The sequence below is a fragment of the Pseudomonas sp. FW507-12TSA genome, from assembly GCF_058781435.1.
The window spans coordinates 275,915-325,547 of record NZ_JBYSWT010000002.1; the positions used below are offsets into that span (position 1 = coordinate 275,915).

The 49,633-nt window shown below is 62.9% G+C and carries 51 protein-coding genes and 1 pseudogene (1 of these 52 only partly in view); 19 read left to right on the forward strand and 33 right to left on the reverse strand.

Annotation, left to right across the window (positions count from 1 at the left end; genetic code table 11):
* Nucleotides 1-996, forward strand: partial view of an amino acid permease gene (locus tag AC3WK8_RS03405; RefSeq protein ID WP_103323980.1) — the 3' portion only. The gene continues 423 nt to the left of window position 1, outside the view; only the last 996 of its 1,419 coding nucleotides appear in the window; its start codon lies off the left edge, out of view; the stop codon is at nucleotides 994-996.
* A gap of 102 nt (nucleotides 997-1,098) precedes the next feature.
* Here the strand turns inward: AC3WK8_RS03405 and AC3WK8_RS03410 are convergent, their stop codons facing one another.
* From AC3WK8_RS03410 to AC3WK8_RS03435, 6 genes and pseudogenes are all read right to left on the reverse strand, one after another.
* The gene (locus tag AC3WK8_RS03410) at nucleotides 1,099-1,698 is read right to left on the reverse strand and encodes a hypothetical protein (RefSeq protein WP_085595079.1); all 600 of its coding nucleotides are present in this window, start codon (nucleotides 1,696-1,698) and stop codon (nucleotides 1,099-1,101) included.
* Between the two features lie 9 nt (nucleotides 1,699-1,707).
* The gene (locus AC3WK8_RS03415; RefSeq protein ID WP_022643466.1) at nucleotides 1,708-2,301 is read right to left on the reverse strand and encodes a papain-like cysteine protease family protein; all 594 of its coding nucleotides are present in this window, start codon (nucleotides 2,299-2,301) and stop codon (nucleotides 1,708-1,710) included.
* 248 nt (nucleotides 2,302-2,549) lie between these two features.
* Entirely contained in the window at nucleotides 2,550-3,392 is an 843-nt protein-coding gene (locus AC3WK8_RS03420) for an alpha/beta fold hydrolase (RefSeq protein ID WP_103323979.1), read from the reverse strand.
* Nucleotides 3,393-3,470: 78 nt separating this feature from the next.
* Nucleotides 3,471-3,767, reverse strand: coding sequence for a cupin domain-containing protein (locus tag AC3WK8_RS03425; protein ID WP_022643464.1), 297 nt, complete (start codon nucleotides 3,765-3,767; stop codon nucleotides 3,471-3,473).
* A gap of 58 nt (nucleotides 3,768-3,825) precedes the next feature.
* Nucleotides 3,826-5,445 carry an FMN-binding glutamate synthase family protein gene (locus AC3WK8_RS03430; RefSeq protein WP_022643463.1) on the reverse strand — a complete coding sequence of 540 codons (1,620 nt, stop codon included), beginning with the start codon at nucleotides 5,443-5,445 and terminating at the stop codon, nucleotides 3,826-3,828.
* 163 nt (nucleotides 5,446-5,608) lie between these two features.
* Nucleotides 5,609-5,707, reverse strand: a pseudogene (locus AC3WK8_RS03435) (LuxR C-terminal-related transcriptional regulator); the annotation flags it as partial.
* 121 nt (nucleotides 5,708-5,828) lie between these two features.
* Between AC3WK8_RS03435 and AC3WK8_RS03440 the strand changes: the two are divergent.
* The 6 genes from AC3WK8_RS03440 to AC3WK8_RS03465 all read left to right on the forward strand — a co-directional run bounded on the left by AC3WK8_RS03440 (nucleotide 5,829) and on the right by AC3WK8_RS03465 (nucleotide 9,715).
* Entirely contained in the window at nucleotides 5,829-6,098 is a 270-nt protein-coding gene (locus tag AC3WK8_RS03440; RefSeq protein ID WP_022643462.1) for a type B 50S ribosomal protein L31, read from the forward strand.
* Between the two features lie 195 nt (nucleotides 6,099-6,293).
* Nucleotides 6,294-7,640 (forward strand): response regulator c-di-GMP phosphodiesterase, NosR family, encoded by a 1,347-nt coding sequence (gene nosR / locus AC3WK8_RS03445; RefSeq protein WP_103323978.1) that lies wholly within the window; start codon nucleotides 6,294-6,296, stop codon nucleotides 7,638-7,640.
* An 87-nt stretch (nucleotides 7,641-7,727) separates the two neighbouring features.
* Nucleotides 7,728-8,159 carry an NUDIX hydrolase gene (locus AC3WK8_RS03450; RefSeq protein ID WP_085595089.1) on the forward strand — a complete coding sequence of 144 codons (432 nt, stop codon included), beginning with the start codon at nucleotides 7,728-7,730 and terminating at the stop codon, nucleotides 8,157-8,159.
* A 23-nt stretch (nucleotides 8,160-8,182) separates the two neighbouring features.
* Nucleotides 8,183-8,821: a LysE family translocator gene (locus AC3WK8_RS03455; protein ID WP_068584919.1), complete on the forward strand. Its 639-nt coding sequence runs from the start codon at nucleotides 8,183-8,185 to the stop codon at nucleotides 8,819-8,821.
* A gap of 16 nt (nucleotides 8,822-8,837) precedes the next feature.
* Nucleotides 8,838-9,203: a nuclear transport factor 2 family protein gene (locus AC3WK8_RS03460; RefSeq protein WP_103323977.1), complete on the forward strand. Its 366-nt coding sequence runs from the start codon at nucleotides 8,838-8,840 to the stop codon at nucleotides 9,201-9,203.
* A 2-nt stretch (nucleotides 9,204-9,205) separates the two neighbouring features.
* Nucleotides 9,206-9,715, forward strand: a complete 510-nt coding sequence (locus tag AC3WK8_RS03465) for a GNAT family N-acetyltransferase (RefSeq protein WP_031321378.1) — start codon at nucleotides 9,206-9,208, stop codon at nucleotides 9,713-9,715.
* Between the two features lie 24 nt (nucleotides 9,716-9,739).
* Here AC3WK8_RS03465 and metR read toward each other — a convergent pair whose 3' ends face one another.
* Nucleotides 9,740-10,657, reverse strand: a complete 918-nt coding sequence (metR, locus tag AC3WK8_RS03470) for a transcriptional regulator MetR (protein WP_085595091.1) — start codon at nucleotides 10,655-10,657, stop codon at nucleotides 9,740-9,742.
* Between the two features lie 393 nt (nucleotides 10,658-11,050).
* Here metR and AC3WK8_RS03475 point away from each other — a divergent pair, with 393 nt between their 5' ends.
* Complete coding sequence (locus AC3WK8_RS03475) at nucleotides 11,051-12,085, forward strand: alpha/beta fold hydrolase (protein ID WP_103324088.1); 1,035 nt, start codon at nucleotides 11,051-11,053, stop codon at nucleotides 12,083-12,085.
* Nucleotides 12,086-12,127: 42 nt separating this feature from the next.
* Here AC3WK8_RS03475 and AC3WK8_RS03480 read toward each other — a convergent pair whose 3' ends face one another.
* The 6 genes from AC3WK8_RS03480 to AC3WK8_RS03505 are packed head-to-tail and all read right to left on the reverse strand — an operon-like array spanning nucleotide 12,128 to nucleotide 19,377.
* Nucleotides 12,128-13,525: a sigma-54-dependent transcriptional regulator gene (locus tag AC3WK8_RS03480; RefSeq protein WP_053131708.1), complete on the reverse strand. Its 1,398-nt coding sequence runs from the start codon at nucleotides 13,523-13,525 to the stop codon at nucleotides 12,128-12,130.
* Nucleotides 13,515-15,293: a sensor histidine kinase gene (locus AC3WK8_RS03485; protein ID WP_103323976.1), complete on the reverse strand. Its 1,779-nt coding sequence runs from the start codon at nucleotides 15,291-15,293 to the stop codon at nucleotides 13,515-13,517. The genes AC3WK8_RS03480 and AC3WK8_RS03485 overlap by 11 nt, the downstream gene beginning before the upstream one ends.
* Nucleotides 15,290-16,417, reverse strand: coding sequence for a GNAT family N-acetyltransferase (locus AC3WK8_RS03490; RefSeq protein ID WP_103323975.1), 1,128 nt, complete (start codon nucleotides 16,415-16,417; stop codon nucleotides 15,290-15,292). The genes AC3WK8_RS03485 and AC3WK8_RS03490 overlap by 4 nt, the downstream gene beginning before the upstream one ends.
* A gap of 14 nt (nucleotides 16,418-16,431) precedes the next feature.
* The gene (locus AC3WK8_RS03495) at nucleotides 16,432-17,298 is read right to left on the reverse strand and encodes an alpha/beta hydrolase (RefSeq protein WP_022640641.1); all 867 of its coding nucleotides are present in this window, start codon (nucleotides 17,296-17,298) and stop codon (nucleotides 16,432-16,434) included.
* Nucleotides 17,295-18,689, reverse strand: a complete 1,395-nt coding sequence (locus AC3WK8_RS03500; protein WP_103323974.1) for an aspartate aminotransferase family protein — start codon at nucleotides 18,687-18,689, stop codon at nucleotides 17,295-17,297. Before AC3WK8_RS03500 ends, AC3WK8_RS03495 begins: the two co-directional genes overlap by 4 nt.
* Nucleotides 18,682-19,377 (reverse strand): HAD-IB family phosphatase, encoded by a 696-nt coding sequence (locus tag AC3WK8_RS03505; protein WP_022640639.1) that lies wholly within the window; start codon nucleotides 19,375-19,377, stop codon nucleotides 18,682-18,684. Before AC3WK8_RS03505 ends, AC3WK8_RS03500 begins: the two co-directional genes overlap by 8 nt.
* 229 nt (nucleotides 19,378-19,606) lie before the next feature.
* On the opposite strand from AC3WK8_RS03505, the gene AC3WK8_RS03510 reads away from it, so the two are divergent.
* Nucleotides 19,607-20,377, forward strand: coding sequence for a MipA/OmpV family protein (locus AC3WK8_RS03510; protein WP_022640638.1), 771 nt, complete (start codon nucleotides 19,607-19,609; stop codon nucleotides 20,375-20,377).
* A gap of 112 nt (nucleotides 20,378-20,489) precedes the next feature.
* A complete protein-coding gene (locus AC3WK8_RS03515; RefSeq protein WP_103323973.1) occupies nucleotides 20,490-21,353 on the forward strand; it encodes a fatty acid desaturase family protein in 864 nt (287 codons plus the stop codon).
* Between the two features lie 157 nt (nucleotides 21,354-21,510).
* Here the strand turns inward: AC3WK8_RS03515 and AC3WK8_RS03520 are convergent, their stop codons facing one another.
* The 14 genes from AC3WK8_RS03520 to AC3WK8_RS03585 form a co-directional block, all read right to left on the reverse strand.
* On the reverse strand, nucleotides 21,511-21,912 hold the full coding sequence (locus tag AC3WK8_RS03520) for an EamA family transporter (protein ID WP_085595101.1): 402 nt from the start codon (nucleotides 21,910-21,912) through the stop codon (nucleotides 21,511-21,513).
* A 31-nt stretch (nucleotides 21,913-21,943) separates the two neighbouring features.
* Nucleotides 21,944-22,318, reverse strand: coding sequence for a DMT family transporter (locus tag AC3WK8_RS03525; RefSeq protein WP_022640635.1), 375 nt, complete (start codon nucleotides 22,316-22,318; stop codon nucleotides 21,944-21,946).
* Nucleotides 22,315-23,235 (reverse strand): arginase family protein, encoded by a 921-nt coding sequence (locus AC3WK8_RS03530; RefSeq protein WP_103323972.1) that lies wholly within the window; start codon nucleotides 23,233-23,235, stop codon nucleotides 22,315-22,317. Before AC3WK8_RS03530 ends, AC3WK8_RS03525 begins: the two co-directional genes overlap by 4 nt.
* Before the next feature lie 151 nt (nucleotides 23,236-23,386).
* Complete coding sequence (locus AC3WK8_RS03535; RefSeq protein ID WP_177409099.1) at nucleotides 23,387-23,716, reverse strand: GlpM family protein; 330 nt, start codon at nucleotides 23,714-23,716, stop codon at nucleotides 23,387-23,389.
* A gap of 27 nt (nucleotides 23,717-23,743) precedes the next feature.
* Complete coding sequence (gene aauR / locus AC3WK8_RS03540) at nucleotides 23,744-25,069, reverse strand: two-component response regulator AauR (protein ID WP_085595107.1); 1,326 nt, start codon at nucleotides 25,067-25,069, stop codon at nucleotides 23,744-23,746.
* Complete coding sequence (gene aauS / locus AC3WK8_RS03545; protein WP_103323971.1) at nucleotides 25,066-26,967, reverse strand: two-component sensor histidine kinase AauS; 1,902 nt, start codon at nucleotides 26,965-26,967, stop codon at nucleotides 25,066-25,068. The genes aauR and aauS overlap by 4 nt, the downstream gene beginning before the upstream one ends.
* A 178-nt stretch (nucleotides 26,968-27,145) precedes the next feature.
* Complete coding sequence (locus tag AC3WK8_RS03550; RefSeq protein ID WP_022640630.1) at nucleotides 27,146-27,880, reverse strand: amino acid ABC transporter ATP-binding protein; 735 nt, start codon at nucleotides 27,878-27,880, stop codon at nucleotides 27,146-27,148.
* Complete coding sequence (locus AC3WK8_RS03555; protein ID WP_022640629.1) at nucleotides 27,877-28,548, reverse strand: amino acid ABC transporter permease; 672 nt, start codon at nucleotides 28,546-28,548, stop codon at nucleotides 27,877-27,879. The genes AC3WK8_RS03550 and AC3WK8_RS03555 overlap by 4 nt, the downstream gene beginning before the upstream one ends.
* The gene (locus tag AC3WK8_RS03560) at nucleotides 28,548-29,294 is read right to left on the reverse strand and encodes an amino acid ABC transporter permease (RefSeq protein ID WP_022640628.1); all 747 of its coding nucleotides are present in this window, start codon (nucleotides 29,292-29,294) and stop codon (nucleotides 28,548-28,550) included. Before AC3WK8_RS03560 ends, AC3WK8_RS03555 begins: the two co-directional genes overlap by 1 nt.
* A gap of 194 nt (nucleotides 29,295-29,488) precedes the next feature.
* The gene (locus tag AC3WK8_RS03565) at nucleotides 29,489-30,403 is read right to left on the reverse strand and encodes a glutamate/aspartate ABC transporter substrate-binding protein (protein ID WP_022640627.1); all 915 of its coding nucleotides are present in this window, start codon (nucleotides 30,401-30,403) and stop codon (nucleotides 29,489-29,491) included.
* Between the two features lie 360 nt (nucleotides 30,404-30,763).
* Entirely contained in the window at nucleotides 30,764-32,302 is a 1,539-nt protein-coding gene (gene glpD / locus AC3WK8_RS03570) for a glycerol-3-phosphate dehydrogenase (protein WP_085595111.1), read from the reverse strand.
* Nucleotides 32,303-32,567: 265 nt separating this feature from the next.
* On the reverse strand, nucleotides 32,568-33,323 hold the full coding sequence (locus AC3WK8_RS03575; protein ID WP_103323970.1) for a DeoR/GlpR family transcriptional regulator: 756 nt from the start codon (nucleotides 33,321-33,323) through the stop codon (nucleotides 32,568-32,570).
* Between the two features lie 221 nt (nucleotides 33,324-33,544).
* Nucleotides 33,545-35,050 carry a glycerol kinase GlpK gene (gene glpK, locus AC3WK8_RS03580; RefSeq protein WP_022640625.1) on the reverse strand — a complete coding sequence of 502 codons (1,506 nt, stop codon included), beginning with the start codon at nucleotides 35,048-35,050 and terminating at the stop codon, nucleotides 33,545-33,547.
* Nucleotides 35,051-35,126: 76 nt separating this feature from the next.
* Nucleotides 35,127-35,975, reverse strand: coding sequence for an MIP/aquaporin family protein (locus AC3WK8_RS03585; RefSeq protein ID WP_031320417.1), 849 nt, complete (start codon nucleotides 35,973-35,975; stop codon nucleotides 35,127-35,129).
* A 371-nt stretch (nucleotides 35,976-36,346) separates the two neighbouring features.
* Between AC3WK8_RS03585 and ybaK the strand changes: the two genes are divergently transcribed.
* On the forward strand, nucleotides 36,347-36,817 hold the full coding sequence (gene ybaK / locus AC3WK8_RS03590) for a Cys-tRNA(Pro) deacylase (protein WP_022640623.1): 471 nt from the start codon (nucleotides 36,347-36,349) through the stop codon (nucleotides 36,815-36,817).
* Nucleotides 36,818-36,875: 58 nt separating this feature from the next.
* Here the strand turns inward: ybaK and AC3WK8_RS03595 are convergent, their stop codons facing one another.
* Both AC3WK8_RS03595 and argF read right to left on the reverse strand, forming a co-directional pair.
* On the reverse strand, nucleotides 36,876-37,985 hold the full coding sequence (locus tag AC3WK8_RS03595; RefSeq protein ID WP_031320416.1) for an ABC transporter ATP-binding protein: 1,110 nt from the start codon (nucleotides 37,983-37,985) through the stop codon (nucleotides 36,876-36,878).
* Entirely contained in the window at nucleotides 37,982-38,902 is a 921-nt protein-coding gene (gene argF / locus AC3WK8_RS03600) for an ornithine carbamoyltransferase (protein WP_031320415.1), read from the reverse strand. The genes AC3WK8_RS03595 and argF overlap by 4 nt, the downstream gene beginning before the upstream one ends.
* Nucleotides 38,903-39,315: 413 nt before the next feature.
* Between argF and plzR the strand changes: the two genes are divergently transcribed.
* The 3 genes from plzR (at nucleotide 39,316) to grxD (ending at nucleotide 42,287) form a co-directional block, all read left to right on the forward strand.
* Nucleotides 39,316-39,606 (forward strand): PlzR type 4 pili assembly inhibitor, encoded by a 291-nt coding sequence (gene plzR / locus AC3WK8_RS03605; RefSeq protein WP_085595113.1) that lies wholly within the window; start codon nucleotides 39,316-39,318, stop codon nucleotides 39,604-39,606.
* 134 nt (nucleotides 39,607-39,740) lie between these two features.
* A complete protein-coding gene (locus AC3WK8_RS03610) occupies nucleotides 39,741-41,849 on the forward strand; it encodes a molybdopterin oxidoreductase family protein (RefSeq protein WP_103323969.1) in 2,109 nt (702 codons plus the stop codon).
* Nucleotides 41,850-41,945: 96 nt separating this feature from the next.
* Entirely contained in the window at nucleotides 41,946-42,287 is a 342-nt protein-coding gene (gene grxD / locus AC3WK8_RS03615) for a Grx4 family monothiol glutaredoxin (RefSeq protein ID WP_022640619.1), read from the forward strand.
* Nucleotides 42,288-42,415: 128 nt separating this feature from the next.
* Here grxD and bfr read toward each other — a convergent pair whose 3' ends face one another.
* On the reverse strand, nucleotides 42,416-42,889 hold the full coding sequence (bfr, locus tag AC3WK8_RS03620) for a bacterioferritin (protein WP_022640618.1): 474 nt from the start codon (nucleotides 42,887-42,889) through the stop codon (nucleotides 42,416-42,418).
* 203 nt (nucleotides 42,890-43,092) lie between these two features.
* Nucleotides 43,093-43,311 (reverse strand): bacterioferritin-associated ferredoxin, encoded by a 219-nt coding sequence (locus AC3WK8_RS03625; RefSeq protein WP_103323968.1) that lies wholly within the window; start codon nucleotides 43,309-43,311, stop codon nucleotides 43,093-43,095.
* 324 nt (nucleotides 43,312-43,635) lie between these two features.
* On the opposite strand from AC3WK8_RS03625, the gene AC3WK8_RS03630 reads away from it, so the two are divergent.
* Nucleotides 43,636-44,238 carry a peroxiredoxin gene (locus tag AC3WK8_RS03630; protein ID WP_022640616.1) on the forward strand — a complete coding sequence of 201 codons (603 nt, stop codon included), beginning with the start codon at nucleotides 43,636-43,638 and terminating at the stop codon, nucleotides 44,236-44,238.
* Between the two features lie 60 nt (nucleotides 44,239-44,298).
* Here AC3WK8_RS03630 and rnt read toward each other — a convergent pair whose 3' ends face one another.
* Both rnt and pyrC read right to left on the reverse strand, forming a co-directional pair.
* On the reverse strand, nucleotides 44,299-44,967 hold the full coding sequence (gene rnt, locus AC3WK8_RS03635) for a ribonuclease T (RefSeq protein ID WP_022640615.1): 669 nt from the start codon (nucleotides 44,965-44,967) through the stop codon (nucleotides 44,299-44,301).
* Entirely contained in the window at nucleotides 44,964-46,010 is a 1,047-nt protein-coding gene (gene pyrC / locus AC3WK8_RS03640; protein WP_053131679.1) for a dihydroorotase, read from the reverse strand. The genes rnt and pyrC overlap by 4 nt, the downstream gene beginning before the upstream one ends.
* A 157-nt stretch (nucleotides 46,011-46,167) precedes the next feature.
* On the opposite strand from pyrC, the gene AC3WK8_RS03645 reads away from it, so the two are divergent.
* The 4 genes from AC3WK8_RS03645 to AC3WK8_RS03660 all read left to right on the forward strand — a co-directional run bounded on the left by AC3WK8_RS03645 (nucleotide 46,168) and on the right by AC3WK8_RS03660 (nucleotide 49,544).
* Nucleotides 46,168-47,082: a flagellar protein MotY gene (locus AC3WK8_RS03645; RefSeq protein WP_085595117.1), complete on the forward strand. Its 915-nt coding sequence runs from the start codon at nucleotides 46,168-46,170 to the stop codon at nucleotides 47,080-47,082.
* Nucleotides 47,083-47,211: 129 nt separating this feature from the next.
* A complete protein-coding gene (locus AC3WK8_RS03650; protein ID WP_103323967.1) occupies nucleotides 47,212-48,429 on the forward strand; it encodes an argininosuccinate synthase in 1,218 nt (405 codons plus the stop codon).
* Nucleotides 48,430-48,708: 279 nt separating this feature from the next.
* Nucleotides 48,709-49,128: a hypothetical protein gene (locus AC3WK8_RS03655; RefSeq protein ID WP_103323966.1), complete on the forward strand. Its 420-nt coding sequence runs from the start codon at nucleotides 48,709-48,711 to the stop codon at nucleotides 49,126-49,128.
* A 176-nt stretch (nucleotides 49,129-49,304) separates the two neighbouring features.
* A complete protein-coding gene (locus AC3WK8_RS03660; protein WP_085595272.1) occupies nucleotides 49,305-49,544 on the forward strand; it encodes a hypothetical protein in 240 nt (79 codons plus the stop codon).
* Nucleotides 49,545-49,633 lie beyond the last annotated feature (89 nt).

The following is a 49,633-nucleotide window of genomic DNA, read 5'->3' on the forward strand; positions in this document are numbered from 1 at the left end:
CTGGTGAGCATGGGCTCGATCAACCTGATCGCGGTCAAGGCCTTCGGTGAGTTCGAGTTCTGGTTCGCCCTGATCAAGATCGTCACCATCATCGCCATGGTCATCGGCGGTGTCGGCATCATCGCCTTCGGCTTCGGCAACGATGGGGTGGCCCTGGGGGTCTCCAACCTGTGGACCCACGGCGGCTTCATGCCCAACGGCGTGACCGGCGTGCTGATGTCCCTGCAAATGGTGATGTTCGCCTACCTGGGCGTGGAGATGATCGGCCTGACCGCCGGTGAAGCACGCAACCCGCAAAAAACCATTCCCAACGCCATCGGCTCGGTGTTCTGGCGCATCCTGCTGTTCTACGTGGGCGCGCTGTTCGTGATCCTGTCGATCTACCCATGGAACGAAATCGGCACCCAGGGCAGTCCCTTCGTGATGACTTTCGAGCGCCTGGGGATCAAGACCGCCGCTGGCATCATCAACTTCGTGGTGATCACCGCGGCCTTGTCGTCCTGCAACGGTGGCATCTTCAGCACCGGTCGCATGCTCTACAGCCTGGCGCAGAACGGCCAGGCGCCGGCCAGCTTCGCCAAGACCTCGGAAAACGGCGTGCCGCGTCGCGCCTTGCTGCTGTCGATCTTCGCCTTGCTGCTGGGCGTGCTGCTCAACTATCTGGTGCCCGAGAAGGTGTTCGTCTGGGTGACCTCCATCGCCACCTTCGGCGCGATCTGGACCTGGGTGATGATCCTCCTGGCCCAGCTCAAGTTCCGCAAAGGCCTGACTGCGGCCGAGCGCGCTGGCCTCAAGTACCGCATGTGGCTGTACCCGATCAGCTCGTACCTGGCGCTGGCGTTCCTGGTACTGGTGGTGGGGCTGATGGCCTACTTCCCGGATACCCGCGTGGCGCTGTATGTCGGCCCGGCGTTCCTGGTGCTGCTGACCGCGTTGTTCTACATGCTCAACCTGCAGCCGACCAACACCCAGCAGCAGGCCCGTTCGGCCTCCTGACCCGCGTCCCGGTGCTGCTCTCGGCGTGAGCAGCCCGGCCTGATGGCCAGGCAATGAAAAATCCGGCGTCCCGCGAGGGGCGCCGGATTTTTTTTGCCGGGCTCAACCGCCCAGGGTGCCGCTGGTGTCGGCATCGAACACCGCCTTGGCCTGCTTGGCGGCCGGTACCAGCAGGCCGAACAGCGTGGCCTCGCTGTAGAGCTGCCGGGGTGCCAGGTTGGCGGGCGTGGGCTCGATGGGGATCAGCACTTCCTCGGCGTCGCCGTGCAGCCAGATCAGCGTCGCTTGCAGGGCCGGGACGAACAACAAGCGCAGTTCATAGGACTTGCCTTGCAGCTGCGGGGCTTGCTCGGCCAGGTTCAGGGCGCTGATGGTCGAGGCCGCCAGGGCTCCGTGGTTCAGCGCGCAGAACTCCAGCTGGCCGGTGGTTTCGGTCAGTTGGGCATCGGCGATCGAGACGCCACCGGCGAACACCAGGTAATGCCAATCGCCCGGCGTGGCCTGGGCCAGGTCCTGGCCGTTGGCCAGGTCTTCCAGGCTCAGGGTATAGCCACGAAAGGCCTGGGACAGGTTCAAGGTGGCCGGGCCGGCATTGGCGAAGGCGCGATTGATACCGAAGCCCTGGGTCTGCAGGGCCGCCTGCAGGACCGGACGCAGTTGCTGGACGCCACCGACGGGCGCCTTTGGATAAGTCAGTTGCATGCTGCCTCCTCAGTAGTTTTTCCGGGTGAAGTAGGTGTGGGTCCAGTTGCCGCCGCCGTTGTAGGTGCCGGGGAAGCTGTTCAGGGCGCGGGTCGAGTAGCCGAAGATCGAGTCGGCCACCAGTACGTAGCCGCCGTCGGTGCCGTAGATCGCCAGGAAATGCGCGCCACCGCCGTACCAGGCGCAGCGCAGGCCGACGGGGCGGCCCATGCCGAGCTGGTTCTCGATGGCGGCCATCTGCATGCGATCTTCGCGCATGCCGCCGTAGCTGCCGGTGGTACGCAGGGCCGAGTCCAGGTAGCCATAGACGTTGCACGGTCCGGGCTGGCTGCAGCAGGTGCTGCGGCCCAGCTCGGCGTTGGCCACGCCGCATTGGGTCCAGGAGCCGGTGTTGTAGTAATTGCCGACCGAGGCCGACAGGGCGGCCCAGCACCAGTTGGTCTGGGTTTGCTGCTGGATGTTGAAGTTCAGGCGGGCGCCGGCCAGGGGCGCGGCCTCGGCCGCTTGAGTGATCTCGTCCAGCTCCGGGTCCAGCAGGGTGCCGGCCAGGCAGCGGGGCATGACTTGTGGATTGCCGATAGGGGGCAGGGTAGTGCTTAGCATGTTCATCCTCCGTGAATGAAAACCAGCCTCCGGCTGGCGTTCGTCGCCGCACGGGAGCGAGCGGCGTACCGGACCCGGATGCCAGGCATCGCGCCAGGCCAGCCTCGATGGCAGGCGCTGTCGGGTCTGTAATCAACCTTAGATGAAATATGCGTCAGCGCAATTTAAATATGCGTTTATGCAAAATCGCTGATAAAGACGTCCCCGCTAAAGGGGACATCCGTGGCGGGGCGTGGCGAAGACCGGGGTCATTGGCCGTCGAGGAAATGCTCGAGGGCGGCGTTGAAGAAACCGGGATCCTGGAGAAAGGCGAAATGGCTGGCATTGGGCAGGATCAACAGCCCGGCCCCGGGAATCGTCGCCGCCATGTATTCGGTGTGTTCACGCTTGATGGCTTCGTCGCGATCGCCATCGACGATCAGTACCGGCGCCTTGATCCTGGAAAGGTCGGTGTCGCTCCAGTTGGGCTGGCTGGCCCACATGTGGCTGATCTGCTCGACGAAGGCCTGGTACTCCCCGGGTGTTGGCGACAGCTTCGCGTATTCCTTGCCGGCGCGCTCGATGTAGGCGGCAAAGGTCGGATTGTTCTCCACCCCTTCCCTGACCCCGTCGGTGCGAGTGTTGGCGGCATAGGCGAAGACCTTGCCAACCCGTTGCGGGTAGCGCATGGCCAGGTCCAGGCCGAGGATCGCGCCATCGCTCCAGCCGACGAAATCGGCCCGGGGGATTTTCAGCTGGTCGAGCAGGGCGACCACGTCGTCGGCCATCAGGTCGTAGCCGTAGGGGCGCGCGTCGCGGGTGCTGCGGCCATGGCCACGGCTGTCGACGCTGATCACCGTGTGCCGGGCGGCCAGGGCCTTGACCTGATGGCCCCAGTAGTCGGCATTGCCCAGGCCGCCATGTAGCAGCACCACCGGCGAACCATGGCCGATCCTGCTGTAGTAGAGGCGTATGCCATTGACCTTTGCATATCCACCCTGGGCCCCGGCCACCGGGGCTGGAGTGGGCGGCAGGGTCTGCCAGCGCTCGCTGGCGAAGGTGCTGGTGAACGACAGCAGCAGGACGAGCCCTGCAAGCAAGCGATGGGACATGGCTTTCTCCGTGGCTATGGGGCCGGCCGCTACGGGCCGTGGGTGGGCGCGCCGGGACGCCGTTGCGGGCGCACGGCGCTAGGTATCGATGATTACCAGGGTGCCCTGGCTGCCCGGGAGCACGCTGTGGACCTGCCCGGCCGGCACCAGGTACATCTGCCCGGCCCGCACCTGCACGGTGCCGCCGTCGATGCCCAGGCGCAGGCAGCCCTCGGTCACCAACAGGCCTTCGTCGTAGTCGTGGACTTCGTCGCCGCTGGGCTGCTGGTCCATGCGCAGGACCTTGACGCAGGCCGGGCCGATCCGCCCCACCGGCGAGGATTGCCAGGGCTCGGGCAGTTGCTGGGACAACCGGTCGAATGACAGCAGGGGCATGGCGCTCTTCCTTGTGGGCCAAGGCCCGGGCCGCCAGGGGCAGGCCCGGGGGCCGCGATCAGGCCGCGGCCGGGGTGTTGGGCTCGAAGCTGTCGGCGCGGGCCAGTTGCCACATGCGCGAGTAGAACTCGCCGGTGACTTCGCCGGTCAGCAATTCGCCGGGCTTGAGGAATACATGCAGTTGGGAGAATAGCTTGATCTCGGTGGCCGACATGCGCCGTACCAGGTGCTTGGCTTCCAATTGCGAAGGGTGCTGCAGGCCGGCGGCGGCGAGCATCTCGGCCAGGGCCTTGAGGGTATTGCGATGGAAGCTGTACACCCGCTGGGCCTTGTCCGGTACCACCAGCGCCCGCTGGCGCAGGTTGTCCTGGGTGGCCACGCCGGTCGGGCATTTATTGGTATGGCAGCTCTGCGACTGGATGCAGCCGATGGCGAACATGAAGCCGCGCGCCGAGTTGGCCCAGTCGGCACCGATGGCCAGTACGCTGGCGATGTCGAAGGCGCTGACGATCTTGCCGCTGGCGCCGAGCTTGATCTTGTCCCGCAGGTTCAGGCCCACCAGGGTGTTGTGCACGAACAGCAGGCCTTCGCGCATCGGCGCACCGATATGGTCGGTGAATTCCACCGGTGCGGCGCCGGTGCCGCCTTCCTTGCCGTCGACCACGATGAAGTCCGGAAGGATGCCGGTCTCCAGCATGGCCTTGGCGATGCCCATGAACTCCCACGGATGGCCCAGGCAGAACTTGAAGCCCACCGGCTTGCCACCGGACAGCTCACGCAACTGCTGGATGAAATGCATCATTTCGATAGGGGTGGAGAAGGCACTGTGGCTCGATGGCGAGATGCAGTCCTCGCCCATGCGGATACCCCGGGTGTCGGCGATTTCCTGGGTCACCTTGTGCTTGGGCAGGATGCCGCCGTGGCCAGGCTTGGCGCCCTGGCTCATCTTGATCTCGATCATCCGTACCTGGGGGTTGCTGGCCTGGGCGGCGAAGCGCTCCGGGTCGAAGCGCCCATCGCTGGTGCGGCAGCCGAAGTAGCCGCTGCCCAGTTCCCAGGTCAGGTCGCCGCCGTGTTCGCGGTGGTAGGGGCTGATGCTGCCTTCGCCGGTGTCATGGGCGAAGTTGCCGAGCTTGGCGCCCTGGTTCAGCGCGCGGATGGCGTTGGCGCTCAGGGAACCGAAGCTCATGGCCGAGATGTTGAACACCGAGGCCGAATAGGGCTGGGTGCACTGTGGGCCGCCGACGGTGACGCGAAAGCTGTCGGGATCGCTCAGGGGCGCCGGGCGCATGGAATGGCCGATGAACTCGAACCCCGATTGGTAGACGTCGATCAGGGTGCCGAAGGGTTTGTCCGCACTCTGGTTCTTGGCCCGCGAATAGACCAGCGAGCGCTGGGCCCGGGAGAAGGGCAGGGCGTCGCTGTCGGATTCCAGCAGGTACTGGCGGATTTCCGGGCGGATGCCTTCGACCAGGTAGCGGATATTGCCCAGGATCGGGTAGTTGCGGCGTACGGCATGGGGACTTTGCAGCAGGTCGAAGATCCCCAGCAGGCTCAGCAGGCCGGTGACCAGGGTGAAGGGCCAGACCCAGTCATATTCGACGAAGGGCAGGCTGGCGAGGGTGAATATCACGCAGGCGGCAAAGAAGGCATAGCGGCTCAGGAGTGACAGGCTCATACGGGTTCCTTGGTTCGGACTCATCAGATCGTTTGTCGGTACTCATTCTTGTTGGAGCGCGGGTTCTTATTGTTATGTCCGGGCGCGGCGCCAGGCCGGGCCGGCTATCAGGCGCCATGCACCTGAAGAAAGTTCCGCGAACAGCTGGAGCCGGGACGCCATGCCCCAGCGTGCTGGCGCTGATTGTCTTATGGTTTTTCACCGTCTCGGTGGAAATTTCCAGCTTACGGGCGATCTCCTTGCTGGAGCAACCGCTGATCAGCCGCTCTGGCGCGGCACCGGCAGGCAGTCTGGGGCTTGTTGCAATCGGTTCTCGTTTGGAAGGTGATGGTATGTTATTGTATAACGTATTGAGCTCACCCAAATGCCCTGGAGGCCCCCCCATGAAACCCGGTATCCATCCCGATTACCGCACCGTGCTGTTCCACGACACCGCCGCCGACGTGTTCTTCCTCATCGGCTCCACCGTGGACACCGATCGCACCCACAAGTACAGCGACGGCCAGACCTATCCCTATGTGGCCCTGGACGTCTCCAGTGCCTCGCATCCGGTGTACACCGGCCAGCAGCGCAAGACCCAGTCCGAAGGCCGTATCGCCGGTTTCAACAAGCGCTTTGCATCCTTCGGCTCTGGCGGCAAGGCCGCCAAGTGAGTGCACCGGCAGCGCCCCTCGCCACTGGCCAGGGGCGTCGCTGAACGACAGCGGGACACTGTCGCTGGATGAATGGTGTTAAAAAGCCATCATCGCAATTGGAAATTCTTCTAATCTTCAATCAGGCAGCAAGCTCGTTGTTGCCGGCACACGCAATGATGGACGCGTGCATCAACGTTGACCCGAGGTGTCCCCATGGGTGATCCGGACGTTGTCACAGTCTCCCGCTTGCCCGGGGTCCTGCTGGTGGACGCCCAGGACCTGGTCCTGCAACGCCTGCGCCAGTTGCTCAGCCCCCATCCCTATGCACTGCATTTTGCCCGGGACGCCATCCAGGCCCTGCACGTCATGGCCCACTGCGAGGTGGACCTGGTGATCAGCGCCGCCCACCTGCCGCAGATGGATGGCCCGGCGCTGCTGGCGCGCATCCACCAACAGTATCCGCACACCGCACGGATCCTGCTGACCGGTGACCCGGACCCCAGGCTCATCGCCCGGGCCATCAACGAGGGCGAGATCTATCGCTACCTGAACAAGCCCTGGGACGACCAGGAGTTGCTGCTGGCCCTGCGCCAGGCCCTCGACCACCAGCATGCCGAGCGTGAGCGCCAGCGCCTGGGGCTTCTGGTGCGCCAGCAGAACACTGAGCTCAAGGCGCTCAACGTCCAGTTGCAAAGACGCGTCGCGGCGCGCACCGCCGAGTTGCAGCAGACCGCCGACATGCTCGACTTGGCCTACGAGGAGCTCAAGCACAGCTATGCCACCGGTGCCGAACTGTTTTCCCTGTTGGTCAACCAGCGCCTGCCTCTGGCCAAGCAGACCAATCGGCGGATCATCGAGCTGGCACGTGCCTACTGCACGATCCAGGGGTTGGATGCGATCTTCCAGCGCGACCTGGCCATGGCCGCGGCCTTGCACAACATCGGCAAATTGAGCTGGAGCGATCAGCTGATGACCACCCCGGCGGACCTGCTGCATCACCAGCAACGCGAGCGCTACCGGGCCTATCCGCAACAGAGCGAATCGCTGTTGATGACCCTGGAGCCGGTGCAGGATGCCGCGCGGCTGATCCGTCATCACCAGGAACACTGGGACGGCAGCGGTTTTCCCGATCGGCTCAGGGGCGAGGCTATCCCCCTGGGCTCGCGGGTGCTCAAGCTGGCGGTGGATTTCATCGAGTTGCAGTGCGGCCTGATCCTGGAGCGCCGCATGAACAGCGACGAGGCCCTGGTCTTCATTCGCAAGTACGCCGGGCGCCTGTACGACCCGCAACTGGTGGAGGGTTTCATCCAGGTGTGCTCGGTGTACCTGTGCGACGTGACCCTGGGCGATCCGTCGGTCCGGGTCCTTGGTACCCGCGAATTGGCGCCGGGCATGATCCTGGCGCGCAACCTCAACGCCGACAACGGCATGTTGCTGCTCAATGCCGGCAAGGTGCTCAACCTGCCGTTGGTGGACAAGCTGATCGCCTTCGAAACCATGGAGGGCGCGCGTTACAGCGTGTTCGTCAAGCTGCCCCGGGAGGAAACCGTGGGCGCCTGAGCGACAGCGAAAGACCATTGCTCGATAGCCTCGGGAGGGCGGCACGTGTGATCCTTGCCCCTTCATTTCCAAGGTCACCCCATCGTCATGCCTGCTTCTTCTGCTGATCCTTCCATCATTCGTATCGCCGCCGCGCTGTTGATCGGCGCCGACGGCCACACCCTGCTGGTGCGCAAGCGCGGCACCCGCGCCTTCATGCAGCCTGGCGGCAAGATCGAGGCCGGCGAGCAGCCGGTGCATGCCCTGGCCCGCGAGCTGGAGGAGGAACTGGGCCTGCGCATCGACCCGGCCCAGGCCCGCTACCTGCAGCAGTTCTCGGCTCCCGCGGCCAATGAGCCCGGCCATGTGGTGCAGGCCGAGGTCTTCCTGATCCGTATCGATACCCCGGTGACTCCGGCAGCGGAGATCGAGGAGGTGCGCTGGATCGATCCGGCCGGCGACGCAGATTTGTTCCTGGCGCCGTTGACACGGGATCTGATCTTGCCGTTTTATCGCCAGTCTCAAGCGACCCTCGCCTGATCGATCACTTGCCAAGGACTGCCATGATTCCACTGCACGACTACCTGATTTTCGTTGCCGCTTCCCTGTTGATGGTGCTGACCCCCGGGCCGAACATGATCTACCTGATCTCCCGTTCGATCTGCCAGGGACGCAAGGCCGGCGTAACCTCGTTGCTGGGCGTGGTGGCGGGATTCTTCGTCCACCTGATGGCCGCCTCCCTGGGGCTCACCGCCGTGTTCATGGCGGTGCCCATGGCTTATGAAGTCCTCAAGTGGGCAGGTGCCCTGTACTTGCTGTGGCTGGCCTGGCAGGCGCTCAAGCCCGGTGCCCGGTCGCCCTTCGAGGCCCAGCAGCTACCGGCCGATTCGCCGCGCAAGCTGATGACCATGGGCTTCCTGACCAGTGCCCTGAATCCCAAGATCGCCGTGTTCTACCTGTCGATCTTCCCGCAGTTCATCCATCCCGAATACGGTTCGGTATTCACCCAGAGCATCATCCTCGGCCTGACCCAGATCAGCGTGAGTTTCTCGGTGAACCTGCTGATCGCCCTGTTCGCCGCCGGTATCGCCTCCTGGTTCGCCAGCAATCCGACCTGGTTGTCGGCCCAACGCTATTTCATGGGCTTCGTGCTGGCAGGATTGGCGGTGCGCCTGATGTTCGAACAACGTCGTGCCAACTGAACACCGGAGTAGTGCCATGACAGAGTTTTCCAGCCCCGAGGCCGTGGTCGAGGAGCAACTGCAAGCCTATAACCGCAAGGACCTGGAGGCCTGGCTGGCGACCTATGCCAGGGATGCCCGGCAATACGAGCATCCGGCGACCTTGCTGGTCCGTGGTCACGAAGAGATCCGGGCCCGGGCGCAACTGCGCTTCCAGGAGCCCAACCTGCACGCCCGGCTGCTGCAGCGCTCGGTGATGGGCAATGTGGTCATCGATCATGAACTGATCAGCCGCACCTTCAGCGACGGCACCGGAACCCTGGAAACCGTAGCCATCTATGAAGTGCAAGACGGCAAGATAAAGTCCGCCTCATTCATCACCGGACAGAAGAGCCTCGATTGAACATGCAGATCCAGCGCCTGGTCCCGGAGGATGTCGAGCAGTACCGGGCCTTGATGCTCGAAGCCTACGACCGCCATCCCGAGGCATTCACCTCCAGTGTCCGCGAGCGGGAAAAACTGCCCCTGACCTGGTGGGCCGCGCGCCTGGATGGCGAGTTGGACGTGCTACTGGGGGCCTTCTGCGATGGGCGCCTGGTGGGGGTCGTTGGCCTGGCCTTCGAGCTGCGCGAAAAAGCCCAGCACAAGGCGACGCTCTTTGGCTTGTACGTCACCGCCCAACAGCGCAGCAGCGGCCTGGGCCTGCGCCTGGTGCAGGAGCTGCTGGCCGAAGCCGCGGAATACGAAGGCGTGCGCCTGGTGCAACTGACGGTGACGGCGGGCAACGACTCGGCGCTGGCCCTGTACCAGCGCTGCGGCTTCGTCCAGTACGGCCTCGAACCCCTGGCTGTGCGAGTGGGGGATGACTACTTCGACAAGATCCACATGTGGTATCGACTGCCGGAGCAAGGCTGAGCCGCCACCGGCAGTTTCGGGCAATCAACGCACCGCGCTGACCCCGTCGAGGGTCGAGAACGAAGTGTCCTTGGCGGTCAGCAGGAAATCACGCATATAGGGCGCGTCCAGCATATCGGCGCGAATCGCCGCGTACAGGGTGGCGAACAGGCCCTTTTCCCCCAGCCGCTTGGCCTTCACATAGCCCCGCGAGCTGTATTCGTGCAGCGCCCAATGGGGCATGCCGCACACGCCGCGACCGCTGGCCACCAGCTGCATCATCATCACCGTCAGTTCCGAGGTGCGCACCTGCGCCGGCTCGATGTCCGCCGGCTCCAGGAAGCGGGTGAAGATGTCCAGGCGATCGCGCTCCACCGGATAGGTGATCAGGGTTTCGCTTCGCAGGTCTTCGGGAACTACGTAGGGCTTGCCCGCCAGCGGGTGCTGGTTGGCGACCGCCAGCATGGCCTCGTAGGTGAACAGCGGCACGTAGGTGATCCCGGCCAGGTCCACCGGGTCGGAGGTTACCACCAGGTCCAGGTCGCCACGGGCCAGGGCCGGCAGCGGGGCGAAGGAAAAGCCCGAAGCCAGGTCCAGCTCCACCTCCGGCCAGGCGTCGCGAAACTGGTCGATGGTCGGCATCAGCCACTGGAAGCAGCTGTGGCATTCGATGGCCATGTGCAGGCGCCCGGCGGTGCCGCCGGCCAGTCGCGACAGGTCGCGTTCGGCGCCGCGCAGCAGTGGCAGGGTCGCGTCCGCCAGTTGCAAGAGGCGCAGGCCGGCGCTGGTGAAGCGCACCGGCTTGGTCTTGCGCACGAACAGCGGCATGCCCAGGCGCTCTTCCAGCTCCTTGAACTGGTGGGACAGGGCGGACTGGGTCAGGTGCAGGCGTTCGGCGGCTTCGACCAGGCTGTCGGCTTCGCGCAAGGCGTGCAGGGTCTTCAGGTGACGGATCTCGAGCACCGGGCTCTCCATGAATGAATTTACTGATAAGTGCGAAGGCTGGTGAGTTTGTCTCATGTTCAAGGGGCTGTCGACCACTGGCGCCGCTTTATCCGGGGTTTTGCCCCATGCCGTTCCGGCGGGCACGACCGTCGGGGCAATCTTCATCAAATTGTCACGCAACTGTGGCAGCGCGAATCATCGAACTTCATCAGACTCGCGCTCCACTGGGCACCTCTAAAAACGTAGGCGAGGCCGCCAGCGCAAGGCAAAAACCGGCGAAAAAGCGCAGTTTACGAGGGGTAAATGAGCATTTTGACCGGGCTGGCGCACCAGCCGGTTTTTAACGCCGCGCTGGCAACGCAGGTAGTTTTTCGAGGTGCCCAACTGGGGTTCTACGTTTCGGTGTTTCCTATGCGGGCAAGATTTCTTTCAGGTTGTCTCTTGCTGGCCGGGCTATTGCTCGGCCAGTTTGTTTTTGCGTCCGGGCGTTGCGACGTCAATGTGGCGACCCAGCGGGTCGACCTGCCACAGGTGAGCCTGGCGTACCAGAGCATCGGCCGGGCTTCGGATCCGGCCCTGCTGCTGGTCATGGGCCTGGGCGGGCAGTTGATCCATTGGCCGGATGAGGTGGTGGTCGCCCTGTGCCAGCAAGGCTTCCGGGTGATCCGCTATGACAACCGCGACGTCGGCCTGTCCACCTGGCGCCAGGCGCCGGCCAGCGCCAACCTGACGCTCGAAGTGCTGCGCTATAAGCTCGGCCTGCCAGTCGCCGCGCCCTACACCCTGACCGACATGGCCGATGATGCCCTGGGGCTGATGGATGCCCTGCATGTGGAGCAGTTCCATGTGCTGGGGGCGAGCATGGGCGGGATGATCGCCCAGCACCTGGCGGCGATGGCTCCGCAGCGGGTCGAGAGCCTGACCCTGGTGATGACCAGTTCCGGCGCCGAAGGCCTGCCGGCACCCAACGCGGCGCTGGTGCAGTTGCTGTCGCGGCGCAATGCGCCCAACCGGGAGGCGGCCCTGGAACAGCAGGCGGACTTGCTGGCGGCCCTGGGCAGCCCCAAGGTGCATGACGATCGCCAGGTATTGCTGCACCAGGCGGCGCTGGCCTATGACCGGGCGTTCAATCCCGAGGGGGTCAAGCGCCAGATCATGGCGATCCTCGCCGAGCCGAGCCGGGTGACCATGCTCAAGCAATTGCGGGTGCCGACCCTGGTGGTCCATGGCACTGCCGATCCGTTGCTGCCGGTGATGCATGGGGTGCATCTGGCCGCGCATATCCAGGGCAGTCAGTTGAAGCTGATCCCGGGGTTGGCCCATCGTTTCCAGGAGGCGTTCAAGGCGCCGCTGCTGGCGGCGGTGCTGCCGTACCTGCAAAGCCATCGCGAGGATACGTCGCACTGGGCGCAGATCGAGCCACCGGAAGTGGGCCGCATGCTCTGAGCCAGCGGATAGATTTCCGTTTGCAGCTTGTCGCTGTTCGCGTCAGCGAACGATCTTGTCCACCTGGATCCCGAGTTTCTTCAGGCGATACCAGAAGCTGCGTTCGGAGATGCCGATCATCTGGGCGGCGGCGGCCTGGACGCCGTTGCTCTGGTGCAGGGCCGCGAGGATGTAGGCCTTTTCCACTTCGGCCAGGGCAGCGTCCAGATCGCTGGGCACTTGCGGCCCGACGTTGAGAGCGACGCTGGCGGCTCCCTCCTCGGCACGGGTATCGAACAGGTAGCCCGGCAGGTCGCTTTCCTCGATGGTCTGGCCGGTGGCGACGATGGTCGCCCGCTCCACGCAGTTCTGCAGCTCGCGGATATTGCCCGGCCAGTTGTAGTTGGCCATGGCCTGCAAGGCCTGGGGACTGAAGCCGGTGATGCGCTTGCCGGCGGTGGCGCCCAGGCTGTGGGCGAAATGCCGGGCCAGCGGGCCGATGTCCTCGACGCGCTCGCGCAGGGCCGGCAAGGGAATGGGGAACACATTGAGGCGGTAGTACAGGTCTTCGCGAAACTCCTTGTCGGCCACCGCTTGCAGCAGGTCCTTGTTGGTCGCGGCGATCACCCGCACATCGACCTTGCGCTCCCGCGGATCGCCCACCGGCTCGATCACCCGCTCTTGCAGCGCGCGCAGGATCTTGGCTTGCAGGGCCAGGGGCATGTCGCCCACTTCGTCGAGGAACAACGTGCCCTTGTCCGCCTGCTGGAAGCGCCCGACCCGATCGGCCACGGCGCCGGTGAAGGCGCCCTTGCGATGGCCGAACATCTCGCTTTCCAGCAAGCCTTCGGGGATGGCCGCGCAATTGACCGCGACGAATGGTTTGCCAGCGCGATTGCCGTGCTTGTGGATGGCCCGGGCGACCATTTCCTTGCCGGTGCCGCTTTCGCCGGTGAGCAGGATGGTGGCATTGCTCTCGCGGACCGAGTCCACCGCTTGCAGCACCTGGCGAAAGGCCGGGCTGTCGCCCACCAGGCTGTCGATCTGCTGGTGCTCCTCAAGTTCGGCGCGCATGCGCTGGTTGTCCTTGAGGATGTCGCGAAACTGCAGGGCCTTGCTGACGGTGATGTCCAGCTCGTCGATGTCGAAAGGCTTGGCGATGTAGTCGTAGGCGCCGTTGCGCATGGACTGCACGGCGTTCTTCACGGTGCTGTAGGCGGTCATCACGATCACCGGCAACTGTGGGTAGCGCTGCTTGATCTCGCCCAGCAACTGCGGGCCGTCCATGCCGGGCATGCGCCAGTCGCTGATCACCAGGTCGATGTCTTCCTGTTCCAGCACCTTGAGCGCGTGCAGGCCGTTGCCCGCGGTGAACACCTGGATGCCGTTCTGGCCCAGGGCCGAGGACAGCAGGTCACAGAGCTTGGGTTCGTCGTCGACCACCAACAGGTTATGCGTCATCGCGGTCCTCATCCTCCTCGTCGTCTTCACCATTGGCCGGAATGTACAGGCTGAAGGTGGCGCCGGCATCCTTTTCGCTGGCGCATTCGATGTGGCCGTCATGACTTTCCAGGATTGAATAGACCTTGGCCAGGCCCAGGCCGGTGCCCGAGGCCTTGGTGGTCACGAACGGCGTGAAGATGCGCTCCAGCATGTCCGGCTCGATGCCCTGGCCGGTATCGCCGATGCTGATGATGGTTTCGTCCTCCTGCTGGGCGATGCCCAGGGTCAGGCGGCCGCCTTCGGGCATGGCGTCGATGGCATTGAGGATCAGGTTCAGGCAGGCCTGCTTGAGCTGGCGGGCGTCGGCGTGGATGGTCGCGCCCGGGGCCAGGTCCTCGATGCGTGCGTCGATGTTGTGGGTCGCCAGTTCCGGGCCGCAGAACCCCAGCAGCTCCTCGAGCAGGGGGCGCGCCGGCTGGGTGGCGCGGATCGGTGCGCTGGGCTTGGCGAAGTCGAGGAACTCGGTGATCAGGTCGTTGATCCGGCTGACTTCGCTGATCACGTATTCCAGGTGGCGCTTGTCGTTCTCGGGCAGGTCGGCCCGGCGGTGCAGCAGTTGGGTGGCGGTCTTGATGATGCCCAGCGGATTGCGTATCTCGTGGGCCAGGCCCATGGCGACCTCGCCCAGGGCATGCAGGCGGTCACGACGGCGCAGTTGCCCCTCCAGGTGTTGCAACTCGCCCAGGCGCTCGGTCATGTGGTTGAAGGTGCTGCTCAGTTCCGCCAGCTCGTCGCCGCCGATCACCGGCACCCGTTGCCGGTAGTCGCCGCTGATCACCGCCTGTACGCCCTTGGACAAGCCCCGCAGGGGCCGGGTCAGGCGTTGCGACACCAGCCAGCCGACGCATAGCGAGGCCGCCGAGCTGAGGAGGAAGATCAGGATGAACAGGTTGCTCTGGTTGACCAGGCCGACCAGGCTGCTGTGGCGCAGCAGGCCGCTGAAGATCACTCCTACCAGGTCGCCGCTGTCGTTGAAGATCGGCCGGTACAGTCCGCTGTAGCGGCTGGTGAACTGCTCGGTGGGTTGGCGCGTGGTGCGCAGGATGTCCTCGATCCGGTGCGGTACCTGTGGCGGGTGGTCCTCGAAGCGCTGGGTGGCGAAGATTTCCGAGAAGTCGTCGGCCTTGGCCAGGTACAGGCGCAGGTCCAGGGAGTGCACGTCGGCCACGCTGGTGAGAAAGCTGGCGTCCAGGTAGGTGGCGATCAACAACTGGTAGTCGACGCCGTCGAGGTTGGTCTGGAAGGTCGAGACCACCACGCCGGTGGCCGCACCGCCGACCTGGATGGTCTGCAACACGGCGTTGGAGGCGGTGCTGATCTGCCCGACCACATCGTCGGCGGCGGTGGTGAACATCACCTTGTGGTCGCTCTTGCGAATCAGCGCCACTACATCGATGCCCATGGAATCGGCAATATCGGCGGTGAGCTTGTCATGCTTGGCTGCGTTGCGTTCCCCCGGGGGCCGGGTGTAGCGCAGGAACAGCTGGGCGATCCGGGCGTTGTCGCGCAGGATCTCGGTGATCTCGTCCTCGACGATCTTGGTGGATTCCTGCAGCCAGATCCGCACGTTGCTGTCGAAGATTTCCGACAACGTGGTGGCCGCCAGCTCGGCGGCGATCATGGTGGGAATCACGCTGACCAGCCAGAACGCCAGCACCAGCTTGCGCTGCAGGCTCCAGCGGGAGATGGCGAAGGGGCGGGGAGGACGACGATCTTTTCTGGTCATGTACTTTCGCTTATTGCAGCGGCCATGGCGGGGTCGGAGCGATCCGGGCGGACAAAGCGTTTTATCACCTTCAGCAACGCGTTGAGCAAGGGATTGCGGTGGCGGAAAAACAGCATGTTAGCGGTGAAGCGGCAGCCCAGGCGCAATTTGCTCGCATAACCGGCCTGGCCGCACTCGTACAGCGGGATGCGCTGCTGGATGCAGTAGTCGACGTTGGCCAGCCAGCTGCGAAAATACAGGTTGTGCTCACGGGTGACATCCAGGTCGTGGGCGAAGAACTTGTCGATCAGCCGATGCTGGTCGATGAGCACCAGGTTGAACGCCACCAGTTGCTCGCCGACCCAGTACAGGACGCAGGCGGCCCGTTCACCCAGCTGTTCGAGGATGCCAGTGAAGTACTCCGCCGGCAGGCGTTCGAACTGCAGGTCGGCGCGGTTCAGGGTCGCCTCGTACAGGCGCATGATGTCCGGTAGCACGTCGTCGACCCGCTGCCGCCACTCGATGCGCGGCGCCGGCGCCCGGAGCTTGCGGCGCAGGTCCTTGCGGGTGGACTTGCCCAGGGTGCCCAGGTAGGCGTCGATGGAGGCGAAGGGTATCGGCAGCAGGGCGCTGGGCAGGCTCGGCATCGCCTGCAGCCCGGCGGCCAGGCAACTGGCGGCCCATTGCCGGTCGTGGCTGGCGGCGTCCTTGACCGCCATCAGGCCGATGCCGAAGCCGTCGGCGTCGGCCCGGGCCAGCTTCAGCAACTCGTCCAGCAGGGCTTGGCGGCGTTCGGCCGGGACATGGCTGGCGGTGCCGACATTGCACTGTTCGGCCACTGGCGAGCCGATGGCGTACAGGCGCAGTTGCAGGACCCCGGGCCATTGGCGTTCCAGGCGCTCGGTAAAGCGCTTGGCCAGCCCCGAAACCGTGGTATCGAGCCGGTACTGGGTGGTGAAGGCCGGTGCCACCGCCACCAGGGTCGATCCCTCGTAGATCGCCAGGTAGCGCCAGCGGAAATCGGCGATGGCGGCTTTTTCCACGGCCAGATAATAGTCCCAATCCTCCAGGGCCCCTGGAAAACAGTCGTTCCAGGCACTGCGTTCGATGGCCTGTATGGTTGAAAAGGCTTGGGCGGTAATCACGTCTCGTCCTTAAGTCACGCCAGCTGTCGATAGTCTTCGCGCAGGCTCGGGCTGGTCACCCGTTGCTGGATGAAGTCGGCGCTCAGCTCGATCACCCGCTGGTATTGCAGGTCCACGGTGATCATGTGGTAGCAGTTGTCCAGGAGGATCTTGGTCACCGGGCCGCCGAGCTTGCGCTCCACGTAGTCGGCATTCCAGGTACTGGTGATGTCGTCTTCGCTGGAGTGCAGGACCAGGGCCGGGGTCATGATCGACGGCATGCGTTTCTTGACCACGGCGTTCATCCGGTGCAACTCGCGCACCGTCACGCCCTCCATGGTCAGGAGTCCGGCATCGCTGCTGGCGCCGGCCTTCATCTGCTTCTCGACGATGGCCCGCAGGCGTTCGTTCTTGATGCCGTAGGGTGGTTTTTCCTCGAAGCGGCAGATATGCACGCCGAACGGGATCTTCATCAGCAGCGGGGTCAGGAACGCCAGCTTGTTGATGCTCCAGCCGTCGTACTTGAGGGTGGTGGAATACATCAGCAGGCCGCTGATCCGCCCCGGGTGCTCGGAGGCCAGGTACATCGACATCACCGCGCCCATGGACAGGCCGCCGACGAACACCTGCTCGTGGCGTTGCTGCATGGCGGCGAAGGTCTTGCGCACGCCTTGGTACCAGTCCTGCCAGCCCGTGGCCTGCAGGTCGCTGTTGTCCCCGCAGTGCCCGGGCAGGGTCGGTACGTACACGGTGCACGTACCGTCCTTGGCCAGGCCCTGGGCCACCCGACGGAGTTCCGTCGGGGTGCCGGTCAGGCCGTGGATCAACAAGATCCCGACCTGACCCGTGCCGAGAACGAAGCCGGCGTCGCCTTCGCCCAGATCGATCTCAGCCATGCTCATCGCTTCATGGCCCGATCCAGCAGGCGGTCCAGCAGGGCGATACCCAGGTCGATTTCCGCGTAGCTGATTTCCAGCGATGGTGCCAGGGTGATCACGTTCTTGTAGTAGCCGCCCACGTCGAGGATCAGGCCCAGGCGCTGGCCGTCGATCTCGATGTCGCCCTTCATGCCTTCCTCGACCATGTAGTCCAGGGTCGCCTTGTCCGGGGTGAAGCCGTCGGTGGTGCAGATCTCGCAGCGCAGGGCCAGGCCCAGGCCGTCGACGTCGCCGATGATCGGGTAGCGCTTCTGCAGGTCCTTGAGGCCTTCGAGGAAGTACTTGCCCTTCTCCATGACCATCGCGCCGTAGTCGATCTCGCTGGTCATCTTGAACATTTCCAGGCCCACGGCGGTGCCCAGCGGGTTGGAGGCGAAGGTGGAGTGGGTCGAGCCTGGCGGGAACACGCCCGGGTTGATCAGCTCTTCACGGGCCCAGATGCCGCCCAGCGGGTTGAGGCCGTTGGTCAATGCCTTGCCGAACACGATCACGTCAGGCTGGACGTCGAAGTGCTCGATCGACCACAGCTTGCCGGTACGGTAGAAGCCCATCTGGATTTCGTCGACCACCAGCAGGATGCCGTGCTGATCCAGTACTTGCTTGAGCTCGCGGTAGAAGTTCATCGGCGGGATCACGTAGCCGCCGGTGCCCTGGATCGGCTCGGCGTAGAATGCTGCGTATTCGCTCTGGCCGACCTTCGGGTCCCAGACCCCGTTGTATTCGGTTTCGAACAGACGGGCGAACTGCTTCACGCAGTGGCTGCCGTACTCTTCCTTGGTCATGCCTTTCGGGCCGCGGAAGTGGTACGGGAACGGAATGAACTGCGCACGCTCGCCGAAGTGGCCGTAGCGGCGGCGGTAGCGGTAGCTGGAGGTGATGGACGAGGCGCCCAGGGTACGACCGTGGTAGCCGCCTTCGAAGGCGAACATCAGGCTCTTGCCGTTGCTGGCGTTACGCACGACTTTCAGCGAGTCCTCGACGGACTGCGAACCACCGACGTTGAAGTGCACGCGACCGTCGAGGCCGAACTTCTTCTTGGCGTCGACCGCGATCATTTCCGACAGCTCGATCTTGCCTTTGTGCAGGTACTGGCTGGCGATCTGCGGCAGGGTGTCGATCTGCTGCTTCAGGGCGTTGTTCAGGCGCGGGTTGGCGTAGCCGAAGTTCACCGCCGAGTACCACATCTGCAGGTCGAGGTAGGCCTGGTCTTCGGTGTCCCAGACGTAGGAGCCTTCGCAGCGGCTGAAGATGCGCGGGGGTTCGATGTAGTGGACGGTATCGCCGTAGGAGCAGTACTTGGCTTCTTTTTCCAGAAGGACCTGGTCTTCTGCGGTAGCGATGCGGATATCAGACATGGTGGAAGAGTTCCTGGGTTTCAAGAGAGAAAGTGGTGGCGTTGGCGGCTTCGCGCGGCAGCTTGGCCAGCAGCGCCGGCAGTTCGGCGAAGGAGTCGAAGCGCGCGTAGGGAATGGCGTTGCGTTCGCAGTACTCGGCCAGGCGGCCCTTGGCGAAGACGAAGTCGGCGGTGGAGGCCACGCACATGTCGGACTGGCCGTCGCCGATCACCAGCACGCGTTTGCCGCGCGGGGTGGACTTGCACTTGCAGTTGCCGGAAGCGGCCCGGCAAGCGTCGCTGGAATAGGGGAAGTCGATGCGCCAGCTGTTGTGGTCGACCTGGCGCAGGCGGTTGGCGAGGATCGGCAGCAGGGTCACGTAGTTGCGCGCCAGGATGCGGGCGATGCCCTGTTCGATGCCGTCGCTGACCACTTCGATGGTGGCCCCCAGGCCGATCACATGGTCGACGAAGTCAGGGAAGTCGGGGTCGATCTCGACACTGTCGAAGTAGCCCAGCAATTCGGCGGGCGAGGCCTTGACCAGGGCCAGTTGGCGACTGAGGCATTCCCGGGAGCCGATATGACCGTCCAGCCACTCTTGCTCGATGGTTTCCCAGCTTGGGTCGGCGAAGCGTTGGAGGACGTTATCGATCACGTCGGCGCGGGAGATGGTCCCGTCGAAGTCACATACGATATGCCAGTGCATCATCTGCTGTTACCTGTTGAATAAGAGCGTTGTGTACGCTTGTGGCAGAGGTAGAGCAGGGACTGTGCCAAGTAGGGGAAACCCAGCGGGGCTGGGGCTTTGCTTGGAAGGGCAGGCGATTTGTAGCTTGGTAGCTACAATTTTTGTAGCTTGCTACAAACAACATCAGTGCTTGCGCTCGAGGCTGTCCGTGGTGATTGATGCGCGCATTTTCAGATAAGGAATTTCATTCATGCCAAGGTTCACCTTCCCCTCCCTCCTGGCCGGCCTGCTGTCGCTGGGCCTTGCCTGTAGCGCCTGGGGCGACTCCGGCATCACTGGCGAAGTGGGCCTGGGCATCGGCTACCAACCCCACGATCCTACGGCCAGCCGCTACGACACCACGCCCTTGCCCTACCTGGACCTGGACTGGGGCGATGTCAGCCTGAGCACCGACGACGGCCTGACCTGGGATGCCTTCAAGAGCAATGGCTGGAGTGCCGGGCCCTACATCAATTACCTGCAGGGGCGTAATGCCGACGGCTCGTTGCGCGGGTTGCGGGACGTGCCGGACATGGCTGACGTAGGTGGTTTCGTGCAGTACGCCCCGGATGATTTCTGGCGCGTGTTCGCCGCCGTGGGCCAGGCCGTGGGCGGTTCCGGTGGCCAGGGCGGCATGCTGGGCAAGGTGGGCGCCGAGATCGGCTACCCCTTGGGCATGGGCATCATCGGCAGCAACAACCTGACCCTGCACTTTGCCGATGCCCGGCAGAACCAGACCTTCTTCGGTGTCAGCACCAAGGAGTTCCTGGCCTCTGGCATCCAGCGCTATGACGCCGGCGGTGGCCTGCAGAACTTCACCCTGACCCAGAACATCCAGGTCCCGCTGGGGCGCAACTGGTCGCTGGTGGCCAGCGCCAGCTGGATCCGCCTGGTCAACTCGGCGGCCGACAGCACCATCGTGCGCGACAAGGGCCACGTCAACCAGGGACAAGTACAGACCGCCATCAGCTACCGTTTCTGAGGGCTTTGCGGCCTGGCGCCCGGGGCTGGACCAGCCATGGGCGCCGCCAGGAGGAAAACTGGTCTGGCCTTTGCAATGGGCGCCATGAATTCAATTTCTCAGGAAGTTCTTCATGGCCCGTCCTGCTTACCGTTTGCTCGCCTATTCACTCTGGGACCTGATCCCGATCGTCATGGCCCTGGCGCATTTCGCCTTCGTCCTGTGGCTGGTGCTGGATTTCCACGCGCTGTCCTGGTGGATCATCATCCCGGCCGCGCTGCTGTACGCCGTCAGCCTGTCGTGGAGTATCAACAGCATTTCCCACAACCAGATCCACAACGCCTACTTCACGCCCTCCTGGATGAACCGCGCCTTCGACCTGCTGCTGTCGGTGACCATCGGTTTTTCCCAGACCCTGTACCGCGACATCCATAACCGCCACCACCGGGGCAACTCCGACCTGCCGGACGCCAGTGGCAAGACCGTCGATCCGCTGTCGATCTACCTGCATGGCAAGAACGGCCAGCCGGACAACCCATGGGCCTATACCTTCCTCAGTTTCTTTCGCGATGATCCGAAGGAGATCTACCAGCAAATGCAGCGCAAGCGCCCGGACGATGCCCGCTGGGTGAAAGTGGAAATCGCCGTGACCGTGGTCTTCTACCTGGCCCTGGCACTCTTCGACTGGCACGCGGTGCTGGTGCTGTTGCCGTTCTGGTACCTGGGCCAGTCGCTGTCGTCGCTCAATGGCTACTACGAGCACCTGGGCGGCAATCCCGACCTGCCGATCGCCTGGGGCGTGAGTTCCTACAGCCCGCTGTACAACCTGATCTGGATGAACAACGGCTACCACGCCGAGCACCACTACCGGCCGAAGATGCACTGGACCAAGGTCAAGGCCTTCCATCGCCAGATTCGCGAGGAACAGCGTGCGGCGGGGGTGAAAGTGATCCCGGTGTCCCACGGACTGGGCTTTTTGGTTTCCCACCGCAAGTAACCTGTAGCTGCCGCCGAAGGCTGCGCACGACCGCGCAGCTGCCGCAGGAGGCTGAAGCCTGAAGGTCCTGATGACCTTGTCGCAGCCTGGCGGCAGCGGCTACACGAAGCCGATCCTGTACCGCTGCCGAAGGTTGCGCAGCGGGCGCAGGGTGTTTTCAGGCTTCCTCGCCTTCGGCCAGCAGGGCGATCCCGCCCATGATCACGAAGACCCCGAGCCAGTGCAGCGGGTTGATCTGCTCGCCCAGCATCAGCCACGAGCCCAGCAGCACCACCACATACACCAGGGCGCTCAGGGGAAAGGCCAGGGACAGGCTGCTGCGCCGCAGGATCAGCATCCAGACGAAGAATGCGCCGATGTAGCAGGCGATCGCCGTCAGCACCCCGGGATTGGCGACGACCGCCGCCAGCCATTGCAGGCTGAAATCCATCTGTCCCAGCTGGTCGCCACCGACCTTGGTGGCGATCTGGCCGGCCCCTTCGAAACTGATCAACAAGAACCACAGCAGCAGGGTACCCAGGCGGCCATGCAGCCAGTCGTTAGCTTGGTTCGAACTCATGAAGCGTTTCCTTGTATCGGTTGGACAGGGCTCAGGTACTGGCGAGGCAGACCAGCATCACGCCGGCGGTGATTACCAGGGTGCCGAGCCAGCGCCGGCGGCTGACGGTTTCCCCCAGCACCACCTTGCCCGCCAGCACCACTCCGCAATAACCCAGGGCCGCAGCCGGGAACAGCAGGCTCAGGGGGGCCCGGGACAGGGCCTCGAGCCAGACGAAAAACTCCACCACGTAGGCGCCTACCCCGCACCACAGCAGCGGAGCGTTGAACACCTGGCCCCAGAAGGCGTTCAGGCGAAAGCCCCCCTCCAGCTCCGGCAAGCGGTCCAGGCCCAGCTTGAAACACAACTGGCCGATCACATCCAGGAGGATGGAAAAGGCCACCAGCAACACGACGGTCAAAGTCATGGGAACAGCTCCTCGAACAGCGAAATCAGGGCTTCATTGGTCACCGAGTTGCGCAACAGATCCTCCTGGCTCCAGCGTTCGGGCGGTGGCTGGTCGGACTTGGCCTCCCAGCGCTTGAAGGCATTGCTGAAGGCCGGTTGGGCGAATTCGCCGCAAACATCGATACCCAGTATCCGTTTGCGCGCGGCCAGGGCGCGGATGGCTTGCAGCAGGTGTTCCAGGCGCATGCCGCCCTGGTCCCAGTTGGTGGCGGCGTCCTCGCTGGCCAGCACGTCCTTGTCGATGGTGATCCAGACCGCCGCGGTGGGCAGGCTGGCGATCATGCTGTCGAGGAAGTCCGTCCAGTCCTGCTGGGCCAGGTTGCGCCAGTGCAGGTGCTGGTCTTGCTGCTGGTGCCCGGCGCCATCGCCGACCCGGCCCCAGACCCGGGAGGGTTCGTGCTGCCAGGGGAACAATTGCAACTTGCCGTGCTTCAAGGCGCCGAGGTTGCCGCCGCGCAGTTGCGGGTTGTGCAGGTCTTCGCTGCAGGGCCCCAGGGTGACGATGCGCTGGATATTGGGCAGTTGCAGCGCCCGGTTGACCCAGGATCCGCAATGCCGGCGCGGGGCCAGGCGCACCCAGTCCGGATGGTTGTCGAAGTGGATCAGGCTCACCGGCTCCGGCAGGTTGCGCAAGAAGGCCGGGGTCAGGTGGTGATAGTCGCCGGAGCCGACGAAGAAGATTTCCGGCTGTGGGCCGCTACGCCGGGGCCGCCGTTCGAGGCGCTCGATGAATTGGCGATAGGTGCGCTCGGTGGACCAGAGCCGCAGCCTGGGGCCCAGGTCCAGCAGGTCGATGCGTTGCGCCTGGCCACTTTGCAGGCGCCGGATGATGGGCTCCTGGGCGGTCAGGCTGTGGTCGAGATCTAGAATGTTCAAGGTGTACTTTACCCATGGCAGCGCCCCCCGGAAAACTGCGTGGTCAGGCTAAAACGCAGGCCGGGTGGGCTTTGCCGGGTAAATGCAAGGGTCGGGCCAGGCTTGTCTGGCCGAGCCGGTCGGGGCGGCTGGGTCTTCGGCCTGGCAGGCCTCAGGCGTGGACCCGGACCCAGACGCCGACCAGGATGCTGGCGGCCATCAGCCAGGCCACCGCGGCCACCGCCAGGGAGGCCTCCAGGCGCAGGCGGTCGACCATCAAGTACAGGGTCGCCAGGTAGACGAAGTAGGGAATGATCGACCACATGCCGAACAGGATGGTGGTCTTCAGGTCGTCCAGCGAACGTCCTTTGCCGACGATGTAGTGGGCGATCAGGGCGAAGGTCGGGAACAGCGGTACCAGCCCGGCGATGTAGTAGTTCCGGGTCTTGGCCAGGGCTGCGAGAATCACCACTACAGCCGCGCCCAGCGCGGCTTTCAACAACAGATCCATGGATAGGGCGCCTTGGGGTCAGTGGCTCAGGCCGTACTTCTTGACCTTGTCGAACAGCGTGGTCTTGGCCATGCCCAGCTCCTGGCTGGCCTGGCTGAGGTTACCGCCGCTGCGTTGCAAGGCATCGTTCAACAGGTTGCGCTCGAAGGCTTCCACCGCCTCGGCGAAGCCCAGGCCCTGGCCGCTGCCACTGCCGGCTTTCTTGAAGGCCGGCAGGCCCAGGGCGAAGCGCTCGGCGACGTTGCGCAATTCGCGCACGTTGCCCGGCCAGTCGTGGCTCATCAGGTTCGACAGGGTCTGGTTGTCCAGCTCCGGCGCCACGCGGTCGAAGCGCAGGGACGACTGCTGCAGGAAGTGCTCGAACAGTTGCAGGATGTCTTCGCGCCGCTCGCGCAGGGGCGGCAGCTCCAGGGTCACCACGTTGAGGCGGTAGTACAGGTCGCTGCGAAACTCCTTGGCCTGGCTCAACTGGTTGAGGTCCGACTTGGTGGCGGCGATCACCCGGCAGTCCACGGCCACGCTCTGGTTCGAGCCCAGGCGCTCCAGGGTACGCTCCTGCAGCACCCGCAACAGCTTGATCTGCAAGTTGATGGGCATGCTTTCCACTTCATCGAGGAACAGCGTGCCCTGGTGAGCGTGCTCGATCTTGCCGATGCGCCGCTTGCCGGCACCGGTGAAGGCGTTTGCCTCGTGGCCGAAGATTTCGCTCTCGAACAGGTTTTCCGGCAGGCCGCCGCAGTTCAAGGCGACGAACTGTTGCTGGTGGCGCCGACTGAAGTCGTGCAGGCATCGGGCGACCAGTTCCTTGCCGGTGCCGGTCTCGCCTTCGATCAGCACGTTGGCCGAGGTATCGGCGACGTTGGCGATCAATTCCCGCAGGTTCTGCATCGCCGGCGAGCGGCCGATGATTCGCCCCTCCAGGGAGCTGCGTTCGGCCAGCTGGCGCCGTAGTGAACTCACTTCACGGGCCAGGCCACGTTGTTCCAGGGCGCGGCGAGCCACTTCCACCAGGCGCTCGGGGGAAAAGGGCTTTTCCATGAAGTCGTAGGCGCCGTTCTGCATCGCCCCCACCGCCATGGAGATGTCGCCATGGCCGGTGATCAAGACCACCGGCAGGCTGCGATCGCGAGCCTTGAGGCGGGTCAGCAGTTCCAGGCCGTCGATGCCCGGCAGGCGGATGTCGCTGACCACGATGCCGGGAAAGTTGTCCCCGACCTGGGCCAGGGCATCTTCGGCGCTGCCCACGCCGATGCAGGGAATGTCTTCCAGGGCCAGGGCCTGTTGGCAACCCAGCAGGACATGGGGGTCGTCTTCGACGATCAGCACGGTCAGCTCGTGGTTCATATCGGCTCGGCTCGATTAGGGCTTGCCAGGGGCAAGCTGAGGACAAAGGCGGTGCCGCCGCTTGCCGGATGTTCCACCCCCAGGCTGCCGCCGGTGGCGGCGGCGAGGCTGGCGGACAGGGTCAGGCCCAGTCCCAGCCCTTGTTCGCCGGGTTTGGTGGTGAAGAAGGGTTCGAACAGATGCTTGCGTGTCTCGGGGTCGATGCCATGGCCATTGTCCCGTACCCGCAGGCGGTACTTGCCGTCGGCGGATTCGCCTTCGAGCCAGAGCTGCGGCGCCGGCTGTGCCTGCATGGCATCCAGGGCGTTGCCTATGAGGTTGACCAGGATCTGCTCCAGGCGTGTCTGGTCGATCTGCAGGGTCTGCTCGGCGAAGTCGCGATGCAGTTGCAGGGGCAGCGGTTCCAGGCGCGCGCCGAGGACTTGCAAGGCGGCGTCCACCGCCTTGCCCAGGCTGGCCTGGCCCTGGTCGTCGCCACGACGGGCGAAGGAGCGCAGGCTGGCGGTGATGCGGCCCATGCGATCGATCAGTTCATTGATGGTCTTGAGGTTGGCGCTGGCGGTATCCAGAGCGCCGCGCTCGAGGAAGCGCACGGTGTTGCCCGATAGCGTGCGCAGCGCTGCCAGCGGCTGGTTGAGTTCGTGGGCGATGCTGGTGGACATCTGGCCGATGGCTGCCAGCTTGCCGGCCTGGACCAGCTCATCCTGGGCCCGGCGCAGGGTCTCCTCGGCTTGGCGGCGCTCACGGATCTGCGCCTTGAGCCGTTCGTTGCTGGCGCGCAGGTCGGCGGTGCGCTCGGTGATCCGTCGTTCGAGCTGGCTGTTGGCTTCCTGCAAGGCCTCGCGGGCGGCCAGGCGGGTGGCGATGACCTTGCGCCGTTCGTTCCAGGCGATCATCAGGAAAGCCACCAGGGCGAAGGCCACGGCCACCAGGATGCCCTGGTTGATGGCTTCGCGGCGCAGGTCCTGCAAGGGCGTCAGCAGGGTGAAGTTCCACGGGGTGTCGCTCAGGGGCCGAGTCTGGGACAGGTAGCTGATGGGCTGTTCTTCGTCCGCCAGCTCGGTATTGGCGGGGAAGGTGAGTTTCTCCACGCCCTCGTCCAGGCGCTCGCGGGCCAGGGGTTCCAGTTCGTTGAGCGGGAACCAGTAGTACTGCAGGCTGCGGGCCAGGCGTTCCTTGGTGTCGTCGCTCAGGGGGCGGACCGACTTGAGGCGGCGGCTCGGATCGCTGGAGAGGATGATGATGCCGTTCTCGTCGCTGACGAAGGCTTCCATGCGCGCCCGTTGCCAGCGTTCCTCCAGGGCTTCGAGGCGGACCTTGACCACCGCCACGCCGATGATCTTGCCTTGCTCCTCCAGGCCGTGGGCCAGGTAGTAGCCGGGCTCGCCACTGGTGCTGCCGATGCCGTAGAAGCGCCCGGGGTAACCGCGCACGGCGTTCTGGTAGTAGGCCCGGAACGACAGGTCTTCGCCCAGGTAGCTGTCGACATCGCGCCAGTTGCTGGTGGCCAGTACCCGGCCGGTGGTGTCCATGACATAGATGGCCCGGCTGCGGCTGCGCCGGTTCAAGCCTTCGAGGTACTGGTTGACCGCCTGGCGGTGCTCCGGCGAAGGGTCGGCCAGCAATTGCGAGACACTGGATTCCAGCTCCAGCAGGCTGGGCAGGTAGGTGTACTTGCTGATCTCGCTCTCTACGGCGCGGGCATGCAGCTCCAGTTGGCGCGCGCCGTTTTCACCCAGGGTGCGGATGCCGTTGTGCTCGCTGATCCAGAATCCGGCGTAGCCCAGGGCGGCCATCAGGGCGATGACCAAAGGCGGCAGCAACAGATGACGGATCAGACGGGGTTTCACGGCGAGTGATGGCGGCGTGGCGCGATAGAGAGTGGGGTCGCATTTCATCACAGATGCCTTGGGTCAACCAGCATGGCGACAGGGCGCACTCGCGCTCGGCCCGGGGGGCCGTCGTAGAGCGCTGGGTGCGTTGTGCCAGGCAAGATCCGTTCGCAGGTTGGGGGTCGCCAGGCGACCCCGTGGGAGCAGGCTCCCTTGCCACGAGGGCGGGCGGAACGCCGCCGTATCAGTGCTGCAGGATCTTCTCGAGGAAGTGCTGCGCACGTTCGGAGCGGGCGTTGATATCGCCGAAGAACTCTTCCTTCTGGCAGTCCTCGATGATCTGGCCCTTGTCCATGAAGATCACTCGGTTCGCTACCTTGCGGGCAAAGCCCATTTCGTGGGTGACGCACATCATGGTCATGCCTTCGTTGGCCAGTTGCACCATCACATCCAGCACTTCGTTGACCATTTCCGGGTCCAGGGCCGAGGTCGGTTCGTCGAACAGCATGACGATCGGGTCCATGGCCAGGGCGCGGGCGATGGCCACACGTTGTTGCTGGCCGCCGGAAAGCTGACCCGGATGCTTGTGGGCGTGGGCAGCCAGGCCCACCCGCTCGAGCAATTGCAGGCCTTTCTTGGTGGCCTCTTCCTTGCTGCGGCCCAGGACCTTGATCTGGGCGATGGTCAGGTTCTCGGTGATGCTCAGGTGCGGGAACAGTTCGAAGTGCTGGAACACCATGCCCACCCGCGAGCGCAGCTTGGGCAGGTCGGTCTTGGGATCGGCGATGGAGGTGCCGTCGACCACGATGTCGCCCTTCTGGAAAGGCTCCAGGGCATTGACGCACTTGATCAGGGTCGACTTGCCCGAACCGGACGGCCCGCAGACCACCACCACCTCACCTTTCTTGACCTCGGTGCTGCAGTCGGTCAGTACCTGGAAGTCCCCATACCACTTGTTGACGTTTTTGATAGAGATCATACGGCGAACCTTTTTTGCAGACGCTTGACCAGCAGCGAGGCGGCGAAGCTGATTGTGAAATACACCAGACCGGCGAAGATCAGGAATTCATTGGAGCGGCCGATGATGTCGCCGCTGGAGCGCGAGGCGTTGAGGAAGTCCACCAGGCCCACGGTGTACACCAGGGAGGTGTCCTGGAACAGGATGATGCTCTGCTGCAGCAGCAGCGGGGTCATCTTGCGGAACGCCTGGGGCAGGATGATCAGGCGCATGGTCTGGCCGTAGGTCATGCCCAGGGCCTGGGCGGCGCCCATCTGGCCCTTGGGAATCGACTGCACGCCGGCCCGGACGATTTCGCAGAAGTACGCCGCTTCGAACATCATGAAGGCCACGATGCACGAGGTGAACGCGCCGATCGGGGTGTCTTCGCCGGTGATCCAGCGCAGCACGAAAGGCACCGCCAGGTAGAACCAGGTGATCACCAGCAGCAGCGGGATCGAGCGGAAGTAGTTGACGTAGGCGCCGGCGATGTTCGCCAGCAGTTTGTTGTGGGACAGGCGCATCAGGGCCAGCAGGGTGCCGAGGATGATCCCCCCGACCACGCCCAGGACCATCAGCTTGAGGGTCATCAGCATGCCGTTCCACAGGCCGGGAATGGCCGGGACGATGCCCGAGAAGTCGAATTCCATTATTTACCTCCCACGGAGATCAAGCCGGGGACCGAGACTTTCTTCTCCACCAGGCGCATCAGCAGCATCAGGCTCATGTTCAGGGTGAAGTAGATCAGGGTGGCCAGGGTGAAGGCTTCGAACAGGTTGGCCGAGAACTCGGCGGTCTGCTTGGTCTGGGCCAACAGCTCCATCAGGCCGATCAGCGAGGCCACGGAAGAGTTCTTGAAGACGTTGAGGAATTCCGAGGTGAGCGGCGGAATGATGATCCGATAGGCCTGGGGCAGCAGCACGTTCCAGTAGATCTGCGGCAGCTTGAAGCCCAGGGCGCGAGCGGCGGACTCCTGGCCGCGGGGCAGGGCCTGGATACCGGTGCGTACTTGTTCGCAGACCCGGGCGGCGGTGAACAGGCCCAGGCAGACGACGACGCTCAGGTAGGCCGAGGTGGTCGGGTTGAGATCCTGCTTGTACCAGTCCTGCAGGTTCTGCGGCAGCAGGTCGGGCACCAGGAAGTACCAGATGAACAGCTGCACCAACAGGGGCACGTTGCGGAAGATCTCCACGTAGACGGTGGCGATGCCCGACACCAGGCGGTTCGGCACGGTACGCATGACCCCCAGGATCGATCCCAGTATCAATGCGATGATCCAGGCCACCACGGCGATGGCGATGGTCCAGCCCAGTCCGGAGATGAACCAGTCGAGATAGGTCTCGCTGCCCACGCCGGTGGACTTGAAGAACACGCCCCAGTCCCAGTTGTAATTCATTGGGGTTACCCCTCAGATCGTTCGATGTACTACAAGCACCCGCCTGGGGAGATCCGTTCCCTTCTGGCCTGGACGGCCAGGCACGCGCTATCGGCTCGACAACCACCGGTGCGAGTGTTTCCAGAATGTGCCAGCAGGTAGTGACAGGCTCCTGAAGAGGCCAGGGCCCCCTCAGGAGTAAGGTTAGTCAGGAATCAGGACTTTTTGTCGTCAGCCGCTTTGTCGGTCGGATTGGCGATCAGGGCCTTGAGCTCGTCGCTCATCGGGAACATCAGGTTCAGGCCTTTTGGCGGGATCGGCGATTGGAACCACTTGTCGTAGATCTTGTTGATTTCGCCCGATTTGTAGGTAGCGACGATGGCGTCGTCCACGGCTTTCTTGAAGGGAGCATCACCCTTGCGGACCATGCAGCCGTAGATTTCGTAGGACTGGGGGGTACCGGTCACGGCCCAGTCGGTAGGCTTCTTGGCCTTGGCCATCTCACCGGCCAGCAGGGCGTCGTCCATCATGAAGGCGACGGCACGGCCCGATTCCAGCATCTGGAACGACTCGCCGTGGTCCTTGGCGGAGATCACGTTCATGCCCATCTGCTTGTCGGCGTTCATGGCCTTGAGGATACGCTCGGAGGTGGTACCGGCGGTGGTTACCACGTTCTTGCCCTTCAGATCAGCGAAGTCCTTGTAGGTGGAGTCCTTCTTGGACAGCAGGCGGGTACCGATCTCGAAGATGCCGACCGAGAAGTCGACCTGTTGCTGGCGCTCGACGTTGTTGGTAGTGGAGCCGCACTCGACGTCCACGGTGCCGTTCTGTACCAGCGGGATACGGGTCTGGGAGGTGACCAGGTTGTACTTGACCTTGAGGTCAGGCATGTCGAGGTCTTTCTTGAGCGCTTCGACGATCTTCAGCTGGATGTCGTGGGAGTAGCCGACCGGTACGCCGGAAGCGTCAGCGATATAGGAAAACGGAATGGAAGCGTCGCGATGTCCGAGGGTGATGGTGCCGGACTCTTTGATTTTCTTCAGTGTGCCGGTGAGCTCGGCAGCGAGAACTGGAGTGCTAATCAGAGCTGCAGCGATAGCTGCGCCCAACAGCTGGGGAACGATGCGCATCAGTATTTCCTCGACATTTGTTTTTTTTATGAAGCCAGTTCGACGGCTCTTTTATACAGCGAATGCCTTGACGGCTCCTGTTGTGTTGGCACGACAGGCATTCGTCGAACAGTGTAGAGCATGAGTCGTGCCAGACCAGTAGATAACGATCAACTATTTGATTTTAAAGGGAATTAAATATTCATGACGAAACCCGCCTAGCCAGGCTATCCGGTTAACCGAACCACCCTGCAAGCAGCGTTCGGAAAACCGAACGTTCGGCATCGGCTCTCTTGAGCTCTTCGGTGCCGCGGATGTCCGCTGTACAGGTACAAAAAAGCCCCTGGACCACAAGGTGCAGGGGCTGGTTGGGCTAGAGATTCAAGCTGCCTTGATCTTGCCGCGATTGTGCTCGACTTTTTCCAGGTATTCCCGCAGTTGCTGCTGTTCCTGTTCGGTGGTGAACAGCCCCAGCTTGCTGCGGCGCCAGAGGATGTCCTCGGCCTTGAGCGCCCATTCCTCGCTGCACAGGTAGTCCACTTCGCGGCTGTAGAGGCCGCCGCCCAGGTGTTCGCCCATGTCGCCCAGGTCTTGCACGCCTTCCAGCAGGCGCCAGGTGCGGCTGCCGTAGGTGGTGGCCCAGCGCCGTGCAATCTGGCTGGGCACCCAGTCGTATTGGCTGCGGATGGCTTCGGCCAGGGCTTGCGGCGTGCTCATGTCCTCGCCGCCGGGCAGGCTGGCCTGGGCCGTCCAGCTTGGCTTGGCGTGCTTGAAGTAAGGGGCCAGCTGGGCCATGGCCGATTCCGCCAGCTTGCGGTAGGTGGTCAGCTTGCCGCCGAACACCGACAGCAAGGGCGCCTCGTCACCATTGCCGGACAGGGCCAGGGTGTAGTCACGGGTGACCGCCGACGGGTTGTCGGACTCGTCGTTGCACAGCGGACGAACCCCGGAATAAGTGTGCAGGATGTCGTCGCGGCTCAGTTGTTTCTTGAAGTGGGCGTTGACCACTTGCAGCAGGTAGTCGGTTTCCCCCTCGGTGATCGCCACCTTGGCCGGATCGCCGGTGTATTCGCGGTCGGTGGTGCCGATCAGGGTGAACTGGTCGAGGTAGGGAATGGTGAAGACGATGCGCTGGTCCTCGTTCTGCAGGATATGCGCGTGCTCGCCTTCGTACAGCTTGGGCACGATCAGGTGGCTGCCCTGGATCAGGCGGATGCCGTAGGGCGATTCCAGCTTCAGGTCGTCCTTGATGAACTTGGCGACCCAAGGGCCGGCGGCATTCACCAAGGCCTTGGCGGTGATGGAGAACAGGCTGCCGTCGGCACGCTCCAGGTCCAGTTGCCACAGGCCCTTGCTACGACGGGCGCTGACGCAGCGGGTCTGGGTATGCACGTGGGCGCCATGTTCACGGGCGGACATGGCGTTGAGCACCACCAGGCGGGCGTCGTCGACCCAGCAGTCGGAATACTCGAAGCCCCGGGTGATCTGCGCTTGCAGTGCGCTGTCGGCACCGAACTTCAGGCCGCGCGAGCCGGCGAGCTTCTCGCGCTTGCCCAGGTGATCGTAGAGGAACAGGCCGGCGCGGATCATCCAGGCCGGGCGCAGGTGAGGGCGGTGCGGCAGGACGAAGCGCATCGGCTTGACGATGTGCGGGGCCTTGGCCAGCAACACCTCGCGTTCGGCCAGGGCCTCGCGCACCAGGCGGAATTCGTAGTGCTCCAGGTAGCGCAGGCCACCGTGGATCAGCTTGCTGCTGGCGGAGGAGGTGTGGCTGGCCAGGTCGTCCTTTTCACAAAGGAACACGGACAGGCCGCGACCCGCCGCATCCGCGGCAATTCCAACACCATTGATCCCACCGCCAATGACGGCGATATCGTAAACCTCGGAGAGAGGGCGCGCGGGCAAGGTAGAAGTGGGCATCAGCAAGCCTCGTGTTGCTTTGATATTTGAATTCGAACATTAATGTTCATTTTCGAAAATATTAGCGGATAAGGAACGGTACATCCAGCGTGTTTCGATTGAAAAAACTGATCGGAAAACCGCTAAAGGAAAGTTTTCGAACATTACCGAGAGGTAACTGTAGCTGCTGTGCCGGCGGGCGGCGGGCACGCAGGCGCGACGATACCCAGCCAGGTGGCGGGATATCGTTCGAATGCGCGAGCGGTGCAGGGAGGGGGAGGCGGTCTCAGACCACTTCGAGGCGGATCTTGTGCTGGTTGAGCAGTTGGGTCAGGGCCGGCACCGGTTGCTGGTCGGTCACCAGGCAATCGATCAGGCTGATCGGGCCCAGGCGGATCATCGCGTTGCGGCCGAACTTGCTGGAGTCGGCGGCCAGGATCACTTGCCGGGCGTTGGCGATGATCGCCTGGGAGACCCGCACTTCCTGGTAGTCGAAGTCCAGCAGGCTGCCGTCTTCGTCGATGCCGCTGATGCCCACCAGGGCGAAATCCACCTTGAACTGGTTGATGAAGTCGACGCTGGCCTGGCCCACCACGCCGCCGTCGCGCCGGACATTGCCGCCGGTCAGCAGCACGTCGAAATCATCCTTGGCACTGAGCATCGAGGCCACGTGCAGGTTGTTGGTGATGATCTTCAGGTGGCTGTGGTTGAGCAGGGCGCGGGCGATGGATTCGGTAGTGGTGCCGATGTTGATGAACAGCGAGGCATGGTCGGGGATCTGGGTGGCAACGGCTTCGCCGATGCGTTGTTTCTCATCGCGCATCTGGTCGGCGCGCATGGCGTAGGCGGTGTTTTCTACGCTGGAGTCATAGGCCGCGCCACCGTGGTAGCGACGCAACAGGTTGGCTTCCGCCAGCTGGTTGATATCGCGGCGGATGGTCTGCGGGGTGACGACGAACAGCTGGGCCAATTCCTCGATGCTGACGTAGCCACGCTCGCGGACCAGATCGAGGATTTGCTGCTGACGGGGAGGCAGATTCATGGGGCTTCCTTTGGGCTGCCGTGCAAAATTTGCCCATGATGCCGCAGGAATCCGCTCCCTACCAGTTGCCAGGCCGGGTGACGGCGAGTGCCGTGCCTCGAAAACCGGTCCGCACACCTCACCTGCGGCAGGTGGTGGATGCGGCTATGCCGGTTCGTTGCGCAGCCCCGCAGGTCATGGGGGCTGCCCAGGTTGCCTGGAGATGGAGTCCAGGATCTGGCTTATTTGGCCTCGTCGTGGGGTTCCCAGTCGCGGGTGCGGCTGACGGCTTTCTTCCAGCCCGCATACAGCTCTTCTTTTTCCGCTTCGGCCAGTTGTGGTTCGAACTCGCGCTCGATCACGGCCTTGCCGCGCAGTTCTTCCAGGCTGCCCCAGAAACCGCATGCCAGGCCTGCCAGGTAGGCGGCGCCCAGGGCGGTGGTTTCACGCATTTGCGGACGCTCCACCTGGGTGCCGAGAATGTCGGCCTGGAACTGCATGAGGAAGTTGTTGGCCACGGCGCCGCCGTCCACGCGCAGGGCCTTGAGGCGTTCGCCGGAGTCCTGTTGCATGGCGTCGAGTACATCGCGGGTCTGGTAGGCGATGGATTCCAGGGCGGCGCGGATGATGTGGTCCACGCGCACGCCACGGGTCAGGCCGAACAGCGCGCCACGGGCGTAGGGGTCCCAGTAGGGCGCGCCCAGGCCAGTGAAGGCCGGTACCAGGTACACGCCGTTGCTGTCCTTGACCTTGCCGGCGAAGTATTCGGTGTCGTGGGCGTCGTTGATGATCTTCAGCTCGTCACGCAGCCATTGCACGGTGGAGCCGCCGTTGAATACCGCGCCTTCCAGGGCATAGGCCACTTCGCCGCGTGGGCCGCAGGCGATGGTGGTGAGCATGCCGTGCTGGGACTTCACCGCCTTGTCGCCGGTGTTCATCAGCAGGAAGCAGCCGGTGCCGTAGGTGTTCTTGGCTTGGCCCGGCTCGACGCACATCTGGCCGAACAGCGCCGCTTGCTGGTCGCCGGCGATACCGCCGATGGCGATGCCGCTCTTGGTACGGCCGTAGATTTCCGAGGAGGACTTAACTTCCGGCAGCATCTCGCGCGGGATGTCCAGCACTTCCAGCATCTTCGCGTCCCACTCCAGGGTATGGATGTTGAAGAGCATGGTGCGCGAGGCGTTGGTGTAGTCGGTGACGTGGGTCTTGCCGCCGGTGAATTTCCAGATCAGCCAGCTATCGATGGTGCCGAACAGCAGTTCGCCGTTGCGGGCCCGCTCGCGGCTGCCTTCGACGTTATCGAGGATCCACTTGAGCTTGGTGCCGGAGAAGTAGGGGTCGGTGACCAGGCCGGTGGTCTCGCGGATATAGTCTTCCAGGCCGTCACGCTTGAGTTGCTGGCAGATCTCGGTGCTGCGTCGGCATTGCCAGACGATGGCGTTGTAGACCGGGCGGCCGGTGTTCTTGTCCCAGACCACGGTGGTTTCACGCTGGTTGGTGATACCGATGGCAGCCACCTGGTCATGGTGCAGGCCGGCTTGTGCCAGGGCCTCGACCATCACCGCGCTCTGGGTGGCGAAGATTTCCATGGGGTCATGCTCGACCCAGCCGGCTTGTGGGTAGTGCTGGGCGAACTCGCGCTGGGCGGTGCAGACCACGTTGGCGTCGCGATCGAAAATGATGGCTCGGGAGCTGGTCGTACCCTGATCGAGGGCAATGATGTAGTTCTTATTCTGAATGTCGGTCATGTCGATTGCCTTGGACGAAATAAGGGAGTGGAAACAGGCGCGGGATCGATTCGGGCAGGATCCCGCGCCAGCGGATTCAGGAAGCCTTGACCTTGCCGTCAGCGGCTGGTTCGGTTTGCGCAGCCGGCGCGGCATCGGGCAGGTGGCGGGCAATCAGGCCGCGATAGGCTGCTGCGCCGAGGCAGGCACCCAGGATCGGGGCGAAGATTGGCACCAGGAAATACGGGATATCACGGCCACCGGTGAAGGAGATTTCACCCCAGCCGGTGAAGAACGTCATCAGTTTAGGACCAAAGTCCCGCGCCGGGTTCATCGCAAAGCCGGTCAGCGGGCCCATGGCGCTGCCGATCACGGCGATCAATAGGCCGATCAGCAGCGGTGCCATGGGGCCGCGCGGCAGGCCGTTGTTGTCGTCGGTCAGGGACATGATCACGCCCATCAGGATCGCGGTGATCACCACTTCCACCAGGAAGGCCTGGGCGGTGCTCAGGGCCGGATTGGGGAAGGTGGAGAACACTGAGGCCAGTTCCAGGCTCGCCTGGGAACCACGGACCATCTGGTGGGCTTGTTCGAAATCGAAGAACAGGTTGCTGTACAGCGTGTAAACCAACAGGGCGGCGCAGAAGGCGCCAGCGACCTGGGCCAGGATATAGAACGGCAGTTTGCGCTTTTCAAAGTCGGCGAACAGGCATAGGGCGATGCTCACGGCGGGGTTCAGGTGTGCGCCGGAAACACCGGCGGTCAGGTAGATCGCCATGCTCACGCCGATCCCCCAGATGATGCTGATTTCCCACAGGCCGAAGCTGGCGCCCGCGACCTTGAGCGCGGCGACGCAACCGGTACCGAAGAAGATCAATAGCGCAGTACCCAGGAACTCGGCGATGCACTGGCCCGATAGCGATGGTTGTTGCAGAGCAGTTGTCATTGTGAACCTCGGTTTTTGTTGTTGTCTGGCGCTGCTGCAAAAGGCATGGAGCGCGACTTCCAACGACGACGGAATCCCCATTCCGGCCTCGTCTTGCTACTGGGTGCCAACTTGGATCTACCGCATGATATTCAGAAACGAAAAAATATAGACAAGAAACACCGCTGTCAAAGGTCGAAAGTGAACGAGTGGTCATTTTATAGATATCAGTCAAATGAATGCTTTTCGGGGGTTGTGCCAAGACTGACAGCGATGGTCGCGCGGTCGTGGTGGGGCGTTGGTTTTCAAGGCTCGGAATAGAGCCTTTTGTCGACGAATAACCTAAAATCCGGGTGCTTTGTTTTGCCTTTCATCATTGCCCTGGAGCTGCCATGACCCCTGCACTGGACCTGCTGAAAAAAGTTCGCGCCGAACATCGCATCCACAGTTATGAACACGATCCCAAGGCGGCCTCCTACGGCCTGGAAGCGGCGGAGAAACTCAGCCTGGACCCGGCACAGGTGTTCAAGACCTTGCTGGCCAGTAGCGAAAAGGGCGAGTTGCTGGTAGCGGTGGTGCCGGTCGTGGGCAGTCTCGACCTGAAGGCCCTGGCCCATGCGGCGGGGGTGAAGAAAGCCGAGATGGCCGATCCGGCCGCTGCCCAGCGTGCCACCGGCTATTTGCTGGGGGGGATCAGCCCGCTGGGGCAGAAGAAGCGCTTGCGTACCTTCATCGACAACAGCGCACAGCCCTTTGCCAGTATCTTCGTCAGTGCCGGTCGTCGTGGTCTGGAGGTGGAGTTGTCGGCAGCGGTGCTGGCCGAGCATACCCAGGCCAAGTTCGCCGATATCGGGCGAGACTGAACCGGGAGACGTGAATGCAAGGTCGGCTGCCGTGTTGTGCGGCAGCCGGCTTTTTGCGTCAGTGGGCGTTGCTGTAGCGGCGCACGCCCGAATCGTTTGCAGCGATCTGTGCGGCGGTGCTGCCCGAGGCCTGGAACAGCACCAGGTGTTCGGCGGCCACGCGGATGCCTACATCGGCTCCGACCTGGTGGTCGGCGTGGCTCGGGAAGATCGACTCCAGCTGGCTGCCGGTGGGCAGTTGCAGGCGATAGAGGGTCGAGGCGCCGAGGAAGGTCTTGCCCACTACCCGGGCCTTGAGGGTGCTGTCCGGTGCGTGGACGATGTCGTCCGGGCGCAGCAGCACGTCCACCGCGCCGCCGGTCGGCCAGGTGTAGGCACGGTTGCCCTGCAGCATTCCCAGTTCGGTCTGCACCGACTCCGGGCTGCTCAACTGGCCACGAATGAAATAGCCCTGGCCGATGAAGCTGGCGACGTAAGGAGTCTGTGGCTCGTGGTAGAGGTTGTAGGGTGTGTCCCACTGCTCCAGTCGGCCTTCCTTGAATACCCCTACCTGGTCGCTCACGGCGAACGCTTCTTCCTGGTCGTGGGTAACCAGGATGGCGCTGGTGCCGCGGGTCTTGAGGATATCGCGCACCTCATGACTGAGCTTGCGACGCAGTTCGCCATCGAGGTTGGAGAAGGGTTCGTCGAGCAGCAGCAACTGCGGTTCGGGAGCCAGGGCGCGGGCCAGGGCCACCCGCTGTTGCTGGCCGCCGGACAGCTCGTGGGGGAAGCGCTGGCCCAGTTGCTTGAGGTTGACCAGTTCCAACAGTTCGGCGACTACCCGGTCCTTCTGCGGATGCTTGCGGATGCCGAAGGCGATGTTGTCCGCCACCGATAGGTGCGGAAACAGCGCGTAGTCCTGGAACACCATGCCGATCCGGCGTTTTTCCGGGGCCAGGGTGAAGCCAGCGCTGGAAATGGTTTCCCCGGCCAGCTGGATTTCCCCTTCGTGCACCGGTTCGAAGCCGGCGATGGCCCGCAGGGTGGTGGTCTTGCCGCAACCGGAGGAGCCCAGCAGGCAGCCGATGTCACCGGCGTTGAGGTGCAGGTTGAGATTCTGCACCACGCGCTGGTCCTGGTAGCCGCAAGCCAGGTTGCGCAGGTTCAGTAGCAATGGTTGGCTCATGCGTGGTGGTACGCCGGCTCGACGAGGAACTCGAGCAGGGCCTTTTGTGCGTGGAGGCGGTTTTCCGCCTGGTCCCAAGCCACCGAACGTGGATCGTCCAGCAGGTCGAGGCTGATTTCTTCGCCGCGGTGGGCGGGCAGGCAGTGCATGAACACCACATCCGGTGCTGCCAGGTCGAGCAGGGCCCGGTTGACCTGGAACGGGGCGAACAGCTCGAGGCGCTTGGCGGTTTCCTCTTCCTGGCCCATGGAGGTCCAGACGTCGGTGCTCACCAGATGGGCGCCCTGTACCGCTTCCCGAGGGTCGCGGACGATGGTCACGCGCTCGCCGGCCTGGGCGACGAACCTTGGGTTGGGTTCATAACCTTCCGGGCAGGCGATGCGCAGTTGGAAGTCGAACTGGATGGCCGCTTCTATATAGCTGTTGCACATGTTGTTGCCGTCGCCGATCCAGGCCACGGTCTTGCCCTGGATCGAGCCGCGATGCTCGAGGAAGGTCTGCATGTCGGCCAGCAGTTGGCAGGGATGCAGGTCATCGGACAGGCCGTTGATCACCGGGACGCGGGAGTTGGCCGCGAACTCGGTCAGGGTGCTGTGGGCGAAGGTGCGGATCATCACGGCGTCGAGCATGCGCGACATGACGATGGCGCAATCGCTGATGGGTTCGCCGCGTCCCAGTTGGGTATCGCGTGGCGACAGGAAGATCGCCTGGCCGCCCAGTTGGATCATGCCGGCTTCGAAGGACAGGCGGGTACGGGTCGAGGACTTTTCGAAGATCATGCCCAGCACACGATTCTTCAAGGGCTCGAAGAGTACGCCGCGGTTACGCAGGTCCTTCAGCTCGACGCCTCGACGGATCACACTGACCAGCTCATCGGGCGTGCAATCCATCAGGGAGAGAAAGTGCCTTGCGCTCATCATTAACTACCTTTTTGCCACGGACCGCAGATTCTCTAGGCCTTGTTTTATCGAACAATAGGCTGGACCTGCGGCGGAAGCCGCACGGGGCGACGAAATGGGGAAGGCGCGATCTTATAATTAAATGTCGCGTATTACCAATAGTGCTACGGCGATCAAGGGTGTTCACAGGAGCCGGGACGCGAACGCGTCGGCATTTTCAAGATCAGTTTCCAGGCAGCAGCCGGGCATTTGTACACTGCCCCGGCACGGCTTGGCAATCGAAGGGACGCTGCCCGCGGGGCCGGGGTCGCTTTCTGACCCATGGGCCGGGGATCTGCCGGCCAGGTGAGCCTCGGTCGCCAACCTGAAACATTTCCTAATGCAAAGTGCTGGGGTTATAAAGGCGGATCAGCAGCCGGGAAGCGTGTGCGATGGAGTCCAGGGAGCAACAACTTATGACGCTGTTGGGGCTCACGGCCCGGGCCCTTACCGACATGACGGCCTCGGTGACCACATTTTCCTTCGAACTGCTGCGCAGCGATGACCAGGTGACCCGGGACGCGGCGCGCAAGATGATCGATCGGATGATGACCCTCAGTGCCGGCCTCGATGAACATTGGCGCCTGCTTGCCCAGTTGTCGGGCACTTATCCCGGACAAGGACCAGCGGAATCGAGAGTGCCGGTGTCCATGGACAGCCTGCCCAGGCTGCCGCCCAACTGAGGGTGGCGAGCATGTCCCGGGTTGATGGTCGTGGATTCATGGGACGAACATCCCTGGCGTGCCTGGTGGACTGACGCCATAGTCCTGGCTTCCGATGCCTGATCGCAGGTGTCGTCGAACAATAGAGACTGGCCATGACCAAGACTCTCCATCACCGTGCCTGCCACCTGTGCGAAGCCATCTGCGGCCTGACCCTGGAAATCACCGAAGAGCCGGGAAGCGGCCCGCGGATCACCTCGATCAAGGGCGACCCCCAGGACAGCTTCAGCCGTGGCCATATCTGCCCCAAGGCCGTGGCCCTGCAAGACATCCAGGATGATCCGGATCGCCTGCGCCATCCGGTGCGGCGGGTCGGCAATGAATGGCAGCCGATCGAATGGGATGAGGCCTTCGCCCTGGTGGCCGAGCGCCTGGCGGATATCCAGCAGCGCCATGGCAAGGATGCGGTGGCCACCTACCAGGGCAATCCCAGCGTGCATAACTATGGGCTGATGACCCATAGCAACTACTTCCTCGGCCAGCTCAAGAGCCGCAACCGTTTCTCCGCCACTTCGGTGGACCAGTTGCCCCAGCACCTGGCCAGCTACTTGATGTATGGCCACGGCCTGCTGTTGCCGATTCCCGATATCGATCACACCGACTTCATGCTGATTCTCGGCGGCAATCCCCTGGCTTCCAATGGCAGCATCATGACCGTGCCCGACGTGGAGAAGCGCCTGAAGGCGATCCAGGCCCGGGGCGGCAAGGTGGTGGTGATCGATCCACGGCGCAGCGAGACGGCGGCGATGGCCGACCAGCATCTGTTCATTCGCCCCGGGGGCGACGTGGCCTTGCTGTTCGGCCTGCTGAACAGCATTTTCTTGGACGGCCCGATGCGCGACAGTCATCTGCAGGTGGATGGATTGGCGCAGGTGCGGGAGGCGATTTCCCCTTTCACCCCGGAGGCCATGAGCCCGTTGTGCGCGATCCCGGCGCCGCAGATCCGCCAGTTGGCCAGGGAGTTCGCCAGTGCCGACAGGGCGGTCTGCTATGGACGCATGGGCGTCTCGACCCAGGCCTTCGGCACGCTGTGCCATTGGTTGCTGCAATTGCTCAACCTGGTCACCGGCAACCTCGACCGGGTGGGCGGCGCGCTGTGTACCGAGCCGGCACTGGACCTGGTGGCGGCGACCTCGGGCGGTCACTTCAATGCCTGGCAGAGCCGGGTATCCGGACTTCCCGAATACGGCGGCGAGCTGCCGGTATCAGCCTTGGCCGAAGAGATGCTCACCGAGGGCGAGGGACAGGTCCGGGCCCTGGTCACGGTGGCGGGCAACCCGGTGCTGTCCACGCCCAATGGCCGACGCCTGGAGCAGGCCCTGGACGGCCTGGAGTTCATGGTCAGCATCGATCTGTACATCAACGAAACCACCCGTTATGCGGACCTGATCCTGCCGTCCACTTCGGCGCTGGAGAATGACCACTACGACACCACGTTCAACATGTTCGCGGTGCGTAACGTCAGTCGTTTCAACCGGGCGATATTGCCCAAGCCCGAGGGGGCTTTGCACGATTGGGAAATCTTCGTCGGCCTGGCCAAGGCGTTCGCCGCGAGAACCGGCAACAGCCTCAAGCCGACCATGGCTCCGGCGCAGATGATCGACCTGGGGTTGCGTGCCGGACCTTATGGCGACGGTGCGCCGCTCAAGCTATCCCTGGCCACCCTGGACCTGCATCCCCACGGCATCGACCTGGGGCCATTGCAGCCGAACCTGGCGCAACGCCTGAAGACCGAGAACCGACGGATCCAGGCAGCGCCAGCGGCGATCATGGCAGACCTGCAACGTTTTGCCGCACAGCCTGTACCGCAGGTGGATGAGCTGCTGCTGATCGGGCGGCGGCATGTGCGCAGCAACAATTCCTGGATGCACAATTATCATCGCCTAGTCAAAGGCAAGCCGCGCCATCAATTGCTGATGCATCCGCAAGACTTGACCCAGCGTGGCTTGCGCGATGGCCAGCGAGTACGCATCAGTTCCCGGGTTGGCACGGTGGAGGTCGAGGTACTGGCCAGCGCCGATATGATGCCGGGAGTCGTGAGCCTGCCCCACGGCTGGGGGCACGCCCGCCCGGGTGTGCAGATGGAGATCGCCAGCGGACAACCAGGCTGCAGCGCCAATGACTTGACCGATGAGCGCCATCTGGATGCATTGTCGGGGAATGCGGCGCTCAATGGCGTGCCGGTCAAGGTAGTGGCGGCCTGAGATGTCTGTCGGAGAGGCCAAGCAGCGCGCTCAGGATTCCGTTACAATGCGCCACCGTGCCGACAACAGAGTCGGAAAGTTCAGCCGAGGTGTTCCATGGATATCATCGAAACTATTAAAGAGCAGATTGCCAACAACACCATTCTGCTTTACATGAAAGGCTCGCCGAATGCCCCACAGTGTGGCTTCTCCGCGAAAGCCGCGCAGGCCGTGATGGGTTGTGGCGAGAAGTTCGCTTACGTGGACATCCTGCAGAACCCGGAAATTCGCGCCAACCTGCCCAAGTACGCCAACTGGCCAACCTTCCCGCAACTGTGGGTCGATGGTGAGCTGGTCGGTGGCAGCGACATCATGGCGGAGATGTTCGCCAACGGTGAGCTGCAGACCCTGATCAAGGCCGCTGCCGAGAAAGCAGCCGCAGCCAAGACTGAAGCCTGATCCAGGTTGCCTTGCAGGAGCGAGAGCACTCGCTCCTGCGCATTGCGTGAATATATCCACGTAATGCAAAAAGCCCCGCTTCTGGAAAGAAGCGGGGCTTTTTATTGTCGGGAGTATTACGAGTTAAGTTACTCGTCACCCATTTGCGATTGCAGATAGTTCTCGATACCAACTTTATCGATCAGGCCTAGTTGAGTTTCCAGCCAGTCGATATGTTCTTCTTCGGATTCGAGAATATCTTCCAGCAGTTCACGGCTGCCGAAGTCGCCGGCCGATTCACAGTGGGCGATCGCTGCCTTGAGGTCGGCATGGCCGGTACGCTCGATGCGCAGGTCGCACTCGAGCATTTCCTTGGTGTGTTCGCCGATGTGCAGCTTGCCCAGGTCCTGGACGTTGGGCAGGCCTTCGAGGAAGAGGATGCGCTTGATCAGCTTGTCCGCATGCTTCATCTCGTCGATGGACTCGTGGTACTCGTGCTTGCCCAGCTTGTTCAGGCCCCAATCTTCATACATGCGGGCATGCAGGAAGTACTGATTGATCGCGACCAGTTCATTGGCAAGGATTTTATTGAGATGCTGGATGACTGTAATGTCGCCTTTCATGATGGGGTCCTGCCCTTTAATTAGTTGAACATGGGCAGAGTCTGAGCCGCATATAGATTACTGTCAAACCTAAGTTATTGAATAATATATAAAAATTAATCGGAATAAGAATGTTTGTGTTCCGCGTTTTGCACCTAAGCAATTGAATTGCAGGCACAAAAAAACCGGACACTAGGTCCGGTTCTTGAATCTGGGTATTTAAATCAGGCGATGCTGAATTCCACAGGATAGGGAATCGCTGCTTGGGCGGTCTGCAATTCGGTCAGCGTCTCGCGGACTACCTGCTTGGCCAGGCAAGCACATTTGCCACATTGGCTGGCAACGCCGGTCGCCTGGCGCACTTCACGGTAGCTGCAGCAACCTTCGTAGATCGCTTCGCGGATTTGGCCGTCGGTGACACCGGTGCAGAGGCAGACATACATAAGATGAGAACCGTCGCTGGTTAGGGCTCAATTGCGATGGATCTTAATGTTAACGAGAATGATTGTCAAAGTGGTTTCGACAGCATTTCCTGCGATTTTCCGTCGGGGTGACGAATGGCTTTTGCTCCCGTTAATGACAGATAAGCGGTATTTTTCGCCTTGTGGGCCAGCTTGGGAAAAAACCACTAAGGACAGCTTAAAAACGCCGTGTATGATGCTCGGTTCATGCGAAGCGGGGGCAGGACATGCAGCTGTCGTATCAAAATGACAGACTCCAGGCCGGTCCCCTTCTTCCATCAGTACGTCCACACCAGGAGATATCCAATGAGCGTTCTCGTAGGCAAACAAGCCCCTGACTTCACCGTCCCGGCCGTTCTCGGCAATGGCGAAATCGTCGACAGCTTCACCCTGTCCTCGGCCATCAAAGGCAAATACGGCCTGGTGTTCTTCTACCCGCTGGACTTCACCTTCGTCTGCCCGTCCGAGCTGATCGCTCTGGACCACCGCATGGCTGACTTCAAGGCACGCAACGTGGAAGTGATCGCCGTGTCGATCGACTCGCACTTCACCCACAACGCCTGGCGTAACACCCCGATCAATGCCGGCGGCATCGGTCAGGTTCAATACATCATGGCTGCCGACATGAAGCACGAAATCGCCAAGGCCTACGACGTAGAGTCCGAAGGCGGCGTGGCTTTCCGTGGTGCCTTCCTGATCGACGACAAGGGCGTGGTTCGCTCGCAGATCGTCAACGACCTGCCACTGGGCCGTAACATGGAAGAGCTGATCCGTCTGGTCGATGCCCTGCAATTCCACGAAGAGCACGGCGAAGTCTGCCCTGCCAACTGGAAAAAAGGCGACAAAGGCATGACCGCTTCGCCAGAAGGCGTTGCTGCCTACCTGACCGAGAACGCCGGCAAGCTGTAAGGCCTGGCATCTCGCATAAAAAAACCGGCCTCAGGGCCGGTTTTTTTATGCAGCGGATCTTCAGTCGTCGAAGTCCTGCCAGCCGCCCATTTCCTTCCAGCGGTTGACAATGCCGCAAAACAGCTCGGCGGTCTTCTCGGTGTCGTAGCGCGCCGAGTGTGCCTCGCGACCGTCGAAGTCGATGTCTGCGCTCTGGCAGGCCTTGGCCAGTACCGTCTGACCGTACGCCAGGCCCGCCAGGGTGGCGGTGTCGAAGCTGGAGAACGGATGGAACGGGTTGCGCTTCATGTCCAGGCGCGCCACGGCGGCGTTGAGGAAGCCCAGGTCGAAGCTGCTGTTATGGCCGACCAGGATCGCGCGCTTGCAACCGTTGGCCTTCAAGGCCTTGCGCACCCCGCGGAAGATATCCGTGAGGGCGGTCTCTTCGCTGACGGCCATGCGCAGGGGGTGATCGAGCTTGATCCCGGTGAACTCCAGGGCCGCCGGCTCGATGTTCGCTCCCTCGAAAGGCTCGACCCGGAAGAAGTAGGTGTGCTCGGGGAACACGAAGCCTTTTTCGTCCATGCCGATGGTAGTGGCGGCGATTTCCAGCAGGGCGTCGGTGGCGCAGTTGAAGCCGCCGGTCTCTACGTCGACGACAACTGGCAGGTAGCCGCGAAAGCGTGCGGCCATGGGGTGGCGAGGGCCACCGCTGCCTTCTTGTTCATCGTCGAAATGTTCGTCACTCACGAGTGATCCTCCAGCAGGCGCCAGCGCAGTTTTTCCCCGGCGCGCAGCGGAATGACAGTCAGCTCGCCGAACGGCAGGCTGGCGGGGGCGGTCCATTCTTCACGAACCAGGGTGATACGGTCGGTGTTGGCCGGCAGGCCATAGAAGCGTGGGCCATTGAGGCTGGCGAAGGCTTCCAGCTTGTCCAGCGCATTGCGTTGTTCAAAGGCCTCGGCGTACAACTCGATGGCGGCAAACGCGGTATAGCAGCCGGCACAACCGCAGGCGGCTTCCTTGGCATGCTGGGCGTGAGGCGCGGAGTCGGTGCCGAGGAAGAACTTCTCGCTACCGCTGGTAGCAGCATCCAGCAGGGCGTGCTGGTGGACGTTGCGCTTGAGGATCGGCAGGCAATAGAAGTGCGGGCGAATCCCGCCTACCAGCATGTGGTTGCGGTTATAGAGCAGGTGATGCGCGGTGATGGTGGCGCCGACGTTGGCCGGGGCTTCCTTGACGAACTGCACTGCATCGGCGGTGGTGATGTGTTCGAACACCACCTTCAGTGTCGGGAAGCGTTCGACCACGCGCCGCATGTGTTCGTCGATGAAGATCTTCTCGCGGTCGAAGACATCGATGTCGCCGTGGGTCACTTCACCGTGGACCAGCAGCGGCAGGCCGACTTCGGCCATGGCTTCGAGTACCGGGAAGATCTTGTCGATGCTGGTCACCCCCGAGTCCGAGTTGGTGGTCGCGCCGGCCGGATACAGCTTGGCGGCGTGCACGAAGCCGCTGGCCTTGGCTTCGCGGATCTCGTCCGGCTGGGTACGGTCGGTGAGGTAGAGCACCATCAGCGGCTCGAAGCGGCTGCCGGCCGGGCGCGCGGCGAGGATGCGCTGGCGATAGGCGTCGGCTTGTGCGGCATTGCGCACTGGAGGCACCAGGTTGGGCATGATGATCGCGCGGCCAAAGGTGCGCGCGACATCTGCGACTGTATTGGGCAACACGGCACCATCGCGAAGATGGATATGCCAGTCGTCGGGACGCAATAGGGTCAGGCGGTCGGACATGGGAGGTTCCAGGCGGGTAAAACTAGGGGGGAATGCTACCGGAAAAGACTCTTGCAGGCACTCGCTATCAAGTTTTGCTCAGAGCGACCGATAGCCCGATGGTATGGCGTATTCACGCCTGTCGATTTTTCTGTTGTACACGTCAGTGGAGCCTCCCGTGCGCCAGCGTTATCTAGCCTTGCTCAGTGTGTTTGCCAGCCTGCCCGCGATGGCTCTCACTTTCCAGACTCGCCTGGAGAGCATTGAGTGGACGGTCGAAGGCGACAAGTTCGAATGCCGCTTGATCCAGCCGGTGACCGATTTCGGTTCTGGTGAATTCGTGCGCCGGGCCGGCGAACAAGCGATCTTCCGCCTCAAGAGTTTCAACCCGATGCAGGCCGGTGGCTCGGCGACCCTGCTCGCGGCTGCCGCGCCTTGGCAGCCCGGCCGTGGCGACATCAGCCTCGGGGCGGTCAAGGCGGGCACCGATGGCGTGTTGTTCAACAGCAACCAGATGCAGGCTGGCCGCCTGATCATCGGCTTGCTGGAAGGGCGCAGCCCGGTGGTCCGTCACTACTCCCGCGAAGGCGGCGTGTCCGAGGTTCGCCTGCTACCGGTGAAGTTCAGCAAGGCCTATGGCGACTATCAGACCTGCATGACCAAGTTGCTGCCGATGAACTACGACCAGATCAAGCAGGCCGAGATCGGTTTCCCTGGAGGTGGTATCGAACTCGATGCCCGGGCCAAGGCCAAGCTGCAGGTCATGGTGGACTTCATCAAGGCCGACCCGACGGTCAATCACATTGAGCTCGATGGCCACTCGGACAACAGCGGCAATCGCCTGACCAACCGTGACCTGTCGCGGCGCCGGGCCCTGGCGGTGATGGAGTTCTTCAAGGCCAATGGCCTGGCCGAAAACCAGATCGTCGTGCGTTTCCATGGTGAACGCTATCCATTGGCACCCAATACCAATGCCGCCAACCGGGCCAAGAATCGTCGGGTCAACGTGCATCTGGAACGGGTCGCCCCCGCCGAGAAACCTGCCCCGGCGCCCCAGGCGGCCTCCGAGGCGGGGGCTGCGGCCACTTCCTGACCCGGTTTTCATCGTCGCCCGCCTGACATATTTTGTCGCCTGGGCGTCATAAGCTGTCGCCCCTCTGTAAATTATCCGCATTGACCGGTAGACTCGACGGCTTTCCGTACAACCCCGTGGAGTGATGGCATGGCGGACGTTAAGAAGGTCGTTCTCGCGTATTCGGGCGGCCTGGACACTTCGGTGATCCTCAAGTGGCTGCAGGATACCTACAACTGTGAAGTAGTGACTTTCACTGCTGACCTGGGCCAGGGCGAGGAGGTCGAACCGGCCCGCGCCAAGGCACAAGCCATGGGTGTCAAAGAGATCTATATCGACGATCTGCGCGAAGAATTCGTGCGTGACTTCGTCTTCCCGATGTTCCGCGCCAATACCGTCTATGAAGGCGAGTACCTGCTGGGTACCTCCATCGCCCGTCCGCTGATCGCCAAGCGCCTGATCGAGATCGCCAACGAGACCGGCGCCGACGCCATCTCCCACGGCGCTACCGGCAAGGGCAACGACCAGGTGCGTTTCGAACTCGGCGCCTATGCCTTGAAGCCCGGCGTGAAGGTGATCGCCCCTTGGCGCGAATGGGACCTGCTGTCCCGCGAGAAGCTGATGGACTACGCCGAGAAGCACGCCATCCCGATCGAGCGCCATGGCAAGAAGAAGTCCCCGTATTCCATGGACGCCAACCTGCTGCACATCTCCTATGAAGGCGGTGTGCTGGAAGATACCTGGACCGAGCACGAAGAAGACATGTGGCGCTGGACCGTCTCCCCGGAGAAGGCCCCCAATACCCCGACCTACATCGAGCTGACCTACCGCAACGGCGACATCGTCGCCATCGATGGCGTCGAGATGAGCCCGGCCACCGTGCTGGCGACCCTGAACCGCATCGGCGGCGAGAACGGCATCGGTCGCCTGGACATCGTCGAGAACCGCTACGTAGGCATGAAGTCCCGTGGCTGCTACGAGACTCCTGGCGGCACCATCATGCTCAAGGCCCACCGTGCCATCGAGTCCATCACCCTGGACCGTGAAGTGGCGCACCTCAAGGACGAGCTGATGCCCAAGTACGCCAGCCTGATCTACACCGGTTACTGGTGGAGCCCGGAGCGCTTGATGCTGCAACAGATGATCGACGCCTCCCAGGCCAGCGTGAACGGTGTGGTACGCCTGAAGCTGTACAAGGGCAACGTCATCGTCACTGGCCGCAAGTCCGACGATTCGCTGTTCGACGCCAACATCGCCACCTTCGAAGAAGATGGCGGCGCCTATAACCAGGCGGACGCGGCAGGCTTCATCAAGCTCAATGCGTTGCGCATGCGCATCGCCGCCAACAAGGGCCGGAGCATGCTCTGAATCCCTGAGCGGTCGTGACAGGCCGCCATAGGCACACCGTCGTACCCAAAACGCCGCTGGCTCATTGTGAGACCAGCGGCGTTTTGCATGGGGCCGGCAAATGCTCGGGGACACCAGGCGGCTTGTCGGGGAAGCGGTTCCGCGTGGTAGCGCCACACGGGCGGGAATAAGGTCGTTAGCGGTACCTGCCCCTGGCTACCAATAGGCCGTCGGTACAGGGTAAGGGCCAGACCCTAACTCACCGTTGCGCCTATCAAGTTCCTATTGGGAGGGACTCCAATGAAAACGCTCAGATCCTACCTGTTTCCCCTGGCCTCGACGCTGGGCCTGGCTGTGCTTTCCAGCCATGCGCTGGCGGCGGTTTATGTCTGTGGCGATGAGGAATGCAACACCTGGGATGCCATTACCGAAGTGCAGCTCGAGACCAAGTCCACCGATGGAGAAAATACGACCATTCGCCAGACCCTCAGCCTTTCGGCGAGTGAATCCATCACCAATGGCTACAACAGCATCGCCAACACTGACCTCTACCTGAAGAAAAGTCTTTGGCACATAGGTGGCATTGAGCCGTTCAAGGGCAAGCAGCATGTAACTGCCTACGTCTATAAATCCACCGACCCCGATACCCGCCTCAAGACCTGCCACGCTTTCTCATACAAGAATCCCAAGGGGCGCTACCACGCCACTTGCGATAAATGAGGGCGAAGTGTCGTTGATCCTTGCCTGATATGAGTAGGCGATCCGGAGCCCCGCGGGGCTCCGGTTTTTTCTGCCCAGCTTTCCAGCAACCGCCGGTTGGCGAGCAGCCTGGCAGCCTGCTGGGCAGGGCCTATCATGTTCAGGGTTGGGGATCGACGAAAACCAGGGAGATCAGTATGCGGCTCAACGATGTGGAACAGAGTCTCCGGCGTGACCTGCAAGGCACGGCTTCTGACTTGCGCTGGTCGGCGGTGGAACTCAGGCGTATCGCTGAATTGCTGCGCCAGGCAGGCAATGGTGCGGATGCCGATGCGCTGGTGAGGATGTGCCAGTTGTTCCAGGATGACGAGGAGCGGCTGGTCGCATATGCGGATGAAGTAAAGGCCCACTTGATCAGTCGACGACAAACTCAATAGATGAATATTTAGATGGAAATAAGTTGTTTGGCGGTCGTTGGTTAGTTTAGGGTTTTGAGTGTTTTAAATTTTTGGAAACAATACTTGTC

What these genes read in the sequence shown, in the direction of transcription:
- AC3WK8_RS03510 (WP_022640638.1), top strand. Translation starts at nt 19,607, where the DNA reads ATGCCAAGGTTCACCTTCCCCTCCCTCCTGGCCGGCCTGCTGTCGCTG.
- AC3WK8_RS03595 (WP_031320416.1), bottom strand. Translation starts at nt 37,985, where the DNA reads ATGAGCCAACCATTGCTACTGAACCTGCGCAACCTGGCTTGCGGCTAC.
- AC3WK8_RS03575 (WP_103323970.1), bottom strand. Translation starts at nt 33,323, where the DNA reads ATGAATCTGCCTCCCCGTCAGCAGCAAATCCTCGATCTGGTCCGCGAG.
- nosR (WP_103323978.1), top strand. Translation starts at nt 6,294, where the DNA reads ATGGGTGATCCGGACGTTGTCACAGTCTCCCGCTTGCCCGGGGTCCTG.
- glpD (WP_085595111.1), bottom strand. Translation starts at nt 32,302, where the DNA reads ATGCCCACTTCTACCTTGCCCGCGCGCCCTCTCTCCGAGGTTTACGAT.
- AC3WK8_RS03625 (WP_103323968.1), bottom strand. Translation starts at nt 43,311, where the DNA reads ATGTATGTCTGCCTCTGCACCGGTGTCACCGACGGCCAAATCCGCGAA.
- AC3WK8_RS03465 (WP_031321378.1), top strand. Translation starts at nt 9,206, where the DNA reads ATGCAGATCCAGCGCCTGGTCCCGGAGGATGTCGAGCAGTACCGGGCC.
- AC3WK8_RS03660 (WP_085595272.1), top strand. Translation starts at nt 49,305, where the DNA reads ATGCGGCTCAACGATGTGGAACAGAGTCTCCGGCGTGACCTGCAAGGC.
- AC3WK8_RS03525 (WP_022640635.1), bottom strand. Translation starts at nt 22,318, where the DNA reads ATGACTTTGACCGTCGTGTTGCTGGTGGCCTTTTCCATCCTCCTGGAT.
- AC3WK8_RS03555 (WP_022640629.1), bottom strand. Translation starts at nt 28,548, where the DNA reads ATGGAATTCGACTTCTCGGGCATCGTCCCGGCCATTCCCGGCCTGTGG.
- AC3WK8_RS03560 (WP_022640628.1), bottom strand. Translation starts at nt 29,294, where the DNA reads ATGAATTACAACTGGGACTGGGGCGTGTTCTTCAAGTCCACCGGCGTG.
- argF (WP_031320415.1), bottom strand. Translation starts at nt 38,902, where the DNA reads ATGAGCGCAAGGCACTTTCTCTCCCTGATGGATTGCACGCCCGATGAG.
- AC3WK8_RS03425 (WP_022643464.1), bottom strand. Translation starts at nt 3,767, where the DNA reads ATGCCCCTGCTGTCATTCGACCGGTTGTCCCAGCAACTGCCCGAGCCC.
- AC3WK8_RS03515 (WP_103323973.1), top strand. Translation starts at nt 20,490, where the DNA reads ATGGCCCGTCCTGCTTACCGTTTGCTCGCCTATTCACTCTGGGACCTG.
- aauS (WP_103323971.1), bottom strand. Translation starts at nt 26,967, where the DNA reads ATGAAATGCGACCCCACTCTCTATCGCGCCACGCCGCCATCACTCGCC.
- AC3WK8_RS03475 (WP_103324088.1), top strand. Translation starts at nt 11,051, where the DNA reads ATGCGGGCAAGATTTCTTTCAGGTTGTCTCTTGCTGGCCGGGCTATTG.
- AC3WK8_RS03650 (WP_103323967.1), top strand. Translation starts at nt 47,212, where the DNA reads ATGGCGGACGTTAAGAAGGTCGTTCTCGCGTATTCGGGCGGCCTGGAC.
- AC3WK8_RS03550 (WP_022640630.1), bottom strand. Translation starts at nt 27,880, where the DNA reads ATGATCTCTATCAAAAACGTCAACAAGTGGTATGGGGACTTCCAGGTA.
- AC3WK8_RS03565 (WP_022640627.1), bottom strand. Translation starts at nt 30,403, where the DNA reads ATGCGCATCGTTCCCCAGCTGTTGGGCGCAGCTATCGCTGCAGCTCTG.
- AC3WK8_RS03460 (WP_103323977.1), top strand. Translation starts at nt 8,838, where the DNA reads ATGACAGAGTTTTCCAGCCCCGAGGCCGTGGTCGAGGAGCAACTGCAA.
- glpK (WP_022640625.1), bottom strand. Translation starts at nt 35,050, where the DNA reads ATGACCGACATTCAGAATAAGAACTACATCATTGCCCTCGATCAGGGT.
- grxD (WP_022640619.1), top strand. Translation starts at nt 41,946, where the DNA reads ATGGATATCATCGAAACTATTAAAGAGCAGATTGCCAACAACACCATT.
- AC3WK8_RS03440 (WP_022643462.1), top strand. Translation starts at nt 5,829, where the DNA reads ATGAAACCCGGTATCCATCCCGATTACCGCACCGTGCTGTTCCACGAC.
- AC3WK8_RS03630 (WP_022640616.1), top strand. Translation starts at nt 43,636, where the DNA reads ATGAGCGTTCTCGTAGGCAAACAAGCCCCTGACTTCACCGTCCCGGCC.
- AC3WK8_RS03455 (WP_068584919.1), top strand. Translation starts at nt 8,183, where the DNA reads ATGATTCCACTGCACGACTACCTGATTTTCGTTGCCGCTTCCCTGTTG.
- AC3WK8_RS03430 (WP_022643463.1), bottom strand. Translation starts at nt 5,445, where the DNA reads ATGAGCCTGTCACTCCTGAGCCGCTATGCCTTCTTTGCCGCCTGCGTG.
- AC3WK8_RS03485 (WP_103323976.1), bottom strand. Translation starts at nt 15,293, where the DNA reads ATGACCAGAAAAGATCGTCGTCCTCCCCGCCCCTTCGCCATCTCCCGC.
- plzR (WP_085595113.1), top strand. Translation starts at nt 39,316, where the DNA reads ATGGAGTCCAGGGAGCAACAACTTATGACGCTGTTGGGGCTCACGGCC.
- AC3WK8_RS03420 (WP_103323979.1), bottom strand. Translation starts at nt 3,392, where the DNA reads ATGTCCCATCGCTTGCTTGCAGGGCTCGTCCTGCTGCTGTCGTTCACC.
- AC3WK8_RS03505 (WP_022640639.1), bottom strand. Translation starts at nt 19,377, where the DNA reads ATGATGCACTGGCATATCGTATGTGACTTCGACGGGACCATCTCCCGC.
- AC3WK8_RS03480 (WP_053131708.1), bottom strand. Translation starts at nt 13,525, where the DNA reads ATGACGCATAACCTGTTGGTGGTCGACGACGAACCCAAGCTCTGTGAC.
- AC3WK8_RS03610 (WP_103323969.1), top strand. Translation starts at nt 39,741, where the DNA reads ATGACCAAGACTCTCCATCACCGTGCCTGCCACCTGTGCGAAGCCATC.
- AC3WK8_RS03495 (WP_022640641.1), bottom strand. Translation starts at nt 17,298, where the DNA reads ATGAGCATGGCTGAGATCGATCTGGGCGAAGGCGACGCCGGCTTCGTT.
- AC3WK8_RS03500 (WP_103323974.1), bottom strand. Translation starts at nt 18,689, where the DNA reads ATGTCTGATATCCGCATCGCTACCGCAGAAGACCAGGTCCTTCTGGAA.
- aauR (WP_085595107.1), bottom strand. Translation starts at nt 25,069, where the DNA reads ATGAACCACGAGCTGACCGTGCTGATCGTCGAAGACGACCCCCATGTC.
- pyrC (WP_053131679.1), bottom strand. Translation starts at nt 46,010, where the DNA reads ATGTCCGACCGCCTGACCCTATTGCGTCCCGACGACTGGCATATCCAT.
- bfr (WP_022640618.1), bottom strand. Translation starts at nt 42,889, where the DNA reads ATGAAAGGCGACATTACAGTCATCCAGCATCTCAATAAAATCCTTGCC.
- AC3WK8_RS03410 (WP_085595079.1), bottom strand. Translation starts at nt 1,698, where the DNA reads ATGCAACTGACTTATCCAAAGGCGCCCGTCGGTGGCGTCCAGCAACTG.
- AC3WK8_RS03655 (WP_103323966.1), top strand. Translation starts at nt 48,709, where the DNA reads ATGAAAACGCTCAGATCCTACCTGTTTCCCCTGGCCTCGACGCTGGGC.
- AC3WK8_RS03520 (WP_085595101.1), bottom strand. Translation starts at nt 21,912, where the DNA reads ATGAGTTCGAACCAAGCTAACGACTGGCTGCATGGCCGCCTGGGTACC.
- ybaK (WP_022640623.1), top strand. Translation starts at nt 36,347, where the DNA reads ATGACCCCTGCACTGGACCTGCTGAAAAAAGTTCGCGCCGAACATCGC.
- AC3WK8_RS03585 (WP_031320417.1), bottom strand. Translation starts at nt 35,975, where the DNA reads ATGACAACTGCTCTGCAACAACCATCGCTATCGGGCCAGTGCATCGCC.
- AC3WK8_RS03450 (WP_085595089.1), top strand. Translation starts at nt 7,728, where the DNA reads ATGCCTGCTTCTTCTGCTGATCCTTCCATCATTCGTATCGCCGCCGCG.
- AC3WK8_RS03415 (WP_022643466.1), bottom strand. Translation starts at nt 2,301, where the DNA reads ATGCTAAGCACTACCCTGCCCCCTATCGGCAATCCACAAGTCATGCCC.